Annotated in this window: 60 protein-coding genes and 1 rRNA gene (2 of these 61 running past the window's edge); 37 read left to right on the forward strand and 24 right to left on the reverse strand. The window is 37.9% G+C overall.

Annotated elements, in window-relative coordinates; genetic code table 11:
* The 4 genes from MHH64_RS08370 to kynU all read right to left on the reverse strand — a co-directional run.
* Positions 1 to 413: the beginning of a sodium-dependent transporter gene (locus MHH64_RS08370; RefSeq protein ID WP_251661434.1), read on the reverse strand. It extends 931 nt beyond the left edge of the window; the window shows 413 of its 1,344 coding nt (coding positions 1-413); the start codon lies at positions 411 to 413; the stop codon falls past the left edge of the window.
* Positions 414 to 495: 82 nt separating this feature from the next.
* Positions 496 to 1,341: a tryptophan 2,3-dioxygenase gene (kynA, locus tag MHH64_RS08375; protein WP_095313694.1), complete on the reverse strand. Its 846-nt coding sequence runs from the start codon at positions 1,339 to 1,341 to the stop codon at positions 496 to 498.
* Positions 1,338 to 1,976: an arylformamidase gene (gene kynB, locus MHH64_RS08380; protein WP_303447640.1), complete on the reverse strand. Its 639-nt coding sequence runs from the start codon at positions 1,974 to 1,976 to the stop codon at positions 1,338 to 1,340. The genes kynA and kynB overlap by 4 nt, the downstream gene beginning before the upstream one ends.
* Complete coding sequence (kynU, locus tag MHH64_RS08385) at positions 1,973 to 3,244, reverse strand: kynureninase (RefSeq protein WP_340003063.1); 1,272 nt, start codon at positions 3,242 to 3,244, stop codon at positions 1,973 to 1,975. The genes kynB and kynU overlap by 4 nt, the downstream gene beginning before the upstream one ends.
* A 202-nt stretch (positions 3,245 to 3,446) precedes the next feature.
* Between kynU and MHH64_RS08390 the strand changes: the two genes are divergently transcribed.
* The 4 genes from MHH64_RS08390 (at position 3,447) to MHH64_RS08405 (ending at position 7,170) form a co-directional block, all read left to right on the forward strand.
* Complete coding sequence (locus tag MHH64_RS08390) at positions 3,447 to 4,946, forward strand: aldehyde dehydrogenase family protein (protein WP_340003064.1); 1,500 nt, start codon at positions 3,447 to 3,449, stop codon at positions 4,944 to 4,946.
* 78 nt (positions 4,947 to 5,024) lie between these two features.
* A complete protein-coding gene (locus MHH64_RS08395; protein ID WP_340003065.1) occupies positions 5,025 to 6,209 on the forward strand; it encodes a saccharopine dehydrogenase C-terminal domain-containing protein in 1,185 nt (394 codons plus the stop codon).
* A gap of 24 nt (positions 6,210 to 6,233) precedes the next feature.
* Entirely contained in the window at positions 6,234 to 6,548 is a 315-nt protein-coding gene (locus MHH64_RS08400; RefSeq protein WP_340003066.1) for a DUF3870 domain-containing protein, read from the forward strand.
* Between the two features lie 241 nt (positions 6,549 to 6,789).
* Positions 6,790 to 7,170, forward strand: a complete 381-nt coding sequence (locus MHH64_RS08405) for a DUF4183 domain-containing protein (RefSeq protein WP_316246672.1) — start codon at positions 6,790 to 6,792, stop codon at positions 7,168 to 7,170.
* Between the two features lie 45 nt (positions 7,171 to 7,215).
* Here the strand turns inward: MHH64_RS08405 and MHH64_RS08410 are convergent, their stop codons facing one another.
* The 4 genes from MHH64_RS08410 to mreBH all read right to left on the reverse strand — a co-directional run bounded on the left by MHH64_RS08410 (position 7,216) and on the right by mreBH (position 11,498).
* The gene (locus tag MHH64_RS08410; RefSeq protein WP_095313685.1) at positions 7,216 to 7,599 is read right to left on the reverse strand and encodes a DUF4183 domain-containing protein; all 384 of its coding nucleotides are present in this window, start codon (positions 7,597 to 7,599) and stop codon (positions 7,216 to 7,218) included.
* A gap of 170 nt (positions 7,600 to 7,769) precedes the next feature.
* Positions 7,770 to 8,975, reverse strand: coding sequence for an acyl-CoA dehydrogenase family protein (locus MHH64_RS08415; protein ID WP_303447635.1), 1,206 nt, complete (start codon positions 8,973 to 8,975; stop codon positions 7,770 to 7,772).
* A 16-nt stretch (positions 8,976 to 8,991) separates the two neighbouring features.
* Positions 8,992 to 10,149, reverse strand: coding sequence for a CoA transferase (locus MHH64_RS08420; protein ID WP_339317277.1), 1,158 nt, complete (start codon positions 10,147 to 10,149; stop codon positions 8,992 to 8,994).
* Positions 10,150 to 10,490: 341 nt separating this feature from the next.
* Positions 10,491 to 11,498, reverse strand: coding sequence for a rod-share determining protein MreBH (gene mreBH, locus MHH64_RS08425; protein WP_303447633.1), 1,008 nt, complete (start codon positions 11,496 to 11,498; stop codon positions 10,491 to 10,493).
* Between the two features lie 698 nt (positions 11,499 to 12,196).
* On the opposite strand from mreBH, the gene MHH64_RS08430 reads away from it, so the two are divergent.
* Both MHH64_RS08430 and MHH64_RS08435 read left to right on the forward strand, forming a co-directional pair.
* Positions 12,197 to 13,015, forward strand: a complete 819-nt coding sequence (locus MHH64_RS08430; RefSeq protein WP_095313680.1) for a CAP domain-containing protein — start codon at positions 12,197 to 12,199, stop codon at positions 13,013 to 13,015.
* Between the two features lie 248 nt (positions 13,016 to 13,263).
* Positions 13,264 to 14,256, forward strand: coding sequence for a glutaminase (locus tag MHH64_RS08435; RefSeq protein ID WP_340003269.1), 993 nt, complete (start codon positions 13,264 to 13,266; stop codon positions 14,254 to 14,256).
* 172 nt (positions 14,257 to 14,428) lie between these two features.
* Here MHH64_RS08435 and MHH64_RS08440 read toward each other — a convergent pair whose 3' ends face one another.
* Positions 14,429 to 15,793 carry a sodium:alanine symporter family protein gene (locus tag MHH64_RS08440; RefSeq protein ID WP_095313677.1) on the reverse strand — a complete coding sequence of 455 codons (1,365 nt, stop codon included), beginning with the start codon at positions 15,791 to 15,793 and terminating at the stop codon, positions 14,429 to 14,431.
* Between the two features lie 265 nt (positions 15,794 to 16,058).
* On the opposite strand from MHH64_RS08440, the gene MHH64_RS08445 reads away from it, so the two are divergent.
* The 3 genes from MHH64_RS08445 (at position 16,059) to MHH64_RS08455 (ending at position 17,728) form a co-directional block, all read left to right on the forward strand.
* The gene (locus MHH64_RS08445) at positions 16,059 to 16,538 is read left to right on the forward strand and encodes a low molecular weight protein-tyrosine-phosphatase (RefSeq protein ID WP_095313676.1); all 480 of its coding nucleotides are present in this window, start codon (positions 16,059 to 16,061) and stop codon (positions 16,536 to 16,538) included.
* Between the two features lie 14 nt (positions 16,539 to 16,552).
* Positions 16,553 to 16,840 carry a YtxH domain-containing protein gene (locus MHH64_RS08450; protein ID WP_095313674.1) on the forward strand — a complete coding sequence of 96 codons (288 nt, stop codon included), beginning with the start codon at positions 16,553 to 16,555 and terminating at the stop codon, positions 16,838 to 16,840.
* A 66-nt stretch (positions 16,841 to 16,906) separates the two neighbouring features.
* Complete coding sequence (locus MHH64_RS08455; protein WP_095313673.1) at positions 16,907 to 17,728, forward strand: YihY/virulence factor BrkB family protein; 822 nt, start codon at positions 16,907 to 16,909, stop codon at positions 17,726 to 17,728.
* A gap of 35 nt (positions 17,729 to 17,763) precedes the next feature.
* Here MHH64_RS08455 and MHH64_RS08460 read toward each other — a convergent pair whose 3' ends face one another.
* Positions 17,764 to 19,695, reverse strand: a complete 1,932-nt coding sequence (locus MHH64_RS08460) for a heavy metal translocating P-type ATPase (RefSeq protein WP_095313672.1) — start codon at positions 19,693 to 19,695, stop codon at positions 17,764 to 17,766.
* 315 nt (positions 19,696 to 20,010) lie between these two features.
* On the opposite strand from MHH64_RS08460, the gene MHH64_RS08465 reads away from it, so the two are divergent.
* The 14 genes from MHH64_RS08465 (at position 20,011) to MHH64_RS08530 (ending at position 34,586) form a co-directional block, all read left to right on the forward strand.
* On the forward strand, positions 20,011 to 20,871 hold the full coding sequence (locus tag MHH64_RS08465) for a transporter substrate-binding domain-containing protein (RefSeq protein WP_240033869.1): 861 nt from the start codon (positions 20,011 to 20,013) through the stop codon (positions 20,869 to 20,871).
* A gap of 13 nt (positions 20,872 to 20,884) precedes the next feature.
* A complete protein-coding gene (locus tag MHH64_RS08470; protein ID WP_095313670.1) occupies positions 20,885 to 21,568 on the forward strand; it encodes an amino acid ABC transporter permease in 684 nt (227 codons plus the stop codon).
* Positions 21,569 to 21,726: 158 nt separating this feature from the next.
* Complete coding sequence (locus MHH64_RS08475) at positions 21,727 to 22,521, forward strand: YfkD famly protein (RefSeq protein WP_240033870.1); 795 nt, start codon at positions 21,727 to 21,729, stop codon at positions 22,519 to 22,521.
* A 142-nt stretch (positions 22,522 to 22,663) separates the two neighbouring features.
* The gene (locus MHH64_RS08480) at positions 22,664 to 23,974 is read left to right on the forward strand and encodes a Na+/H+ antiporter NhaC family protein (protein WP_095313669.1); all 1,311 of its coding nucleotides are present in this window, start codon (positions 22,664 to 22,666) and stop codon (positions 23,972 to 23,974) included.
* A gap of 56 nt (positions 23,975 to 24,030) precedes the next feature.
* Complete coding sequence (gene pdaA / locus MHH64_RS08485; protein ID WP_095313667.1) at positions 24,031 to 24,822, forward strand: delta-lactam-biosynthetic de-N-acetylase; 792 nt, start codon at positions 24,031 to 24,033, stop codon at positions 24,820 to 24,822.
* 544 nt (positions 24,823 to 25,366) lie between these two features.
* Positions 25,367 to 25,813, forward strand: coding sequence for a GNAT family protein (locus MHH64_RS08490; RefSeq protein ID WP_340003067.1), 447 nt, complete (start codon positions 25,367 to 25,369; stop codon positions 25,811 to 25,813).
* A 69-nt stretch (positions 25,814 to 25,882) separates the two neighbouring features.
* On the forward strand, positions 25,883 to 27,457 hold the full coding sequence (locus MHH64_RS08495; protein ID WP_095313709.1) for an acyl--CoA ligase: 1,575 nt from the start codon (positions 25,883 to 25,885) through the stop codon (positions 27,455 to 27,457).
* Positions 27,458 to 27,629: 172 nt separating this feature from the next.
* Positions 27,630 to 29,768, forward strand: a complete 2,139-nt coding sequence (locus MHH64_RS08500; protein ID WP_118890393.1) for an ATP-dependent Clp protease ATP-binding subunit — start codon at positions 27,630 to 27,632, stop codon at positions 29,766 to 29,768.
* 748 nt (positions 29,769 to 30,516) lie between these two features.
* Complete coding sequence (locus tag MHH64_RS08505; RefSeq protein WP_095313664.1) at positions 30,517 to 31,386, forward strand: ComEC/Rec2 family competence protein; 870 nt, start codon at positions 30,517 to 30,519, stop codon at positions 31,384 to 31,386.
* 89 nt (positions 31,387 to 31,475) lie between these two features.
* A complete protein-coding gene (locus MHH64_RS08510) occupies positions 31,476 to 32,321 on the forward strand; it encodes an SPFH domain-containing protein (protein WP_205126998.1) in 846 nt (281 codons plus the stop codon).
* A 14-nt stretch (positions 32,322 to 32,335) separates the two neighbouring features.
* Positions 32,336 to 32,515 (forward strand): Arc family DNA-binding protein, encoded by a 180-nt coding sequence (locus MHH64_RS08515; RefSeq protein WP_095313660.1) that lies wholly within the window; start codon positions 32,336 to 32,338, stop codon positions 32,513 to 32,515.
* Positions 32,516 to 32,661: 146 nt separating this feature from the next.
* Positions 32,662 to 33,039 (forward strand): GntR family transcriptional regulator, encoded by a 378-nt coding sequence (locus MHH64_RS08520; protein WP_095313658.1) that lies wholly within the window; start codon positions 32,662 to 32,664, stop codon positions 33,037 to 33,039.
* Positions 33,029 to 33,886, forward strand: coding sequence for an ABC transporter ATP-binding protein (locus MHH64_RS08525; RefSeq protein ID WP_340003069.1), 858 nt, complete (start codon positions 33,029 to 33,031; stop codon positions 33,884 to 33,886). Before MHH64_RS08520 ends, MHH64_RS08525 begins: the two co-directional genes overlap by 11 nt.
* Before the next feature lies 1 nt (position 33,887).
* Positions 33,888 to 34,586, forward strand: coding sequence for a hypothetical protein (locus MHH64_RS08530; RefSeq protein WP_095313654.1), 699 nt, complete (start codon positions 33,888 to 33,890; stop codon positions 34,584 to 34,586).
* A 405-nt stretch (positions 34,587 to 34,991) separates the two neighbouring features.
* Here MHH64_RS08530 and MHH64_RS08535 read toward each other — a convergent pair whose 3' ends face one another.
* From MHH64_RS08535 to MHH64_RS08560, 6 genes are all read right to left on the reverse strand, one after another.
* The gene (locus MHH64_RS08535; protein ID WP_095313652.1) at positions 34,992 to 35,768 is read right to left on the reverse strand and encodes an ABC transporter permease subunit; all 777 of its coding nucleotides are present in this window, start codon (positions 35,766 to 35,768) and stop codon (positions 34,992 to 34,994) included.
* Positions 35,768 to 36,676: an ABC transporter ATP-binding protein gene (locus tag MHH64_RS08540; RefSeq protein ID WP_251661631.1), complete on the reverse strand. Its 909-nt coding sequence runs from the start codon at positions 36,674 to 36,676 to the stop codon at positions 35,768 to 35,770. Before MHH64_RS08540 ends, MHH64_RS08535 begins: the two co-directional genes overlap by 1 nt.
* A 3-nt stretch (positions 36,677 to 36,679) precedes the next feature.
* The gene (locus MHH64_RS08545; RefSeq protein ID WP_095313649.1) at positions 36,680 to 36,880 is read right to left on the reverse strand and encodes a PLD nuclease N-terminal domain-containing protein; all 201 of its coding nucleotides are present in this window, start codon (positions 36,878 to 36,880) and stop codon (positions 36,680 to 36,682) included.
* Between the two features lie 22 nt (positions 36,881 to 36,902).
* Positions 36,903 to 38,018: a DUF5808 domain-containing protein gene (locus tag MHH64_RS08550; protein WP_340003070.1), complete on the reverse strand. Its 1,116-nt coding sequence runs from the start codon at positions 38,016 to 38,018 to the stop codon at positions 36,903 to 36,905.
* Entirely contained in the window at positions 38,015 to 38,413 is a 399-nt protein-coding gene (locus MHH64_RS08555) for a GntR family transcriptional regulator (protein ID WP_340003071.1), read from the reverse strand. The genes MHH64_RS08550 and MHH64_RS08555 overlap by 4 nt, the downstream gene beginning before the upstream one ends.
* 110 nt (positions 38,414 to 38,523) lie before the next feature.
* The gene (locus tag MHH64_RS08560) at positions 38,524 to 38,940 is read right to left on the reverse strand and encodes a helix-turn-helix transcriptional regulator (protein ID WP_158586312.1); all 417 of its coding nucleotides are present in this window, start codon (positions 38,938 to 38,940) and stop codon (positions 38,524 to 38,526) included.
* A 156-nt stretch (positions 38,941 to 39,096) separates the two neighbouring features.
* Between MHH64_RS08560 and MHH64_RS08565 the strand changes: the two genes are divergently transcribed.
* The gene (locus MHH64_RS08565) at positions 39,097 to 39,396 is read left to right on the forward strand and encodes a hypothetical protein (protein WP_118890396.1); all 300 of its coding nucleotides are present in this window, start codon (positions 39,097 to 39,099) and stop codon (positions 39,394 to 39,396) included.
* A gap of 49 nt (positions 39,397 to 39,445) precedes the next feature.
* On the opposite strand, the gene MHH64_RS08570 is transcribed toward MHH64_RS08565, so the two are convergent.
* The 3 genes from MHH64_RS08570 to MHH64_RS08580 form a co-directional block, all read right to left on the reverse strand.
* The gene (locus MHH64_RS08570; protein WP_338045041.1) at positions 39,446 to 39,580 is read right to left on the reverse strand and encodes a YfhE family protein; all 135 of its coding nucleotides are present in this window, start codon (positions 39,578 to 39,580) and stop codon (positions 39,446 to 39,448) included.
* Between the two features lie 48 nt (positions 39,581 to 39,628).
* Complete coding sequence (locus MHH64_RS08575; protein ID WP_095313640.1) at positions 39,629 to 40,186, reverse strand: GNAT family N-acetyltransferase; 558 nt, start codon at positions 40,184 to 40,186, stop codon at positions 39,629 to 39,631.
* A 359-nt stretch (positions 40,187 to 40,545) separates the two neighbouring features.
* Complete coding sequence (locus MHH64_RS08580; protein WP_340003072.1) at positions 40,546 to 41,436, reverse strand: TIGR01777 family oxidoreductase; 891 nt, start codon at positions 41,434 to 41,436, stop codon at positions 40,546 to 40,548.
* Between the two features lie 165 nt (positions 41,437 to 41,601).
* On the opposite strand from MHH64_RS08580, the gene recX reads away from it, so the two are divergent.
* Positions 41,602 to 42,420, forward strand: coding sequence for a recombination regulator RecX (gene recX / locus MHH64_RS08585; protein ID WP_118890398.1), 819 nt, complete (start codon positions 41,602 to 41,604; stop codon positions 42,418 to 42,420).
* Between the two features lie 108 nt (positions 42,421 to 42,528).
* Positions 42,529 to 42,864, forward strand: coding sequence for a YfhH family protein (locus tag MHH64_RS08590; protein ID WP_095313634.1), 336 nt, complete (start codon positions 42,529 to 42,531; stop codon positions 42,862 to 42,864).
* Between the two features lie 128 nt (positions 42,865 to 42,992).
* Here the strand turns inward: MHH64_RS08590 and MHH64_RS08595 are convergent, their stop codons facing one another.
* Positions 42,993 to 43,979 (reverse strand): metal-dependent hydrolase, encoded by a 987-nt coding sequence (locus MHH64_RS08595; RefSeq protein ID WP_095313633.1) that lies wholly within the window; start codon positions 43,977 to 43,979, stop codon positions 42,993 to 42,995.
* An 87-nt stretch (positions 43,980 to 44,066) separates the two neighbouring features.
* On the opposite strand from MHH64_RS08595, the gene mutY reads away from it, so the two are divergent.
* Positions 44,067 to 45,134, forward strand: coding sequence for an A/G-specific adenine glycosylase (gene mutY / locus MHH64_RS08600; RefSeq protein ID WP_095313631.1), 1,068 nt, complete (start codon positions 44,067 to 44,069; stop codon positions 45,132 to 45,134).
* A gap of 125 nt (positions 45,135 to 45,259) precedes the next feature.
* Here the strand turns inward: mutY and MHH64_RS08605 are convergent, their stop codons facing one another.
* A complete protein-coding gene (locus tag MHH64_RS08605; protein ID WP_168927301.1) occupies positions 45,260 to 45,433 on the reverse strand; it encodes a hypothetical protein in 174 nt (57 codons plus the stop codon).
* A 153-nt stretch (positions 45,434 to 45,586) separates the two neighbouring features.
* On the opposite strand from MHH64_RS08605, the gene MHH64_RS08610 reads away from it, so the two are divergent.
* The 3 genes from MHH64_RS08610 (at position 45,587) to MHH64_RS08620 (ending at position 48,473) form a co-directional block, all read left to right on the forward strand.
* Positions 45,587 to 45,757 (forward strand): gamma-type small acid-soluble spore protein, encoded by a 171-nt coding sequence (locus MHH64_RS08610; protein WP_095313629.1) that lies wholly within the window; start codon positions 45,587 to 45,589, stop codon positions 45,755 to 45,757.
* 198 nt (positions 45,758 to 45,955) lie between these two features.
* Complete coding sequence (locus MHH64_RS08615) at positions 45,956 to 46,483, forward strand: DUF402 domain-containing protein (RefSeq protein WP_095313627.1); 528 nt, start codon at positions 45,956 to 45,958, stop codon at positions 46,481 to 46,483.
* Positions 46,484 to 46,709: 226 nt separating this feature from the next.
* On the forward strand, positions 46,710 to 48,473 hold the full coding sequence (locus tag MHH64_RS08620; RefSeq protein WP_095313625.1) for an ABC transporter ATP-binding protein: 1,764 nt from the start codon (positions 46,710 to 46,712) through the stop codon (positions 48,471 to 48,473).
* A 76-nt stretch (positions 48,474 to 48,549) separates the two neighbouring features.
* Here the strand turns inward: MHH64_RS08620 and MHH64_RS08625 are convergent, their stop codons facing one another.
* The gene (locus MHH64_RS08625) at positions 48,550 to 49,845 is read right to left on the reverse strand and encodes a glutamate-1-semialdehyde 2,1-aminomutase (RefSeq protein WP_095313623.1); all 1,296 of its coding nucleotides are present in this window, start codon (positions 49,843 to 49,845) and stop codon (positions 48,550 to 48,552) included.
* A 178-nt stretch (positions 49,846 to 50,023) separates the two neighbouring features.
* Here MHH64_RS08625 and MHH64_RS08630 point away from each other — a divergent pair, with 178 nt between their 5' ends.
* The 5 genes from MHH64_RS08630 (at position 50,024) to perR (ending at position 53,417) form a co-directional block, all read left to right on the forward strand.
* Positions 50,024 to 50,458, forward strand: a complete 435-nt coding sequence (locus tag MHH64_RS08630) for an ion channel (RefSeq protein ID WP_095313621.1) — start codon at positions 50,024 to 50,026, stop codon at positions 50,456 to 50,458.
* A gap of 60 nt (positions 50,459 to 50,518) precedes the next feature.
* Entirely contained in the window at positions 50,519 to 50,989 is a 471-nt protein-coding gene (gene bcp, locus MHH64_RS08635; RefSeq protein WP_251661643.1) for a thioredoxin-dependent thiol peroxidase, read from the forward strand.
* 109 nt (positions 50,990 to 51,098) lie between these two features.
* A complete protein-coding gene (locus MHH64_RS08640; protein WP_303447612.1) occupies positions 51,099 to 52,046 on the forward strand; it encodes a D-2-hydroxyacid dehydrogenase in 948 nt (315 codons plus the stop codon).
* A gap of 2 nt (positions 52,047 to 52,048) precedes the next feature.
* Complete coding sequence (locus MHH64_RS08645) at positions 52,049 to 52,606, forward strand: cob(I)yrinic acid a,c-diamide adenosyltransferase (protein WP_340003073.1); 558 nt, start codon at positions 52,049 to 52,051, stop codon at positions 52,604 to 52,606.
* A 367-nt stretch (positions 52,607 to 52,973) separates the two neighbouring features.
* Entirely contained in the window at positions 52,974 to 53,417 is a 444-nt protein-coding gene (perR, locus tag MHH64_RS08650; RefSeq protein WP_095313614.1) for a peroxide-responsive transcriptional repressor PerR, read from the forward strand.
* A gap of 67 nt (positions 53,418 to 53,484) precedes the next feature.
* On the opposite strand, the gene pabB is transcribed toward perR, so the two are convergent.
* Both pabB and MHH64_RS08660 read right to left on the reverse strand, forming a co-directional pair.
* The gene (gene pabB, locus MHH64_RS08655; protein WP_340003074.1) at positions 53,485 to 55,215 is read right to left on the reverse strand and encodes an aminodeoxychorismate synthase component I; all 1,731 of its coding nucleotides are present in this window, start codon (positions 55,213 to 55,215) and stop codon (positions 53,485 to 53,487) included.
* A gap of 95 nt (positions 55,216 to 55,310) precedes the next feature.
* The gene (locus MHH64_RS08660; protein WP_303447609.1) at positions 55,311 to 55,688 is read right to left on the reverse strand and encodes a YgzB family protein; all 378 of its coding nucleotides are present in this window, start codon (positions 55,686 to 55,688) and stop codon (positions 55,311 to 55,313) included.
* Positions 55,689 to 55,815: 127 nt separating this feature from the next.
* Between MHH64_RS08660 and MHH64_RS08665 the strand changes: the two genes are divergently transcribed.
* Positions 55,816 to 56,703: a nucleotidyltransferase-like protein gene (locus MHH64_RS08665; RefSeq protein ID WP_340003075.1), complete on the forward strand. Its 888-nt coding sequence runs from the start codon at positions 55,816 to 55,818 to the stop codon at positions 56,701 to 56,703.
* A 365-nt stretch (positions 56,704 to 57,068) separates the two neighbouring features.
* Positions 57,069 to 57,671: ribosomal RNA gene (locus tag MHH64_RS08670) — 16S ribosomal RNA — on the forward strand; it runs 959 nt beyond the window's last position.

The following is a 57,671-nucleotide window of genomic DNA, read 5'->3' on the forward strand; positions in this document are numbered from 1 at the left end:
GTTATATTTGCAAATAGTTCGGGATAATTTGCGTTTTCTTTTATAATTTGTCCAGGCAGTGACATGAAACTATATAGAAGGACCCAGCCGCCTACAACACTGTAAAATGCCATCAGGATGAATGCACCAACAACGCCCCATTGTCCAATGAATGACCAAGGAGTTTTTGGTGCTAATGTTTTGTAAGCTGTGACTGCTTCCTTTTGTGAACTTCTTCCAATAATAAATTCCCCAACTAAGAGAGGAAGACCTAGAATGATGGTAAAGCCAATAAATAATAGGAAAAAGGCACCTCCACCATTCATTCCTGTCATATATGGGAATTTCCAAATTGCTCCAAGACCGACTGCCGCTCCAGCAGATGATAGGATAAAGCCGAGCTTTGTCGACCATTGTTCTTTGTTTTTGTTCATGCTGTAATTCCTTTCATGTTTGAAAAAGTTATCTTATTAGTATAGCATAATCAATTCATTTTTGAAGGAAGTTCTATCGTTGTTAAAGCTTTGTTCGAATTTCCCAAAGTTCAGGAAAAAAGTAATGCTCTAGTACTTTTTTTAGATAGCTGACACCAGATGATCCTCCAGTACCTGTCTTGTGACCAATAATGCGTTCAACTGTTTTCATATGTCTGAAACGCCATTGCTGGAACCAATCTTCAATATCGACGAGCTTTTCAGCCAATTGATAAAGGTCCCAATAGCGATCGACGTTTTGATAGACCTGTAGCCATGCCTGCTCAACACTAGCATTTTGTTGATATGTTTTCGAAATATCTCTATCTAAAACTCCTTTATCAATTGGCAGACCTGCCTTGTCTAAAGATTGAATGGCAACATCATATAGACCAGGTGCATGATACGCATCCATTAGAATTTGATGAAGTTCTTTGTCTTTTTGATATATTTTTAAAATAAATGGTGTTTTATAGCCTAGGACAAATTCGACAAGCCGATATTGATAGGATTGAAACCCGGAAGCATTTCCTAGTTTATCCCTAAATTGCATGTACTCTGCAGGTGTTAATGTTGAAAGCACATCCCATGCTTGAATGATTTGGGATTGGATTTTGCTGACACGTGCAAGCATTTTATAGGACGCTTGCAGTTCGTTTGCTTGAATCTTTTTGATTGCTGCCTGCATTTCATGAATAATTAGCTTTAGCCATAACTCGCTTACCTGGTGGATAATTATAAATAGCATTTCATCATGGTGACTGGATAATCGTTTTTGGCTTGATAATAAAGGATCGAGCTGAAGGTAATCTCCATATGTCATTTTCTCCATAAAATCCGTATGAATTCCTTTTTCCGACTGAAATGTTTTGTTGGAAGAATCCGTCATGATTCATTCTCCTCAAGTGGACGTAATACGGCGCGGACTGGACTGCCATCCGCACCATGGATAGCTAACGGCAAAGCGATTAAATCATAGGATCCTGGAATGACATGTTTTAGCATTATATTTTCCAGAATGTGAATTCCATGCCGATGGAGGGCGTGATGTGTGGTGAGTTCTTTGCTGTCCGGTGCATCGACAGAGGGGATATCAACGCCAAGTAATTGTATACCCTTTTCACTTAAAAACTGGGCAATCTCTGGATCCAGATAAGGAAATTCTCTTGGGAACCGTTTTGGATTGTTCGGTAGTGATGTTCTCAGCAGCAGTCTTGTTGCATAATCAAATTGGTAATTTTCTAGTACTGCCGCTGTAATATTATCGGTATGACTGACATCAATAACGATTGCTTTTCCAATGTAAAGATCAAGATCGAGCTGATCTACCGTTTTACCATTAGAATTAAAATGAAAGGGTGCATCAATATGTGTCCCAATGTGCAGACTTGTTGTGATTTCTCCAATATTGGCAGAGCCGGTCTGCTCCTTCGTGGCTGACAGTTTGTAGTTGAATGGTGTATCTCCTGGCCAATGTGCGATATCATTCGTTAAGGCTTGAGAAATATCAATCCATTTACTCATGCGATTACACCTCGTTTATTTTCGTAGATTTTATAGCTTTCTTTCTCCATAATGGTTTTCAGAATATGAACCATTTGCCATACCTCTTCAAATGTATTGTATAAGGCGACAGGGGCTATCCGTATTCCATTTGGGTTGCGAAAGTCAGGAATGATGCCGTTTGCTTTTAAAGCTCTGCAAATCCGTGCAGCTTCGGGATGCAACAGTAAAACGTGTCCACCTCGTTCATCATCTTGCTTCGGATTGGCAATGGTAAAGGAATATGCAGCTAATTCGCTTTCAATCAAGTCCATCAAGTACGCTGTTAATTGTAATGATTTTTTGCGGATATTTTCAATGCCGGCTTCCTCAAACATTTGCAGTGCCCCGAGTAATGGCGCCATACTTAATACATGTGGTGTTCCAATTTGGTAGGAACCTGCATGATTTGCTGGGGTCAGATTATGCTCCATATCAAATTGCTTTTCTTTGGAAGAACTAAACCATCCAGCAAGTCCAGGTGTTTTGCCGAAATGCTTTTGATTAACATACAGCCCCCCAACACTTCCAGGACCTCCATTTAAATGCTTATACGTACACCAGAAAGCAAAGTCCACATCCCACTCTGATAGACTGTGAGGGATGGCACCAATCGAATGGCATAAATCAAAGCCAATAAGGATTCCTCGCTTATGAGCTTCTTTTGTTAACCTTTGCATGTCTAGAATTTGTCCGCTGCGATATAGGACACCTGGCAGGACAATTAATGCGATTTCCTCTGTCATGTAGTCGATGATGTCTTCTGATTTCAACGTATTCTCATCAGCACTCGGTACTTGAATAAGATGTGTGTGGGCATCATATCCTTTTTGTGCTAATTGGCTTTTTAATGCATAAATATCAGAAGGGAAATTCAATACATCAGCAAGAATCTTCGTTTTTGCGCCTTTTGGGTGATAGAAACTCGCTGTCAGTTGATGGAGGTTGGTTGTTGTTGAACCAGTAATAATTACTTCCTCTGGTTTTGCACCAACAAGATTGGTGGACATTTTCCCAAGCTTTTCAGCTAAATAAAACCAAGGATGATGACCAAGTGTCCAACCATCGATTGCATGGTTTTTCCAATCATTCATAACTTCAGTTACAAATTGTTCCGCGCGTTTGGATAATAATCCGAGTGAGTTACCATCAAAATAAATCGTATTGTTAGGTGTGTAGAACTCGGTTCGAAAATGTTGTAAAGTATCCTCTTGATCCAGTTGCTGTGCATATTGACGTGTACGCATCATAAATATAGCACCTCTTTTGTATTAAATTGATATATGTTCAATCTAACATAAGGAATAAAAAAATATCCAATAAATTTAGTATATTAATAACAATTGTACAATTAACATATACTCATTTATACTAAAGATAGAAAATAAATATATATAGAAATAGGGTAAAAGCACGTCATTTACTGCACTATTTTATTCGGGAGGGATAATTTTGACAACGCTATCATTGGAAGTTGAAAAGCTTAATAATTTTATTAATGGAGAATGGGTGAATGTAAGTAAAACCCAAGCAGTAATAAATCCGGCAACTGGGGAAGAAATTGTGCAAGTGCCTTTATCTACGGAAGAAGCGGTAAACGAAGCGGTAGCTGCTGCAAAAGCCGCACAAAAGGAATGGGCGCTTGTTCCTGCACCACAACGTGCAGAAGTGCTATACCGTGTTGGTTACATTATGAAAGAACGTAAAGAAAGACTGTCTCAGCTGCTGACTATGGAAAACGGGAAAGTAATTGAAGAAGCTCGCGGTGAGGTGCAAGAGGGTATTGATATGGCGTTTTACATGGCAGGGGAAGGTCGTCGTTTATTTGGTCAGACAACACCTGCTGAGTTGAAGGATAAATTTGCAATGAGTCAACGTGCTCCCGTTGGAGTTGTAGGTATTATCACACCGTGGAATTTTCCGATTGCAATTGCAACATGGAAGTCTTTTCCTGCAATTGTCGCCGGAAATGCAGTTGTTTGGAAACCGGCTACGGAAACACCAATCATGGCATATGAGCTTGCCAAAATTTTTGAGGAAGCTGGCCTGCCTAAAGGGGTTGTCAATGTTGTATTTGGTGCAGGATCTGTCGTTGGAGATGCGATGGTCCATCATGAGGCTATTCGTGTTATTTCCTTTACGGGTTCCAATGATACAGGTCGAAATATTGCAAGTGAATGTGGAAAGCAATTAAAAAAGGTTTCCTTAGAAATGGGTGGGAAGAATGCTGTAATCGTAATGGATGATGCTGATTTAGATCTTGCAGTCGAAGGAATTCTTTGGAGTGCCTTCGGAACGAGTGGTCAGCGATGTACAGCATGCAGTCGGGTTATTGTACATGAAAAAGTAAAACGTACATTGGAAGAGAGACTGCTTGCTGCTATGGATAAGCTGACTATAGGCAATGGACTTGATGAATCAATTAAAGTAGGACCGATCATTAACCAGTCAGGCGTTGTTAAAATTAAGCAATATATTGAAATCGGCAGGGAAGAGGGGGCCAAACTGCTTGCGGGAGGCTACGAGCTGACGGAAGATGCACATGAAAATGGCTATTACTTTGCGCCGACCCTGTTCACCAATGCTACGGCAGATATGCGAATTGCTCAAGAAGAAATTTTCGGCCCGGTTGTTTCGATTATCCCCGTTTCCAGCTTTGAAGAAGCAATTGAGGTAAATAATGGTGTGACGTACGGACTGTCCAGCTCGATTTTTACAAACGATGTGAATCGGGTTTTTAAAGCGCAGCGAGATCTCGATACAGGAATTGTCTATGTGAATGCTGGAACCACAGGAGCAGAAATTCACTTGCCGTTTGGAGGAACAAAAGGAACAGGGAATGGTCACCGAGATTCAGGCATTCAAGCATTGGATGTTTTTACAGAATGGAAGGCAATTTACGTGGATTACAGTGGGAAATTACAACGCGCACAAATTGATGTAGAATCATAAGCTATTTATGATGAAGGCTTTTTGAATAGTTATATAGATAGAGGTTGCTTTTACCAGTCTAAGCAGGGAGTGAATCGAATGAAAATAGGTGTATTAGGTTCAGGCTTGATGGGAAAAGAAGCAGTACGTGATTTGGTATCGAGTCCAGGTGTAACACATGTCGGGCTTGCAGATATTGATATCGAGCGGGCGCGGCTCGTAAGTAAGCAGCTGGATACTAAGAAATTAAAAGCATATCAAGTAAATGCGGGTAATAGAGAGGAGCTTGCAGCGTTTATTCGGAAGTTTGATGTGGTTATAAACGCACTATTTTATTCGTTTAATGAAATCGTTGCTAAAACTGCAATTGAGGTAGGGGTCAGCGCAGTAGATTTAGGCGGACATATTGGGCATATGACAGATAAAGTGCTGGGGCTTTCAGATGACGCGAAAACTGCTCAAGTTACACTCATTCCAGATCTTGGTGTAGCTCCTGGGATGATCAATATTTTATCAGGCTATGGTGCAAGCAAGCTTGATCAAGTAAAGTCGATTAAATTATATGTTGGTGGAATTCCTGTAAAGCCAGATCCTCCAATTGAATATAATCATGTATTCTCAATGGAAGGGGTTTTCGATCATTATACAGATCCTTCCCTCATTATTCGTAATGGTATCAAGCAGGAAATCCCTTCATTAACAGAAGTAGAGCAAATTTATTTTGAGCGGTTTGGCCCGTTGGAAGCTTTTCATACATCTGGCGGCACATCAACACTTTCGCTATCTTTTCCGGATATTGAGACACTTGAATACAAAACAATTCGTTATCCCGGTCATGCGGAGAAATTTAAACTGCTTGTTGATTTAAATTTAACGAAGCTAGATTATGAGGTCGAAGTAAATGGTCAGATGATTCGACCGCGCGATGTTTTTCTGAAAGTACTTGATCCCATCGTTGAATTAGGTGAGAAGGAAGATGCAGTCTTATTAAGGGTAATTGTTTCTGGTGAAAAGAATGGGACGGAAGCAACCTATGCATATGAGATGACGACGTATAAGGATCGAAAAACACATGTAACAGCGATGGCTCGAGCGACTGCGAATACAATATCAGTTGTTGCACAGATGATTGGTGATGGAACTATTGCGAAAAAAGGCGTATATCCGCCAGAACAGATTGTCCCTGGCCATACCTATATCGAAGCGATGAAGAAACGCGGTGTAAATATTACAGAAACAGAGTCAATCTTAGAAGCGAATTCAGTAAAGGTAAAGTCAGTGTAATAAGATGAAGGGATTGGACCAATCGTGAATACCATCTTTGTTGCAGGTCACGCAAGGCTGCCCGCAGGAATGGCAGCTAAAAGTATTTATGACACATTAACTATTACAGCAGAAATTGATAAAAAATATGGTGTTATCGTAGCTGCAAATTGTACTTTAGCCACGGAGCATGGGAGAGAATTTGTTCAACAATTGCTAAGAGGCTACAGCTTGCAGGATGGGATGGAAAAGCCAATTGAAATGGTAAAACAGCATTACTTAGGGAAAGCAGGCAATGCCCTTTCGTCCGCCTTAAATGATTTGTATAAACAATATGTGAATTATATAGAGACAAAATAAGAAGAGGAGATGGTACTGACTGTGTACCATCTTCTTTTATTTAGAATTTATTGAAACTTGATTTTTCCGCTTCTATACAAGTTGCTTATTTATTGGACTGTAATTAGGTGGCTTTTTTTGAACGCTTCTTTTAGTTGAAACATAGGATGTAGAAATAATATTTCTGTTTCTGTTCTACTAACATTCAGTGGGCGGAAGGGAACTCTAACTGAATGAAGTTTTACTTTATAAAAAGAGGTAGGTGGCCAAAATAAAACATAATAAAAAGCATATTGTCTCTACTCGTCGTGTATATGATATGGTCAATACAACTTCCGAATTTCGTATTAAAATTCCTATAAAACCTGCTAGGAAAATCAATAAAGTTGATACTTACCAGTATAATGCATTGTCTGATGGGAAAAGTCTTCTATATACGAATAAAGATGAATTAAAACAATACGGTAATCGCGGGATATTAGATCCAATGAAGGTCTCCTATGTAAATCTCTTTATTAATGGTGTATTACAACCTCCAGTTACCTATGAGATTAAGGAAGGTATATTGCAATTAAAAACAAGTGATGTACCTCCAGAAGGAGCTCCAATTAATTTGCAATTCATTACTATTCACCAATCGTAATCGATTAATTAAGGGGTGGCATAGACCACCCTATTTCAAATGAAGTTATGTTGTAATATCTGTAGTAGAAGTCGTATCGAAGTTGGCTATTTCTAATACGATTGGTGTTTCTGCTACTATGGAGTCTGTACCAGTGGGTACCACAATACTAAGTGATCCTACACCAGTTGCACCAGGCGTATAAGTTGAAATATCCTGCATTTGTAATACACCATTTATATATAGGTTATAGTAACTGTTATTCGCTATTAACTCGGGGAGTTCAACGACTTCAGCACCTAAATCATCAAAGAAATCAGCTGCATCAATTGTTAAAGTGCCTTCTGGTGCAGTATCAGCTACCGTTACATAGAAAAACTTATCAACCGTTGGCGTAACCTCCGTTTCCGTTGTTGCAGAAACAAATAATTTCATAAGCTGTAATGCCATTAGTGTCTCTCCTTCCTATCAATAAATTGTTTCATCATAGTATATGAATAAGAAATCATTCTGCATAGATACGTTCATCATTTCTATGTTGAATGATGTATTTGTACACGTTTTAGAAATAGATAAAAACCCTAGCATTTAATATGCTAGGGGAAATAGATTATTGTTTTTTAAACGCGCTCCTTCTCTCCATCCCAGGCAGGAAGCATTTTATTCAACTGCTTATCTTCCCGATACCCTAATACATATTCTGCCTGCATAATCGTGTGAATTTCTCGAGTTCCCTCATAAATAACCGGTGCTTTCGAATTCCGTAAATAGCGTTCTACTGGATATTCATCGGAATAGCCATAAGCACCGTGGATTTGCACGGCATCATCTGCTGCTTGATTAGCGAAGTCACAGGCCTGCCATTTGGCAAGAGAAGTTTCTCTGGTATTGCGTTTTCCACGGTTTTTAAGCTCACCTGCACGATAAACAAGCAAACGGCTCATTTGATAGCCTGCTTCCATCTTCGCAATCATTTGCTGCACGAGCTGATGTTTTCCAATCTCTTTGCCGAATGTTTCTCGTTCATGGCAGTATTTAACGGAAGCTTCCAGACAAGCCATAATTTGTCCAACAGCACCTGCAGCAACTGTGAAGCGCCCATTATCTAATGCTGACATGGCAATTTTAAATCCTTCTCCTTCTTCGCCCAGCAGATTTTCTTTCGGTACTTTAATATTTTCAAAAAATATTTCACCTGTGTTACCGGATCGGATGCCGTGCTTGCCTTTGATTGCCTTCGATGAGAAACCTTCCCAAGAACGTTCAACAATGAAAGCAGAAATAGCTTTATGCTTTTCGGAACGATCTGCAGTATAAGCAAAAACAATAAAATGATCGGCAATATCACATAGTGAGATCCATGTTTTCTGACCGTTTAAAATATAGTGGTCACCATCTTGTACAGCTGTCGTTTGTAAAGCTGCAACATCCGAACCAGCGCCAGGTTCGGTGAGACCAAATGCACCAATTTTTTCACCTTTTGCCTGTGGTGTAAGGTATTTTTGCTTTTGCTCTTCTGTTCCCCATTGAAGTAATGTCATGCTATTTAACCCCGTATGCACGGAAACAGCTGTACGAAAGGCGGTATCGCCTCGCTCCAGTTCCTCACAAACAATAGCTAATGCGTTATAATCCATTCCACTGCCACCATATGCTTCAGGGATACAGACGCCCATTAGTCCAAGCTCTGCAAGTCTCGTTAGTATGCTTAAGTCAAACTTTCCTTCCCGGTCCCACCCGTCAATGTATGGCATAATTTCTTTGTCTGTAAAGCTTCTTACCGTTTCACGCAGCATCTTCTGTTCATCATTAAATTCAAAATTCATTAGCTCATCTCCTTTTTTACTTATTTTTTACTTCTTTATCGTCTATACGAAATTCCTGATTATGTTCACCAGCATCAGGAGGATGCAGATTGTAAGCGACAGGTGTTCGTGAAAGTTTTAATGGACTTCCAATCATTGTGATAGGACCTGCTGTAGGGTGTTCGTAATCAACGAACATTTCTCGCTCATGCAGTTGTGGGTCATTGCTTACATCTTGTAAATCTTGAATTGGTCCACATGGAATGTTATTTGTATGACATTGTTCTAACCAATATGCCGTCGGCTTTGTTGCAAAAATTTTTTGTAAACGTGAAACAAGCAAATCTCTATGTTTTACCCGGTCTGCATTCTTCTCAAATCTCCGATCGTTACTGAGATGAGGGACATTTAATAGGCTACAGAGCTTTTTAAATTGATTGTCGTTACCAACGGCAACTACCATTTCTCCATCCGCTGTGATGAAGGTCTGGTATGGCACGATATTGGCATGATGATTACCGAGAGCCGAGGGTATTTTCCCGGAAATCAAGTAATTACTTCCGATATTGACCAAGGCGCTGACAGCTGAATCATATAATGAAAGGTCGATTTTCTGACCTTTACCTGAATTGGTTCGCTCAAGCAATGCAGCTTGAATTCCAATACAGGCGTATAGTCCGGTTAAGATATCGGTAATAGCAACTCCCATTTTCTGTGGACCGGATGCTTCTGTGCCCGTAATGCTCATTAATCCACTCATTGCTTGGATAATGAAGTCATAACCTGGTAAATGTTTGTATGGGCCGGTCTCCCCAAAACCGGTAATAGAGCAGTAAACGATGGAAGGATTCAATTGTGCGACGGTTTCATAATCGAGTCCGAAGCGCTCCATCGTCCCGGCTTTAAAATTGTTCATGATTACATCTGATTCGGCTATTATTTTTTTTATCTGATCAATTCCTTCTTTTGTTTTCAAATCCACGGTAATGCTCTTTTTATTACGATTAGCACATAGGTAGTAAGCGCTGACGCTGTTTTGAAAAGGGGGGCCCCATCCGCGTGTTTCGTCACTTCCACCGGGTGCCTCGACTTTGATTACTTCTGCACCAAGATCGCCGAGAATCATTGAGCAATAAGGACCTGCAAGCACCCTTGATAGATCGAGAATTTTAATGTTGTTTAATGCACCAGTCATGTAGTTCCTCCTTTCTCATGTTATAAAAAAAGCCAGCCCAAACAAATGCAGGATTGCTGCAATTTTGTTCGAACTGGCTTTTGTTTGTTGGAACATACCTGATTATAGGAATGTGAACAAATTAGGCAGTTATGGAAATTCAATTTAATGTACTGTGTAGAATAACGTGGCATACGTTTTTCACAGTATTATTAATAAGTATACTTTATTCTGAAAAATATGTAAATAGATATTGGCTGTTGACTAAAAAATAGTATAAAAAGCTAACCTCAAAGATATTCTCTTTGAAGCCAGCTTTTATTCATGAAGCGCTATAAACATAGCAAGTCTGCTTTTGTTTCTTATTTCGCTGCTTTTTGTAGTTTTGTAATCATCTTTATAGCACGTCCAGTACCGATGGCTACCGATTCAAGCGGGTTTGGAGCCATATGAACTGGTACACTAATTTCATTAGCAAGCCATTCCTGCATTCCATTTAAAAGGGAGCCTCCACCTGTTAAGACAATGCCATGGTCAACAATATCTCCACTTAACTCTGGAGGGCAATCCTCTAATGTAGCGCGAATTGCTTCTAGTATTTGCTCTAGAGATTCTTTAATCGCATTATAAATTTCAGTAGACGTTATTTCAATCGTTTTAGGCAAACCAGTTACCATATCACGACCGCGAATATCCATCGTGACTTCCTTATGATTCGGGTGTGCATAACCGATTTCCATTTTAATATTTTCTGCAGTGCGTTCACCAATTAAAATATTATACGTTTTGCGGATATGCTGTACGATTTCATCATCCATTTTGTCTCCGGCAGTGCGTACTGAATTACAAGAGACAACTCCTCCGAAGGAAATAATACCTACCTCAGAAGTTCCTCCACCAATATCAACGACTACATTGGCAATTGGTTCATCAACGGGTAAATCTGCACCAATTGCAGCTGCAACAGGCTCTTCAATTAAATGCACATGCTTTGCACCATAGCTTGTTACCGCATTATGAATTGCACGTCTTTCAACTGTCGTACTACCTGAAGGAGTACAAACGACAACAGTTGGTTTGCGCATAGACATCCCAAGCGTTTTACTTACTTTTTTCAATAGTTCCCTTAGCATTTGGGCAGTAACATCATAGTCCGCAATCACACCATCCCGTAAAGGGCGGATAGGTACAATGTTTTTCGGTGTTTTACCGACCATTTCTTTTGCTTCCGCACCAACTGCTACAACTTTTTTTGTTTCAATATCGATTGCCACAACAGATGGCTCGTTTAAAACGATTCCTTTTGTTTTTGAATAGACAAGTATATTTGCTGTTCCAAGATCAATTCCGATTTCCGCGTTTGAAAACATAATAGGTTCCTCCAATGATGACAATTTATTGTATCGTAGATTAAGGGGCAGTATTCCCGTTGTTTATAAGTTCAAATTTATATGATAGGGGTTCTGCCCCTAAAAGCTGTTTCGTTCTATCAGAATCATTCTGATAGAAGTATCGCATTTGTTTTTAATTGAGAAGTTTTAATAGTTATGTACATATAACAGCATAAACTTCCGATGCTAGTGTAAAGTGCTTATTGAAGTATATATAAATAGGAAATGACTATTTCAAATTATATACCCGAATTTAGTTTAAATATTGCATCCATAATTTAATCGTAAAATGCATTTGTTAAATTAAATAGAGATAAAGTTTTCACTATCCTATCTACTATAATAAAGAACGTTACTCTTAAAATTAAAACATTTAGTGGGGGAAATGCAAGTGACAGTTTGTTTACAAATCATTGCAACCTGTAATATAAACCCTTTATTTAAAAGGTGTCAACCGTAAAATTGTACTAATTTTTTCCTGTATGTTGAACTTTTACCTGTTTAGTCGAATTTAGGGATTTAGGACTTTTCTATGGAATACAAGGTTTCGAGTTTAATAGGTAAATTTATCGATAACTATTTTTCTAGTTTGGAAAAGCTTTCCTTAAATATTACAAAAATCCCGTGCTATGATGATTTTGCAAGAAACAACAAAACCAAAGGAGAGTGTAACAAAGATGTTTAAAAAAGTAGGAATCGCTACTGCATTATCAACTGCGCTATTACTTGGCGGAGCATTTACATCTACTGCTGATGCGTCAGCAAATCAAGATCAATCAACTAACCCTTCATATAAAGTCTATTATTCAGTAAATGGACAAACGGGAAATGTATCAGAGGGAGATATCCAAGGCCTTATTAATAAGGTATTGAATGGCGAGCTTGATTGGAAAAATATAGACTGGAAATCCATTCCTGCAAAAGAACAAAATCAAAAGCAAGCTGATGCTCCTGCAAAACAAGAAGCATCAGAACAAGCTGAAACGCCAGCAAAACAAGAAGCGCCAGCAAAAGAGAAAGCTCCAGCTAAAGAACAAGAGCAGGAAGCTGCAACACCTGTACAGCAACCAGCTCAAAAAGAAGAGCAATCTAACCAAAATCAAGAAACTTCACAGCAATTAAGTCAGTTTGAACAAGAAGTAGTAGAGTTAACAAACCAAGAAAGAGCAAAACAAGGTTTAAGTCCATTGGAAGTTGACACAGAATTAAGTAAAGTAGCTCGCGAAAAATCCCGTGATATGGCAACAAGCAACTACTTTGATCACAACAGCCCGAACCATGGTTCACCGTTTGACATGATGAAGAGCTACGGTATCTCTTACCGTACAGCTGGAGAGAACATTGCTAAAGGGCAACAAACTCCAGAAGAAGTTGTGAATGCGTGGATGAATAGTGAAGGTCACCGTGCAAACATCCTAAATGGTGAGTATACTCACATTGGGGTAGGTTATGTAGAGCAAGGTAACCACTGGACACAGCAATTCATCGGAAAATAATATAGTATTAGGGACTAGCTTTTAGCTGGTCTCTTTTTTTTAGGCTTAAAAACGGATGTGCACAATTTATCACGCTTAAAACAATAGGATGGATGCTTCATATTCAATCGTGTAACTAATTCTTTCTTGCCGTATAGTAGAAACTACATGAAAAGCTGTTATTATAAAAGCTATATAGTAGCACGTTTTAGGGTATACATAGATACAAACTTGTTTGGATGCACATACTGTTAATGAGGTGGGTAATGATGGTACAAGGATCTGTTAACTTAAACACAGAATTGTCGAAGGAATGGCTTCAGGATTATGTTGACAGTTGGATTAATTTCTATAAAAAGCAAACGGTTGATGGTGAAGTTGCTACGTATATACCGATTTTGGCAGAGGCTGATCAACACGCACTAGGCATATCGATTATTGGGAAAAATGGTGTTACGATTAAATCAGGTGATACAGAAGAAAAATTTACAATCCAAAGTATTTCCAAAGTATTGACCTTTATTTCTGCCTGTATGGACAGGGGACTTTCCTATGTATTAAATAGAGTGGATGTGGAGCCTACTGGTGAAGCGTTTAATTCTATTATGCATCTCGAAATGAAGCAGCCGAAGAAGCCGTTTAATCCATTAGTTAATTCTGGAGCAATTACCGTATCTTCGCTATTAAGTGGTAAAACATCGGATCAGAAACTAGATTCACTTTTTGTTCTAATGGAAAAAATGATTGGCTATCGACCGCAAGTAAATGTAGATGCATATGAATCAGAACGTGATACATCGATGAGAAATCGATCAATCGGTTACTATTTATTAGAGGGCGGCTATTTGGAATCTGATCTTGGAATTACGTTGGAGACATATTTTAAACAATGTTCGATAGAGATAACAACAAGTGATTTAGCAAAAATCGGATTAGTCCTCTCCAATGATGGACGTGATCCAAATACAGAAGAAATTATACCACGATCAGTTGCGCGTTTAGTAAAGGCATTGATGCTTACGTGTGGAATGTATGATGCTTCAGGGAAATTCGCTGCATATGTTGGTATTCCTGCCAAAAGTGGTGTATCCGGTGGAATTGTAGCAGTCGTTCCACCACGAGTAAGGGATGAGGAACTTCCGTTTTTAGATGGTTGTGGCATCGGCGTTTTTGGACCTGCTCTTGATCTGCAGGGGAATAGTATTGGTGGTATTAAATTGTTGAGGCACATCGCTAATCAGTGGGATTTAAGTTTGTTTTAAGAACAAAGGTGCAAGTGCCGAGTCAGAGACACGGATACGAGGGAAGTCTTACTGTAATTTTAAGGCTTTGTGGACATGTGAGAACCGGGGATATTCGAATGAACGAATATCCCCGGTTCACGTCCAGATCCAGCTTCAGAGCACAGCGACTTGGCGCTTCCGCTTTTTTACTTTAAGCAGATTTTGATTTCGCAGCTCTTTCTTGCTCTTTTTCTTCTTTCGCTATTTTCAGGAATCGTTTTGTTTCATAAGCTACGACGCCAGATAGCCCGAGGAGTCCGATTAAGTTAGGTATCGCCATTAATGCATTAAAAATGTCTGAAAATAGCCACACGATATCAATAACTGTAGTTGCACCAAAGAAAACAGCAACAACCCATACAAACCGATAGATTGTAATTGCCTTTGGACTCTTGAATAAATAGTTAAGGCACTTTTCCCCGTAATAGGACCAGGCAATAACCGTAGAATAAGCAAATAGGATTGTCGTGATACTTACAATTAAGACTCCAGGCGTTCCTAAGAAAACACCAAAGGACTCACCAGTTAAGGCACCACCTGCTACACCAGTTTGGTGCAGATCTGCCATAACAATCGTAATTCCAGTGATACTGCAAACAATGATTGTATCGATAAATACCTGTGTCATTGAAACGAGGCCTTGTCTTCCTGGGTAGTCTGTTTTTGCTGCAGCAGCTGCAATGGGAGCAGAACCAAGACCTGCTTCGTTTGAGAAAATCCCACGTGCAACTCCGTATCGGATAACCGTACCTAGGATACCACCACCGACAGCACTTGCAGTAAATGCATCTGTTAGGATGAGGTTAATAGCGGCTGGAACAATATCAAAGTTAAGCGTCATGATAATTAAGCCACCGATAATATAAAATACAGCCATGATTGGTACAAAGAAAGCAGTTACACGTCCAATACTTTTAATTCCACCGAGAATAACCAATGCAGTAACAATAGCAAGAATAATTCCAGTAACCCATGTTGGAATGTTAAATGAATTTTCAGCAGCAGCGGACACGGCGTTTGTTTGTACCATGTTACCAATTCCGAATGCTGCAATTGATCCAAAAATCGCAAATGCAACAGCTAGCCATTTTAATTTTAAGCCTCTTTCAAGGTAGTACATCGGTCCCCCGGACATTTGTCCGTCCTCACCTTTGACCCTGTACTTTACAGCCAGCACGGCTTCCGCGTATTTTGTTGCCATACCAAAAATCGCCATGACCCACATCCAAAATACAGCTCCTGGCCCCCCGGCAATAACAGCTGTAGCTACCCCTACAATGTTACCAGTCCCAATTGTTGCCGCCATTTGCGTGGTTAAGGCTTGATAATGGGAAATATCTCCATCTGACAACTTATCTTGCTTTTTGCGACTGAATGCGTTTAATAACGCTGTTGGTAACGCGAGAATTTGCACAAAGCCAAGTCTGAAAGTTAAATAGATCCCTGTTCCAACAATAAGAATTAATAATGGCGGTCCCCAAACAAACGCACTTACTTGTTCTAAAAAACCTATCATTGAATCATCCCCCTTAATTACTTATACTTACTAATATTTCGAAAATTGGATGGGTTGTCAAGAGGAAATAAAAGTTATTTTAGTCTGTAAAAACTTCTGAACTACTTAAACGCTATAAAATCGATTGACAAAATCCCTAGCTAATAATGATTTATCGAAAGGGTTCGACATAATAAAACTAAAAATCATCCATTCCTATTTATAATTTTTTGCTTATGAACCACTATATTGCTTATAATAGAAAATGGAGAAGGGAGTTATCATCATGGACATTCGTGTACTATTTGTTTGTTTAGGTAATATTTGCAGGTCGCCAATGGCAGAAGCTATTTTTCGTGATTTAGTGGAAAAAGAAGGACTTTCTGATAGAATTAAGGTGGATTCAGGGGGGACTGGTGATTGGCATGTTGGAAATGTACCACATGAAGGAACAAGAAAATTATTAGACCGTGAAGCAGTTTCGTATGAGGGCATGTTCGCACGACAAGTGAAGGAACAGGATTGGGATGACTTTGATTACATTATTGCAATGGATGATCAGAACATAGCTAATCTGAACAAGATCCGAAAGGTGCTGGATGACTCGGTAACAGTCGCGAAATTAATGGATTTTGTCGAAAACCCAGAGGATGTAAACGTTCCGGATCCATATTATACGGGGAATTTTGAATACACCTATCAGTTAGTTTTAACAGGTTGTGTTCATTTACTAAAATCTATAAAGCATACATACCATATTGTTTAAAGGAGAGAATGAAAATGGGAAAACGTAGAATCATTTTAAGTATGACTATTGGGGCTGTAGTAGGTGGGGCTGTCGCTTTATTCGACAAAAATACGAGAAGCTATGCGAAAGGAAGATTTGACGCAGCGAAATCATGCTCATCTCACTTTATTAGTAACCCTTCTGAAGCAATTCATAGCTTGCGTAATACCTTTGATGAATTAAATCAAACGATTGCAAGTGGTGCAGAGAATGCAATCAATGCTTTAGAGCAAGTAGAATCAACGCTAGAAAAGGTTACGAATAAAAAAGGGTTAAACTAAATATAGTAAAGTAGAAGAACGTATTGAAAATGATTTACTATATTTAATTTATGGGAGCGAGTGAACGTGAAAAAAATACTAATTCTTGGGAAGCAGTTCTATCAGCGCGTCGAAAATGTGGATGTGTTTGGTCTTGCTGCACAGTTAGCATATTTTTTTCTGTTGTCACTGTTCCCATTTTTATTATTTCTATTAAATTTAATTGGATATTTACCGCTTGATGCTCAAGTAATTTTAGATACGATTGCAACCTATGCGCCCCCGCAAGTAATGGAATTGATCAATAATAATATTGGTCAAATGCTCAACCAGCAAAATGGTGGTCTGCTTTCTATTGGGATTATCGGTACACTTTGGGCTGCTTCGAATGGGGTTAACGCCATAACCAAAGCATTTAATCGAGCGTATGAAATCGAGAATAACCGTTCTTTCTTTTTTGGGAGACTAATCGCGATATTACTAACCATTGCCATCGTAATTGTCATTATCATCGCATTAATTTTACCGGTTTTTGGAAGAATGATTGGCTTGTATTTGTTTTCCATATTTGGTTTATCAGAAGACTTTTTGCAAACCTGGGAAACATTTCGCTGGGGCATTTCTTCTGCGATCTTCTTTATTGTGCTTCTCTTTCTCTATAAATTAGCACCTCATAAACGGATATACTTTAAAACTGTTATTATAGGTACTGCATTCGCTACGATAAGCTGGCAGTTCGTATCATGGGTATTTTCCTTCTATGTCATTACGATTGGTGATTACTCTGCTACATACGGAAGTCTAGGGGTAGTCATTATACTGATGTTCTGGTTTTATCTATTTGGCATCATTATTATTCTTGGTGGTGTATTAAACGCATTTATAGAAAAAGTATATAGACGCCCATGATCGGTGAAAGAAAATAGCTACCCCCTAAAAGGCAGCTATTTAAGTAAACGCAAACTATTTAAAATAACGAGGATAGTGCTCCCTTCATGACCAATAACACCGAGTGGTAAATCAATAATTTGAAAGTAATTTGTAAGAACAAGCAACAAAATGATGGTTAAAGAAAAGATGATATTCTGTTTAATAACACGATTCATTCGTTTGGATACTTGAATTGCGTTTGTGATTTTTGTTAGGTCATTTTTCATCAATACCATATCTGCTGTATCGAGTGCGATGTCTGTTCCTTCTCCCATTGCAATACTTACATTGGCATTCGCTAAAGCAGGAGCGTCATTAATGCCATCTCCGACCATTGCCACCGTTTTGTATTGCTTCCTAAACGATTTGACGTATTCGACTTTATCCTGTGGAAGACAATTGGCCTTGTATTGGTTTATGCCAACTTCCTCGGCAACAGCTTTAGCCGTCAATTCATTGTCACCAGTAAGCATAATCGTTTCAATGCCATTTGACTTTAAGTTATGAATCGCTTCTTTTGCTGATTCTCTTGTCGTGTCTTTTAGGATAAACATACCGATAATTCGCTCATTTATTTGAATGAAGGTAGATGTTTTTTCAGCAGTGGATTGTTTGTCTGCGTATTGTTGTTGAAAGGCCACTGTTAACTCTTTCCCTACAAAGTCTGCTTTACCAATTCTCCACTCATTATTTCCTACTGTAGCGATAATTCCTTTTCCACTAATATTTTTTAGATGCTTAATCTCAAAAGTAGGAGCTAGGACTCCAGCTTTATCCAAACAATACGCAGTTATCGATTTGGCAATAGGGTGTGTCGATTCTTTTTCAATAGCCCCGATAATAGACAAGATTTCCTTTTCATTAACAGCTTCGTCCATATATACATTTGTTACGGCTGGCTTCCCTTTGGTAAGTGTCCCTGTTTTATCCAATGCAATAGCTTGGATGTTGCTTAAATTTTCAAGGTGTACGCCACCTTTAAAAAGAATCCCTTTCCTTGCAGCATTCGATATAGCGGATAAGGTTGCAGGTGAGATGGAAGCTACGAGTGCACAAGGGGAAGCTACAACTAGTAACACCATTGCCCGGTAAATACTGTCAGAAAGTGTCCAGTTAAATAAAAGATATGGAAGAAACATCATAATAGCTACAATTGCTAGCACTCCATATACGTATGTGCTCTCGAACTTTTCAATAAACAGCTGTGAGGTTGATTTCTCCTCTTGTGCAGATTGGACAAGCTGGATAATTTTTTGGAATAAGGTTTCATTTGGTTTTGTTGTAATCTTTATTGTTAATGTACCATCTAGGGCTACAGTGCCTGCGTACACATCATGCTGATTTTGTCTGTAGATAGGCAGTGATTCACCAGTAATCGTGCTTTCATCAATCGTAGAAGCACCCTTAACGATAACTCCATCAGCTGGAATGCGTTCACCAGCCCTTACGAGAATAGTATCGCCAATTTTCAGCTGGGAAACAGGTATTGTCGTTTCTCGTTTGTCTTGCAAGAGTAAAGCCTCTTCAGGTTGTAATTCCATTAATGATGAGATTGCTCGATTGCTTTTATTCATCGAATAGGTTTCAAGAGCACCAGACAATGCAAAAATAAAAATTAAAATAGCGGCTTCTGTCCAATAACCGATTGTGATTGCTCCAATTGCGGCAAGAATCATTAAGATTTCTACATTTAATTTCTTTGTTTGAATCGTTTCTGTGATGCCTTCCTTCGCTTTCGCATATCCACCAATTGCAAATGCAAATCCATGAAGCGTAAACCAAAGAACAGAGGTTAATTGATCTTTAAAAATCCATGCTAGGAGTAGTAGGAGCCCGCTAATTAGCGCAGCAATTAATTCGTGATGCTCATAAATAGCTACTGTTTTTAACTTGGAAATTGGAGTCTTCCAAGTTGTACGTTTCATTTCTAAAGTATCAGTAGACATGACAGTTACCTCCTTTTAATAATGTTTACCTTTTTATAATAATTCTAATTAGATATTTATTATTATATCAGCAAAGAGGCAAGAGTCAATATAAATTTTGCAAATAATAAACTTTCCTTTTTTGCATGTACAACTAAGCCATTCACCAAAGTTTTAGGTGCATGTCTAGTTTTCTAAAAATAAATTTATAGAAACAGATTAATTGTTACAATTTTTTAGTAAAATCATTTAAAACAGAATTCATTACGTTGTTTTATCAACTTAGTTCTGTTACAATTGCATTTGAAAATTATATATAACAAAGGGGTGCTTTTGGTGAAAAAGCTTAAGTTATCTTTAATGCTTTTAGCTTTAGTTATGATTGCTGTGCTAAGTGCATGTGGCAATTCTGGAGATACAGCAGGGGAAGATTCATCAGATGAAAGATGGGAAGCAATTCAAGATGCAGGTGAGCTTATAGTCGGAACTTCCGGTACATTAATTGCTGCATCCTATTACGATGAGAACGATGAATTAACAGGTTATGATGTGGAAGTAATGCGTGAAATCGCAGAACGTTTAGATCTTGAAGTAAGCTTTGAGATAATGGGAATTGACAGTATGCTTCCAGCAATTCAAAGTGGAAGAATTGATGTGGCAGCGAATGATATCGAGCCTACTGATTCAAGAAAAGAAGAATTTAATTTCAGCGAACCATATAAATATTCCTATTCGACAATGGCGGTTCGTGAATCCGATAACTCTGGAATCGAGTCATTAGAAGATTTAGAAGGCAAAAAAGCAGGTGGTGGAGCAACGACAATTTACAGTCAAATTGCCGAGCATTTTGGTGCTGAGGTTGTGACATATGGAAACGCTCCAAATGAGGCTTATTTAAGCGATGTTAGCAATGCGCGTACTGATGTTGTTATTAATGACTATTATTTAACGAAATTTGGTGTCGCAGCATTTCCTGATTTCGATTTGCATTTGCATCCAACATTAAAATTCCATCCAACTGAACAGGCGGTTGTTATACCAAAAGGTGCGGATAAATTAACGGAAGAGATTAACCGTGTATTAAGTGAGATGCGTGAAGATGGAACATTATCAAAGTTAGCAATCCAATTTTATGAAGAAGATGCTTCTGAAAAACCAGAAGGCGATATTGAAGAAATAGAAGGTCTTGATCTGTAAGGGGAATTGATAAATGAACTTCAATGGATTTGATTTCGGAGGATTATTTGACATTGAATTAGCCATTAATAGTTTACCCTTTGTCCTAGAGGGATTGCCAATGACATTGATTGTATCGATAGCTGGAATGGGAATAGGTCTTGTATTAGGCCTGTTCCTAGCTTTAGCTAGAGGATCAAAGCATGTTCTATTACGCATTCCAGCACGTGTTTATATTTCTTTTATGCGTGGTACACCAATGCTCGTATTTCTTTTTATACTTTATTTTGGTCTGCCCGTAGTTGGTATTCAATTCACAGCAACAGCAGCAGCTATTATTGGTTTTGGGCTGAATAGTGCGGCATATATTGCTGAAGTGGACAGGGCTTCGCTTAATAGTATTGATACAGGACAATGGGAATCGGCAAAGGCATTGAATATGCCATACTGGACAACACTGCGAAAGATTATCTTGCCTCAAGCAACGAGGATAGCAATCCCGCCACTCACAAATGTGTTCATGGACGTTGTAAAAGCTACATCATTAGCAGCTGTTATTACCGTTCCAGAGCTATTTCAGAAGACACAGATTGTAGCAGGAAGAGAATTTGATGCGATGACAATGTATGTCCTTGTAGCACTTATTTATTGGCCAATATGTATATTAATTGGCGTTTTACAAGAACGATTAGAAAAACGATATAGTCGATTTGTTTAGGTAGGGTTGCTCAATCTTGGGCAGCCTTTTTTAGTGCAGCTGGAACATGAATAGGTTGAAAAGAAAAAAAGCAGAAAGTAATTTAGTCAATTTCATGAAGTAATGTATAAATTCCTCCTCAATCGAAAAAAATAGGGAAAAAGAAAGGAATGGGAAACATGAAATTAAATAAAATGACCAAGTTTGTCATAATTGCTTTCTTATTAAGTATGCTTTTCCCATCGGTCGGATCGGCTGCGAAAAAATCAGAGGACGCTGTTGAAATTCCAAACCATGTGTTGAATATAGCGAAAGAAAATACGTTTCCAAATTCAACAGAGGACCAGGAAGTCATTGAGCCAAGCGAACTAACCCAGGAATTGCTTGACGCATTATCCATACCTGTTGAAAACCCTGATTTGATTAAAATGCTAAATGAAACATCATTAAAGCCTTCACCGGTTGCTATCGGTTACCGGGGAATGGTCTATCTTGGACGCTGGCCGTTAAATTATCAATCAGATGAATCAAATATCAATTGGGAATACCAGCCAATCAACACAAATGAATTGAGTAATTATGGTGAGGAAGCGCCACAAAATATGAATTATATTCAACAGGAAGAAAAGGAAATTAAAGGTGCCTTAACCAATAAAATTACAAATCCGGAAGATGTTAAAAAAATGATGCTGCTTAAATCAAAGGAAAAAACAAAACTTCCACTTTCTTATCAGACGATAATCGGCAAAAATACGAAGAAAGATAATTCCTATGCAATACCAGCTAAGAAAAATGGAACTTTGCAAGCATTTGCTCCTGCAGTGAATGAAAAAGGGCAGGTTACTTTTGGAGAAGTTTATCTTCAGTTAAAAGGCTCGAAGAAATCTCTAGTAGTTAAAAATGTTACGAAGCAAGGGATTGGTGCTTGGATTCCCGTTCAGGATCATGTATCCTTTTCATTTCAATTAAAATAGTTACAAGCCCTGTGAATTTATTTACAGGGTATTTTATTTTCATAAAAGGGTTGAAAAATCCGTTTTAATGCTTTATCATATTAAAGTATTAAAGTTAAATTCAATTACACAACATAGATAAGAACATAGGGGGAAGCTTGAGATGGAATGGATTGTAATTGTTTCCGTGCTTGTAATGACAATTTTATGTTTACTGCGCGTGAACGTAATTATAGCCATTATTGCTGCGTCGATTGTAGCAGGATTAATGGCGGGATTAAGTCTGGTAGATTCAATTGAAATGATGGTAAGTGGAATGGGGGCAGCATCGAATACTGCATTGAGTTATATTCTTCTAGGTGCGTTTGCTGTTGCAATTAGTTATACCGGCATTACAACGATTTTAGTGAATTTTTTAATTCGCAAATTGACAGGTAAGAAAACAATGCTGGTACTTGCAATAGCCGGAGTTGCTTGTTTATCACAAAACGCAGTGCCAGTGCATATTGCTTTTATTCCAATTTTAATACCGCCTTTATTAAAATTGTTCGATGAAATGCGTTTAGACCGCCGTGCTGTGGCATCAGCCCTAACATTTGGTTTAAAAGCTCCATACATTATGATACCAGCAGGATTTGGGCTTCTCTTTCAAGGAATTATAGAAGAAGGCATGATACAAAATGGCACTTTTATTACTGAGAACGAAGTATCACTAGCGATGCTTATCCCAGGAAGCGGGATGATTGTTGGCTTATTTATCGCTATTTTTATTACTTATCGAAAAGATAGAGATGCAATACCAGGAGCTGGTGGAACAGAATCTACAATTACAACAGCAACGACAGAGAGCGTCCCATTTAATAAGCAGCATTTGTTTACAATAATAGCTATTTTGGGCGCATTAGCTGTACAGCTGGTTACCCAAAACCTTATCGCAGGTGCCTTAACTGGACTTGTGCTTATGTTTTTATTCTTCGTTATCCCCTTTAAAAAAGGTGACAAGGTGATGACAGAAGGAATTGGCATGATGGGAACAATCGCATTTGTTATGCTTGTCGCATCAGGATATGGAGAGGTTCTAAATGAAACAGGAGCGGTAGAAGCGCTTGTTGAATTGAGTTCTGGCTATTTAAACAACAATAAAGTACTTATTGCCTTTATTTTATTATTAGTTGGCTTATTAATCACAATGGGGATTGGTTCTTCATTTGGAACGATTCCAATTATTGCAGCTTTGTATGTACCAATTTGTATTGCTGCTGGATTTTCGCCAATGGCAACTGCGGCATTAATTGGAACAGCGGGAGCACTTGGGGACGCAGGTTCTCCTGCGTCGGACAGCACACTTGGACCTACATCTGGTCTGAATGCAGACGGAAAGCATCACCATATATGGGATACTTGTGTGCCGACCTTCCTCCATTATAATATTCCGTTATTTATATTTGGATGGATAGCAGCACTTATTTTGTAATGTGAATAATTAAATAGCATGTAGGAAAAGGTAAGAAAAAAACTAGGTGGGTTGTTATGCGGAAATTTACGTTAAAATCAATCATCGTTTTTCTTGCCTTTTTCATTTGCTTTATGGAGCCGGGCACTACCAGCGCATTTGGCTGGGGGTATAAAAAGAATTCCGATCACCAAATTCCAGAAATAGGTCATTATAAGGAATTGCTTGATCAATATGGCGCCTATTATGTAGATGATTCCGGTGCGAAAAATATATACCTTACATTTGATAATGGATATGAGCAGGGATATACAGCGGATATTTTAAAAGTGTTGAAACAGGAAAAGGTACCGGCAACATTTTTCATAACCGGGCATTATGTAGAAAGTGAACCCGATCTTGTGAAGCGGATGGTTGATGAAGGACATATTATTGGAAATCATTCTTACCATCATCCTGACTTTACGATTATGAATAAAGAATCGATTAAAAAGGAATTGGAAACCTTAGAGGAATCAGTAGCAGAATTAACGGATCAAAAGGAAATAAAATTTCTTCGACCACCCCGTGGTGTTTTTAATGAAAACACATTACGATGGTCAAATGAACTAGGGTTAATTCATGTGTTTTGGTCACTAGCCTTTGCTGATTGGAAAATTGCAGATCAAAAAGGCTGGGAGTATGCTTATGAGCAAATAATGGAGCAAATGCATCCAGGGGCAATTATATTGCTTCATGCTGTGTCATCAGACAATGCCCAAGCACTCGAGCAAGTCATCAAGGAATTAAAAAAACAAGGATATACGTTCAAAAGCCTTGATGATTTACTATTAAATGATATGCTGCCAAATGGAATGTTTGGACTTTAGGGGAAATACTCGTAGTTGGAGAGGAATGTTTATTGTGGAATGAAGGACAACTGCTTTTCCTAAAAACTTTATCACGGTTGATCTTTCTCAGTTTATGTTATTAATCGACCGTGACAGCTCATCTCTCGGTCGATACTTTTTGCTGTATCAAATCAATCAGCCGTGATAGCCTATTTCTTCGGCTGATTGAGTAATTATATAACAGCAGTTACTTGAGATTTAAAATGATATCAATTTACAGGATCAAATCGAATTATCGATTTGGTCTTTTTTAATTAGTAGGAAACCCCCACTTCAAAAACGGGCGTTTTAAGTGGAGGGAGGTTCATTCAGAGCTCTTTTCAGCACCACCAAATCAAATAAGTTGAGAGGAATTTTCCAAAGACTTTTATGTTAAAGTTAATGGAGAGAATGGATTATTAAGGGAGGTATGCTTTATGTATAAGGCAATCATTAATGAGGACACTTATATCTCCATCTTTGAACCAAGGCATGCGGAAGCATTATATCATCTTATTGATGGAAGCCGGGACAGTATAGGGGAGTGGCTCTCATTCCCCCAAAAACAAACAATATTAGAGACACAAGATTATTCATAGAAAAGTCACTGAAAAGACTATCCGAAAACAATGGGTATTGGGCAGGTATTTGGTACAATGCTATACTCGTCGGTTCGATAGGGTATTTATATATTGACTGGACTGCGAGAAAAACTGAAATCGGGTATTGGCTGGGAGATGACTATGTAGGAAAAGGACTGGTTACTTGCGCTTGTCAAAAGCTTATTAATCATGCATTTATGGATTTAGAACTAAGAAAGATTGAAATCAATGTAGCATCAAAAAACACGAAAAGCAAAGCAATACCAGAGCGCTTAGGTTTCAAAAAAGAAGGAGTTATTCGCAACTTTGAGTATTTAAACAGTGAATACCTAGACAGGACTGTTTATGGATTACTCAAAGAAGAGCGGACTATAAACAGAAACCCTTAGTTTTTATTTATATAAATATTCTTAATTATTTGTTACAATTAAAATAATTATTGTGGGAGGGGATACATGGTGAATCGGAGAGACCTAATCGCGCCAACAGATTATAATATTATAATGGAGATGGAAAAGCATGCTACAAATACAGAACGAACGGCACTAATATGGGAAAATGAACCAGGTCATACAAAAGAAGTGACCTATGAACAATTAATGAAAAACGTTAATAAAATTGGTAATGCCCTTCTTGAAAAAGGACTAAGGCAAGGAGATAAAGTACTTATAATGGTACCTCGACTAATCGAGGCTTATGAAGTATATTTGGCAGCAATCAAAGTCGGGGTTATTGTTATTCCAAGCTCTGAAATGCTAAAAACAAAAGACTTGCAATACCGTGTAAGCCATGGTGAAGTGCGTGGAATAATCAGCTATTATCCTTACGTAGAACAATATAAGGATATTGAGGAGTATGATGAGCTAATCAAATTTGTGGTTGGTGAGACTCGGGATGATTTTTATTTTTTAGATGAACTACGAGAACAACAATCTGATGTACTAGAGATTGCATCGACAACAAAGGATGATATTGCTTTTATCTCCTATACTTCTGGTACAACAGGAAGTCCAAAAGGTGTTGTTCATACACATGGTTGGGGCTATGCGCATTTAAGGACGGCTCCAGAGCACTGGCTTTCTATTAAAGAGGGAGATAGAGTATGGGCAACGGCTGGGCCTGGTTGGCAGAAATGGATATGGACTCCGTTTTTATCTGTGCTTGGTACAGGGGCAACTGGATTTATTTATCACGGAAAATTTGATGCACAAAAATATTTAAGCATTTTAGAGAAGCAAGCAATCAATGTCCTGTGCTGTACGCCAACAGAATATCGAATGATGGCAAAAGTAGATACGATTAGCAAATATAATCTTTCGGATTTAACAAGTGCTGTATCTGCTGGTGAACCATTGAATGTGGAGGTTATTGATGTATTCCGCAAGTATTTCAATATCACAGTTCGCGATGGCTATGGTCAAACTGAAAACACATTACTATTGGGAGTAATGAAAGGAATGAAAGTGAAACCTGGTTCCATGGGCAAACCAACTCCAGGTAACGATGTGGAAATTGTTGATGACAAAGGTCAACCAGTCTCAACGAATGAAGTTGGTGATATTGCTGTGAAATTAGATAGTCCAGCTCTTTTCAGAGAGTACTATAAAGATATAGAGCGGACAAAGCATTCTCGCCGTGGAGATTACTACATCACTGGAGACAGGGCACGCAAAGATGAGGATGGCTATTTTTGGTTTGAGGGAAGAAGCGATGATATTATAATTAGCTCTGGCTATACGATTGGTCCATTTGAGGTGGAAGATGCTTTGGTCAAACATCCATATGTTCAGGAATGTGCTGTTGTCGCAAGTCCGGATGAGATTCGAGGAAGTATTGTCAAAGCATTTGTCGTATTAAAAAATAATATAGATCATGACGAAACAGCATTGGTCAAAGAATTACAAGAGCATGTTAAAGCATTAACAGCACCATATAAATATCCAAGGGAAATTGAGTTTCTGGACGAGCTTCCAAAAACAACCTCCGGAAAAATCAGACGTGTTGAATTACGCCAAAGGGAAGCTGTTAAATAAAGTATACCCAACGATCTCGACTAATAACTAGTCGGGATTTTTCACTTTTTATAAAAAAATTTATCAAAACACTTGAAAGTCAAAAAAGGTCAGAGTATAATGTAGTTAAGGTCAAAGATAGTCAAAGTCAAACCTGAGAACGATATGGAATATTTCCAAGGAGGAATGGAAAATGAAATGTCAACAATGTGGAACAAATGAAGCAAATATAAATGCGCAAATGCAGATAAATAATCAGCGAGTGGAAATGCACTTATGTGCTACATGTTTCCAAGAGCTTCAAGGAAAGATGATGAATTCAAATGACTTCTTTTCAAATTCTCCGTTCGGGGATTTCAATGAAGCATTTTCAAATAACTTCTTCCAAGGTAATGGAGCAAGCAAAACGGGAACACAAACAAAACAAAAAGCAAACAAAGGGAATGGCTTGATTGACCAATTAGCAAAAAATCTAAATGATGCAGCACGTGCTGGTAGCATAGATTCTGTAATCGGCCGTGATAAAGAAATTAAACGAGTTATTGAGACTTTAAATAGAAGAACAAAAAATAATCCGGTTCTTATCGGGGAACCAGGTGTTGGTAAAACAGCAATCGCAGAGGGACTAGCAGTTAAAATTGTAGAAGGCAATGTACCTGCGAAGCTGCTCAATAAAGAAATTTACTTGCTTGACGTTGCTTCACTTGTAGCGAATACAGGAATACGCGGACAATTTGAAGAACGTATGAAAAAACTGATTGAAGAATTGCAAGCACGTGAAAATGTTATCTTGTTTGTCGATGAAATTCATCTAATCGTCGGTGCTGGGACTGCAGAAAGTTCCCAAATGGATGCAGGAAATATCCTAAAGCCGGCACTAGCTCGTGGTGAACTGCAATTAATCGGTGCTACGACATTGAAAGAGTACCGTCAAATTGAAAAGGATGCGGCACTAGAACGCCGTTTGCAGCCAATCATGGTCAATGAACCTTCGCAAGAAGATGCTATTCAAATCTTAAATGGAATCAAAGATCGTTATGAAGCATTCCATGAAGTTCGATATTCAGATGAGGTTGTTCGTGCATTTGTGACACTATCAAGTCGCTATATTCAAGATCGTTTCCTGCCAGATAAAGCAATTGACTTGATGGATGAGGTTGGATCACGTCTAAATCTTGCAAATGCTCAAAAAGATTCCGATTCCTTGCAGAAACGTTTAGATGAGGTAGTCAAAGAGAAGCAAGAAGCGGCAGAAAAAGAAGAATATGAACGTGCTGCGAATCTAAGATATCAGGAAATTCAATTACAAAAGCAAGTTGAAAAAGCCGTAGACGGTGAAAAAGTACTGGATGTCGACATCTCAGATATTCAATTAATAGTCGAAGAGAAAACAGGCATCCCAGTAACGAAAATGCAAGCAGATGAACAAGCAAAAATGAAAAATATTGCTGAAAACCTGCGTAAGAAAGTAATTGGTCAGGATGAAGCAGTTGATAAAGTTGCTAAAGCAATCCGCCGTAGTCGTGCAGGACTAAAAGCGAAAGATCGCCCGATTGGATCCTTCTTATTTGTCGGACCAACTGGTGTAGGGAAAACCGAACTGACAAAAGTATTAGCAGAAGAATTATTTGGTACGCGTGACTCGATGATTCGTCTTGATATGAGTGAGTACATGGAAAAACACGCTGTGTCTAAGATTATTGGATCACCTCCAGGCTATGTTGGTCATGAAGAGGCAGGACAACTAACTGAGCGTGTTCGCCGTAATCCATATTCTATCCTGCTTTTGGATGAGATTGAAAAAGCACATCCAGACGTACAGAATATGTTCCTGCAAATTATGGAAGATGGTCATTTGACCGATTCACATGGCAGAAAGGTCAGCTTCAAAGAAACTGTGATTATTATGACAAGTAACGCAGGAACTGGAGTGAAATCAGTCAATGTTGGCTTTAACAGTGATCGTCATGAATCTGTATCAACATTGGAAAACCTAAGTGACTACTTTAAACCAGAATTCTTGAACCGTTTCGATGCAATTGTTAACTTTAATGAGTTAGCAGAAAAAGATCTATTAAAAATTGTAGATTTAATGCTAAAAGATCTTGAAGAAACGATTGAGGAAAATAATATTCACATTACAATTTCAGATGAAGCGAAGCAAGAGCTCGTTAAACAAGGCTATGATGTACGATTCGGTGCAAGACCATTACGTCGTGTCATCCAAGATAAAATTGAAGATCAATTAACAGATTTAATTCTAGAAGAAGAAACAGTCGATAATGTGCATGTCGATGCTGTTGATCAGGAGATTGTCGTTCAGAAAAAGTAATAGCTTAAGTGAAACCCGCTGCGTGTTTGCAGCGGGTTTTTTTTGTTTATGTAAGTTAGGGAATTAAATTTAACGGCTTTATACTATTTGAAAGTGCGGACCAGTTACCCGTGGTATAAGATCTTGTGACCCCAGATGGAGAGACCTGTGACCAGGTAAAGAGAAACCGCGGCCATTCGGTAACTCATAAAGGAGATGAGTGCCCGAATAAAGAAAAATCGAGGTAATTTGGTAACACATAAAGATGATGAGTGCCCGAATAAAGGAAAATCGAGGTAATTTGGTAACTCATAAAGGAGATGAGTGCCCGAATAAAAAGAAATCGAGGCCATTCGGTAACTCATAAAGGAGATGAGTGCCCGAATAAAAAGAAATCGAGGCCATTCGGTAATTCATAAAGATGATGAGTGCCCGAAGAAAGAAAAATCGAGGTAATTTGGTAACACATAAAGATGATGAGTGCCCGATTAAAGAGAAAACGAGGCCATTCGGTAACTCAGAACCACGATTCTACATTAGGCTGTGTCTAGGAATCCATCCTTTCCTAATAATCTCTCCAGAATAAAGTTATTTTACCGTAATTCGAAAATGCTCAGACCGCGTTATTTTTGCTGTAACAAGTGATAAAAACACTGTTGTCGCAGCCTTCAATACTAATATTCAACCCAAAATATCCCTACAATAAAAAGCTAATAACATATGAACATTCGTAAAAGCTATAACAAACAGCGAAAAAAGGATGTTTTTTATGAAAAGATGGCTATCAGTAATTATCATTATTCATATTTGCCTAATTGCTTATCCTAATAATAGTTATAGTGAAGATACCCCAAATATGCAGGTGCATTTTATTGATGTTGGTCAAGGAGATAGTATTCTAATTGAAACGCCTTTAGATAAAACAATTTTAATTGATGGCGGGCCACCCGGGTCTGGGAAAAAAATCATCTCGTACTTAAAAAGCCAAGGTATTGCTGAATTAGATTTATTAGTTGCAACACATCCAGATATGGATCACATTGGCGGTCTTCCGGAAGTGATGAAAGCTGTCACTGTCAATGAAATTCTCGATACGGGAAAGCTTCATCCAACAAGAACTTTTGCCAAATATATATCGGAAATAAGAAAACAGAATATCCCAGTTCAAATCGCAGAAAAAAATGACACGATTGAAATTGATCCACTGATTAATATTGAAATCTGGAATGCCTATGAAAAATTTAAAAACAATAATAAGTCATCGATTGTATTAAAGGTTTCCTATAAGGAGATGGATTTTTTATTAATGAGTGATGTAGAGAAACAACAGGAGAAAAAAATAATGGAAGATTATGATGTTGAATCCGAAATAATAAAGGTTGGACATCATGGGTCAAAGACAAGTTCATCATTAGAATTTTTACAAGAGGTCAATCCTGAGATAGCTATTCTTACCTATAGTAAAGATAATAATTATGGACATCCAGTAGACCAGGTGATTGACAATTTATATAGTGTAAATGCTCTAATTTATTCGACTGCGGCGCTCGGCGATCTGGTCATTTATACAGACGGTGGAGGTTATTTTGTAATACCTAAAAAAGATCCGATTTCAAATATAATTAATGCTGCTAGTTAATTATTCTGACATTTTAATTTACAATTTAATACAAAAATGATATCATATTAATATAAAAATAAAATCATTTTGGAAGGTGTGTTAATATGATTCATGAGAAAAAGGCTTGGATGATAAATGGCTTCATCGGTATTCTTCTCGTTGCATTGCTTTTGGCAGGTACGGTATTCAGTTTTGTTCAAGAACAGTTTGTACTAGGTGGAATTTGCTTAATCTTAGCTGTTACCTTAGGCAGTGGAATAACGCTTGTGCAGCCTAATCAGTCGGTTGTCGTTATATTTCTCGGTAAGTACATGGGGACAATACGACGAGAAGGTATTGTAGTTACGATTCCATTTTCAGTGAGGAGAACCATTTCACTACGTGTGCGAAACTTTAATAGCAATCGTTTGAAAGTAAATGATGTGAACGGGAATCCGATTGAGATAGCTGCAGTTATTGTGTTCAAAGTAGTGGATGCAGCAAAAGCGGTTTTTGATGTTGATAAATATGAACAGTTTGTCGAAATTCAAAGTGAAACAGCTATTCGAGCGGTTGCTACAAAGTACCCGTATGATACGTTTGAAAATGTTGAGCTTACACTACGCGGGAATGCAGAAGAAGTATCGAATGAATTAACAGTAGAACTCCAGGATCGTTTGAAAGTCGCTGGCGTTGAAGTGATTGAAGCACGATTGACACATCTTGCCTACTCAACAGAAATTGCTCAGGCAATGCTGCAGCGCCAGCAAGCAAGTGCAATTATCTCTGCACGTAAGCAAATCGTTGATGGTGCGGTCGGAATGGTGCAGGATGCGATTGAGCGAATTGAAAAAGAGGGGATTGTTGACTTAGACGAGGAGCGCAGAGTTGCGATGATTAATAATTTACTCGTTGCGATTGTGTCAGATCATGGGACGCAGCCAGTGATCAATACTGGTTCATTATATCAATAAAAGAGGGGGTATTTATGGCTAAAAAAAAGAACTTTCCATTGCGGATAGACCCCAAATTATATGATATCCTCCAGTCATGGGCAAAGGATGAGTTTCGAAGCGTCAACAGTCATGTAGAATTTTTGCTTCGGGAATCCGTAAAAAAAGCAGGACGACTCCCAAAGAGTGAAGACAAGAAGATTGGTGAGGATTAAGGTCCAGTTGGATACAATATAAGACTTAAAACAGTTTAGCACTTGCTAGGCTGTTTTTTTATTTTTTCAAAAAACTATTGACAAAAATGTTCATTAGTTATAGGGTTAGTTACATAAGTAATTAACCAAATAGGAAGGAACTGAATATGAAAAATTCATTAGATGATAGTAAGCCAATATTCCTTCAAATTAAAGAACAGCTAGAGGATTCCATCATAAATGAAACGATAAAAGCAGAAGAACGTGTTCCATCTACAAATGAATTTGCAGCTTATTACAAGATTAACCCAGCTACTGCAGCAAAAGGAATCAATGAGCTTGTCGCAGAGGGCATTCTATTTAAGCGGAGGGGTGTTGGGATGTTTGTTACCGAAGATGCACAGCAAATCTTAATTGAAAAGCGAAAGAAGTCATTTTATGAAAATTACATGCTTCCCCTAAAAAGTGAGGCGGAGAAGCTACGTATTAGTGCAATGGAACTTATCGAAATGGTGGAAAGGGAGGATACTTCAAATGAAGATTGAAGTGAAAAATCTATCTAAAAAGTATAAAGAAAAAGCTGCTCTGAACAATGTTTCTTTCACATTAGATGAGCCAAAAATTTATGGATTACTCGGGAGAAATGGTGCTGGTAAAACGACATTTATGGATATTCTATCTGGACAGATATTACCAAGCGGTGGTGAGATTTTGATCGATGGAGAGAATCCGTTCGATAACCAGCGACTAACCGAATCGATTTGTTTAATTAAAGAGGGAAACAACTTTAAAAAGGATTTAAAGATTAAAAATGTCCTTAAAATATATTCGTATTTCTACCCAAATTGGGATCAAGAACTAGCAGAGGACTTGATTCAGGAATATAACTTAAGCTTAAATGCAAAAGTAAAAACGCTCTCCAAAGGAATGGAATCGGCTTTAGGTATTACAGTTGGCCTTGCAAGTAAAGCACCAATTACAATCTTTGATGAACCGTATATCGGACTTGATGCACCATCAAGAAAAAGATTTTACGAAATTATGTTAGAAGAATATCAGACAGAAAAGCGAACGATTATTTTCTCCACCCATTTAATTGATGAAGTGAGCTTGCTGTTTGAAGAAGTACTTATTTTAAGAGAAGGGTCATTGGTTTTACAAGAAGAGGCGGAGACACTTCGTGATAACGCAATTTCCGTTTCAGGAAGCATTGATAAAGTTGAAGGATTCCTAGCAGGTAAGGAAGTAATTGAGCGAAAGCAACTTGCAGGAGTAATGACTGCATACGTTTATGGAACGGCATCAGATGCAAAAGTGCATGGACTAGAAGTGGAAGGTATTCCAATCCAAGAGTTAATGATTTATTTAACAGAAAGAAAGAAGGGTGCTTAAAATGGGCAGGCAGATAAATGGATTACTTTATTTCTTCATAACGGATATACGCTACTCACTGATGATTTTCTGGACAATTTTACTCGGTATACTAGGCGTTTCATTAACGATTTCTTACTTTTTACTTGGGGTGGAAGATGGTAGTCTCTACTTCATGTTTCAATTCATCTACGTATATTGTGGTATTTTAGGGTTTATTACAGTAAGAGAAAGTATTCCTTTTGCTCTAAAGATGGGCGCAACGAGAAAGAACTTATTTATAAGTCTTGGTCTGTTTTTTGCTGCAATAGCTTTAATGAAAGCAGTAATTGCAAATACGCTACACACGATTATTTTATATTTTACTGATGTAACAAATCTCCATACATTTGGTTTTATGCACGTGGCACAGCTCATGGAAGATACATGGGTTAATAGAGTAATTATTGATATGTCCGTAATGTTTCTTTTTCTAACTGTAATGTTCTTAACTGGTCTGATATTTTATAGATATGGACTGTTAGGGGGAGGAATTGTTGTCGGGATTGAAGTGATTATCTTATTTGTTGGGATTGCACAAGGTTGGTTAATTGACTTTTTTACCGATTTATTTTCAGATTTAAAGCTAACCTTGTTCCTGCAAATTTTCGGCATAGGCATTGTAATTTATCTCATTTCATTCTTATTGATACGAAGAGTAACAACTGTAAGTACAAAATAAAAAAAATAAAGGACTGGCTCGCCAGTCCTTTCTGCCCTGAATAAATTGCTACTGTCAAACCAATAGTACCATCGTGCATATCAATCAAATAAAGCACTACTCCGCTCAATTAAAGCACCATAACGTAGAATAAAGCGCTACTCCGCTCAATTAAAGCACCATAACGTAGAATAAAGCACTACTCCGCTCAAATAAAGCACCATAACGTAGAATAAAGCACCACTCCGCTCAAATAAAGCACCATAACGTAGAATAAAGCACTACTCCGCTCAATTAAGACACCATTCCACAGAATAAACCACTATCCCGAATGAAACTAGCACCATCCTCAAAATTAAAAGCACCATCCGTTGAAAACCCACCCATCGATCAATCCAATGGCACTTCCGTACACCTCTGCAGCAATTAACCAGCCAATTCCTTCGCCTTAAACGTAAATATCGAAGCAATTAGCAAGATGAGGGAGAACGCAATCGTAATCGCCGAGGTAGCTGCAAGATCAGATGAAACTTCACCAGCGATTACCATTTCATAGATATAGCTTGATAAATTATTTGGGCTCCATTCAAGAATGTGCCCGAATATTTGTGTCACAATGCTCATTCCCATTATCGTCAAAATAGATAGAAATGCGACAAGGCCAGGAGTTTTTACTAATGTATTGTAAAAAATGACGATTGAAATAACAAAAGTAAGCCACAGTCCATAGAAAATAAAAATAAGCAAAAAACTTTTAAAAGAAAGATCACCATATAAAATATTCGTATAATACCAGCTTGCAAGTAAGCCAACGAACAGTGCAGCCCAAACAAGAGCAAGCAATGCTGCCCATTTAGCGGTAATATAGTTTCGATAGGAGACAGGCTTCACAAGTATTAATTCAGAAACACCGCTTTTTCGCTCACTCGCAATTGTTCCCATTGCCATCAGTACAATCACTAACACACCTAGGCTGCTTAACTGACTTAAACTCATCATCACAACGTCAGCTGGTGCAAATTCAGGGAGATTAATAATCGCTCCATCTGGTAAACCACCAACCACTTCAATAATTTGCGGTAAATAATAATTAGAAATCGGATCTAAAATGGCAAGTAAAATCAATACTAATGGTACCCAAATCCATTTTTTATTACGCCAGTTTTCCATCATTTCCTTGTTAAAAAGTGTCATCCATTGCATCAGCTATTCACCACTTTCATAAACATATCCTCAAGTGAAGCGCGGTTAAGTTTAAAGTTTACGAGCTCCCAGTTTTCTTTTGCAGCAGTAGCAAGAATCTCCTGTCGTGCGATCGCAATATCTGTTGCATTAACTTGGAGAACGTTTCGTTCCACGTGACTACCTGAAACACTTTCTAGAGCATTTACTTTGGCTTGATAACTAGGCAAATCACTCTCGAATTCTAACGCAATCGTTGAGGTCTGGTATTTTTGCCGTAACATTGCCATCGACCCAGATTCTACAATATTTCCCTGATGTAAAAGTAATAACGCATCACTTACTTCATCTGCATCAGTTAAAATATGGGTAGAGAAAAGAATAGACATCTCTTTCTTTAATTCTTCCATTAATGTAAGAACCTCTCGACGACCAATTGGATCAAGTGATGAAACGGGTTCATCCAGTATTAGTAGCTTTGGTTTATGAATAATTGCTTGAGCAATTCCAAGGCGCTGCTTCATTCCACCAGAATATTTCCCAATTCGCATGTTCCTTGCATCGGCAATACCTACTTTCTCAAGTAGTACCTCTGCACGACTTTTTGCCTCCTTTTTTGAAAGAAAAGCGAGTTGTCCGCTATAAACTAAAAATTCCATACCTGTCATCCATGGATGGAATACAGGATATTGGGGCAGATAGCCAATATATTTTCGAACATCATCGTTACTTGCCACATCAGAAATGCGAATGGTCCCTTCTGAAGGCTTTAGAAGCCCCGCAAGTGTGCGGAGAATTGTTGTTTTACCTGCGCCATTTGGTCCGATGAGTGCAATACACTTTTCATACTCAAATTCAAAGCTTATATTGTTAACTGCAGTCTTTCCATCGTAAGTTTTTGCTAGATTGTTAACGGTTAGCAAGGTCATCGATCACCGTCTCCTTCCGAAAATAAAGTAAATAATTGGGCCAATTGTGTTTAAAATAACGATAATAAAAAACCAAAGCCATCTCGCACCGCGAAAATCATCCGCTTTTGCCCAGTCAAGAATAGCAACAATCATTAAAATACCTTGAATGACGATAAAAGGAGCAACGATACTCCAATTAATAGATTCAATAATTGCTTGCATTAATTCACCTCCGATAGTTACATTAAGCTCCAAGCAAATAAGGGATAATAACTGCCAGCCCAATAATGCCTAAGAAAATAATCCAAGCGAGCGGCCGTGCCAAATTGATTGTCCAGCCGACACCAAATCGTTTTTCAAGAAAAAGTGAAGGGTCTTCCCGATTAAAATAAAATATCCCAAGCTTCCAATGTGCATCATCATCCCGATTCATTATTGCGCCATCGGTTGAAGCATTTGAATTATTTTTTATGCGGCTGCCACCTTGCCCAGTTGTAACCGAAAGTATGATAGCTCCTAATGTCAACGCGATACTGAAAGCAAGCGGAATAATAATTAACAACTGCTGATTTATTGGATAGATGAGAGACAATTGAATAAGCGAGAATAACAGTGTTAATGCAATCCCAGTAATAATAATGTAAGCAGACCATCTCCTCCTAAAAATAACATTCTTCCGCATTGATTCCTCAGGTGTGTCCGCATTAATTTGTTGTTTTGCTTTTGCAATCATGGTATTGATAAAGACAAAAAGCAGGGTTAAATATAATTGCATAATCGGTAAGATAAGAACAGAACTATATGATTTTTCTGCCCAGTTCGTAACCTCTCCGGCAAAATTATATTGTAGTGGGATTCTATCTGGAATTTGGTGATACGATTGTAATGTCAGGACGATCAACCCGATTATTGCTATAAAAGAAAGAAGAAACCATAAATTGGAATGATTAAGCTTTTGGGAGCGGAATTGGATGCTAACAAAAACCTGCTGTGATTTTTCTATACCCCATTGTTTCCTTTTCTTCAGCGATTTCATTTCACGATGAAAGGTTAAATAAATGATAAAAGAGCTAATAAGATATCCAAAGATTAGGACGCTGAATAATAAACTAAACATATTTTCGTCCAATTTAATGGAAGCACCTATGGATAAAAATATTGCCGTTACAATGAATCCACTTATCCCAGTAATTCGCATATATCGTTTTCGCATTTGCTTTAATTCTACGCTTTGGTAAATTTCTTCTGGAATTGTTACCCCAAAGCTTTCTGTTTTACGCGTCCAGAAAGGGATAAACATAGTAGAAATAAATACCGGAATTAGAATAAGCAGAAATATAATAATAAGAAAACCATTCAATTCTTTTCACCTTCCTCTTCATTGAATAATTGAAACAGTTCTTTACTTAAATGACTAAACTCAACCTCGCTTAACCCTCGACATATGGAATCGGCTATAAGGGGACGGAGCTTAGCTTTTAGCTCTTGTCTATATTCCTCATCTGCCTGTGGAACCCCATCCGGATGAATAACGACACCTTTTTGTCGGTGAATCAAAATAAACCCGTCTTGTTTCAATTGCTGGTAAGCCTTATTAACTGTATGCAGGTTGATGCCAATATCTGCTGCTAATGATCGAACAGAAGGTAACGCATCTCCAGGTTGAAGCTGTTTTTTAGCTATTCCTTCAATAATTTGCTGCTGTAGCTGAATGTAAATCGGTTCACTGGATTCTAAATTTAAGTTTATAAACACATTCAATTAGCACCCTTTCTCTAATAGTTATATCTGTTATATAAGTAGTATAACAGATATAACTAAAAAAGTGCAATAAAAAAGAGACTGAATTCAAATTCTAGTCTCTTTTAAAGCTTTTCATACTGATCGATTAAATTACTGAATAGCTGTTGCACAGATAGTTGCTTTTTAATTGGTAACTTCTTTAGCTTATATATTTGTTCTTTAAACATGGGGTGTATCATGATGTATTCCATTAGTTCAACAATCTCATCATCAAAGGGTTTGTCTTTTGAACTATATATTCGTTTAAAGTCTTTTAATAAGTCATTACGAAACGAATAATTCCCTGTTAAATGATCAAGTGATACATCGAATACATTACTGAGCTTTATTAATGAAGCTATATCGGGAGTAGCTGTCGAGTTTTCCCATTTTGTAACGACAGAACGAGATATCATTAATTTATCTGCTAGCTCTTGTTGTGTCCAGTTATGCTGATCACGAAAAAATTTAATATTATATGCAATTTGTTCAAGACTCATTTTTATCACACTCTGCATTATAGATTAGGATTCCGTTCTTTACTTTTAAGCTAACTTTAATCCTATCACGGTTACGTGAGATAAGAGATGGATTCCTTGTTCGGTAATGTAACATATAGTAAAATGTTCCAAAGGAGAACAAAGGGGGGGATAATCATGAATTTAGGCTGCATGATTTTGTATCATCCAATGATAACGAGTAAAACGAAAATAAAGCTAATACAAGCAATATTCCCGGTAGATACTATAGAAATACTGGAAGAAGAAAACAATACAGTCATTCTATATGCTTGGAATATAAAGCAAGAACAAATTTGGCAGGCGGTAGCTGAATTAGTTTCAACAGATATTATCTGCGGTTATGGCTTTGGCAGAAGAAAAAAGGAAGCAAAAAAAGAGGCGGTTAATAAGTTAAAAAAATGGATTGCGATGGATACAGAAGCAATAAAATATTAAATTGCACTAAGCTTCGTAACCCTTTTGAACAAAAAGGAAACCAAAGCAGTCAGCTTCGGTTTCCTCTTTGTGACAACTGTTTGTAAATACGGTCTGCATGCTTGAATTCCTTTTGGTACAGAACTTCTTGTGTTTTATTGAGAAACTTCTCACTTTGACCTGGTCTTAACCTTGGCATGGACATCCCTCACTTTACTACTAGGATGCCCAAAATGAATCAAAATATGCTTCCTTAGGAAACTTCTTCATCTGTAGATTCTGTTTCCATCGATCTGAATTGTTGATAAGACACATAATGATCTTTTGTAATGACGAATAAATCATATATGTCTTCTTCCGGATTAATTTGATTGTAAACATCAGAATAAATTTCATTAGCTAAAGCAACGTAGGGTAATTTTAAAACTGCCTTCATGGAACGTATATTTGTCTTTCTTACCTTCATAAAAATACCTTCAATATTATAGGTGAAGAATAATAAATCAAAGAATTGCTCTTTTGCTTGTTTATTATAACCTTTTCCGAAGTAGGGCTGGCCAATCCATGTTGCTAAAAACCCGTGATTATCCTGAATATCAAATAAATTGATTGTGCCGATTGGCTGTAAATATTCGTCGACAATGGTACGAGAAATGAGCTCGCCGTTTTCTTCGGCTTCGATTGTCATCTTCGTAAGGAAATAAAATTCATCGCTTGTTTCTGCTTTATGTCTAACATAGGGAAATACATCTGGATGTGACATCAGTTCAAAAAGTACTGGCACCTCATGCAAATCACGTATTTTCAACATAAAAAATACCCTCCTCATTCCAGGTGGGTATACTTGCTGACTTTCCAAAAGGAAATCCAGTAAGTAGCCCACCCTCGAATTTTTATTTTCGCGTTCAACAAAAATTCGGGGTGGGAATCGAACCCACTAGAACCAGTCAATGCTGGTGGCGCACCATTTGCCTTCCCTATTTAATTCAGTGTTGTATTACGATTTTATTCATCTCTTTCGTATTTTAATAGAGGCAGTAAGGCATTGTAGCATAACCAATCCAGGACCTTTTTGACCTCTTTTTAAACTCAATTTGATAAGGTTATTTTACAACCTTTTTCTTAAAAAGCAAATACTTTTTTTGTAAAAATTTTGTTCAGAAAAATTAACTATGATTTCTTCAGTTCTTTCAAGGCTTTTACTAACTCTGGATACTTAAACTCAAACCCATGATCCAATGCTTTTTGTGGTAACACATATTGACCCTTCGTAATTAGTTGCCCCATTTCTCCAATCGCAGCATGTATTAGTGTGGAAGGAGTTGTGGTCCAGTGTGGTCGCTTTAATACTTTTGCTAACGTACGCATGAAATCCTTGTTTCGCAATGGATGAGGCGCTGTTGTATTGACTGCCCCTTCCATTGACTTATTAAAGAGACAATAATCAATCAATCGAACAACATCTTCTATGTGAATCCATGACATCCATTGTTCACCATTTCCAATTTTCCCTCCAGCAAATAATTTTACTGGAAGACTCATTAATGGCAGCGATCCTTCTTTACCAAGAATCACGCCAAATCTCGTGTAAACTGTACGAATTCCAAGAGTTTCTGCTTGTTTGGCAATCTGCTCCCATTCTACAACCACTTCAGCTAAGAAATCTTTTCCAGATTTTGCAGTAGCTTCCGTAAAAATAAGATCTTCAGAAATGCCATAATAGCCAACTGCCGATCCACTAATGAATACATTCGGCTTTATTTTCATCTGTTTCATTAATTGTATTAATACATTTGTCGTTTCTAACCTACTGTTCTTAATTTGATCTTTCTTCTTTTGTGACCAGTAACCAAAGAGAGATTCTCCTGCTAGGTTGATAACACCTTCAATAGGCGGTAAATTATCCACCGGATAATTATAATCTATGTAAGTAGTGGCCTTCGTGTTCATATGATCGAGAGGGGACCTTGTAAGTATATACGTATGATGTCCTTTCTTTTGCAGTGCTTGGCAAAGGTGTTTTCCGACAAATCCGGTTCCACCGCTAATTAAAAAATTCATATCCATCCTCCTAATCAAATTTTGTGTTATATGTTTAGTATATACGCTTCCGATAAAAATCTAAGTGTTTTGTTAAACAAATTTTAGAGGTTGTTCAAAACGAACTCTCAAGTCTTTTCCTTCCCCCTTATTATTCTGTTATGATAAGAGGAAGAGGTGGAATACGTGCGAAAAATAACGAAGATAACAACTCAAAAGAAACATAAAAATCGGTTCAATATCTTTTTAAATACGAAGCAAGGTGAAGAATATGGGTTTAGTGTAGATGAAGCGATATTAATTGAATATCGACTTCGTAAGGGTATGGAACTTGATGGCGAAATGATAGCTACGCTTGTTGAAAACGATACAGTTCATAAGTCATATACCCAGGTTATTCACTTTTTAAGCTATCGAATGCGTACAAAAAAAGAAATTAGGGATTACTTAGTAAAAAAAGAAGTAGATCCAGAGCATATCGAACAAATTATGAAGCGATTAATAAACGAGAAGTTAATTGATGATCAGCAATTTGCTCACTTTTTTGTCCAATCACGAATCAATACGACAACAAAAGGTCCTGTTTTAATCAAAAAGGAATTGATTGATAAAGGAGTTTTGGCGCAGCAGGCCGAGCTTGCATTAGAAAATTATCCGCTGGACATCCAGCTTGAGAAAATAAAAAAGCATATCCAGAAAAAGCTAAATACTGGAAAAAAAGAAGCGTTTCGTAAAAAAATTCAGCAATTGCAAGCAAATCTCATTCAAAAAGGTTTTACACAGGATGCAATCACAAAAGCACTAGCAAGTATGGAAGAAGGGAAAGATCAGTCAGAGGAATGGGATGCACTCGTGTTTCAGGGGGAAAAGCTTTTACGTAAATATCAATCGAAGCATGAGGGATTTGCATTAAGGCAAAAAATGACAGAATCCTTGTACCGGAAAGGTTTTTCCTTCGAATTAATCAACCAATTTTTGGATGGAAAGAAGCAGGATTACCAGTAGTCATAGCTGCAATTCTGTAAATTAAATCAATCATGGGTGTTTAGCTATCTGAATGTGTTCCCATTCGTCCACACAATTGGTAAGATAGAATGGGAAGGGGAGAGAAGGATGAATTATCGATATAGCGATTATTCGATCGAACAGCTACATAGGGAAATTGGTGTTTTAAAAGAAAAAGCACAGAAAGCAGAACAATTAGGAAATATTTCAGAGGTGCAGATTAATGAGCGTAAAATGCAAGTTGCGCTTGCATATACGATGAATCCGGAAGATTTTCAGGCGAATGAAGTATATCAATTAAAAATGGAGCCTGGATTTACATTTAAAATTAGTTATATAAATGGTGTATTTGCATGGGGATACCGAATAAATTTACTTGAAGAAATGTACGAGCAGATAGAAGCATTGCCTATTTCGTTGTTAGGTAAAAAGGTAACAAAATAGAAAAAAACAGCAGGTAAGTGCCTGCTGTTTTTTCTGCGATTCTGTTCAAGGGTCCGTGGGGCCCCCTTGTGCTGTTAGTTAACATTCAGCGGGAAAAAGAAATCAACCCCAGCGAAGGAAGTTTTCCTTTACGTAGTTGGATCGCCGACATATAGTTTACTTTGCAGTTTGTGTTCTGAGAAGATCCATCCTGTATAGGAACTGATTATTTCCATATTCTCGTCAATTTTTACGACCGCTACAAAGGGGTAATACGTTTTAGAGCGGTAACGTAAATCGATGAAGCGAACTTCTGTAAAAGAATCGAAGTAATTAATTTCCCACCGGTAAACAGGAGAGAAGTTTAGAAAGGCTTCGATATTCTTATCTGTTTTCGCTACTTCGATAATTGGAGTTTCAGGTAAGGGAACCTTCCAGAATTCATCCACAATTTCAATATGCCGATTTTCAACAGTGCCTACATAAAATTTATCTTTCGTTGTAATTGCTACACGCCAATAATTTTGTTTCATCGTAGGAGATGTGGCAACTTCTACCGTATCTGGATAATATTCATGGATTTTTTTTACAATCTCTCTTTTGTCCATATACCGTTTAATGTAATATAATACAATCACAGTATAAATGGTAATCCATGTATAACCAGGATTAGCTCCTAGCGCCCAAGCACAGATACCAGCAACATTTAAGAAGAAAATATATGGATCAAAGGTATTAATAAAGCCCTTCGCAATCCATTTACTTGAAAAAGGCCTAAAAGCCTGTGTTCCATATGCATTAAATAGATCAACAAACACATGGATAATCACTGCCAAAAATGTCCATAGCCATAGATGCAAATAGCTAACCTGTGGTACGAACATATAGATAACACTGGACACCAATAGTCCCCAAAGAATGATTGCAGGTAAAGAATGTGATGCACCACGATGATGGCGTATATAGGTTGCATTATTTTTTAGTTTAAAAACTGTGTCAAAATCAGGGGCATGTGAACCAACCACTGTCCCGACTAATACTGCATGAAATAGTGTAGGATCACTTTGCACTACAGGGTCAAGTGTAGCTAAACCGCCCAGTGCAATCCCCATAACTATATGTGTGCCAGTATCCATATAATAAGGTCCTCCTTAGGATAGCCTTGAATACAAATTTGAAGATAATACTACCTAACATATTGTAACATAAAAGGAAGTGCCTTGATGACTAATAATATATTACAACATTTTAACATTGATCAATTTCAAGCAGATTTGCTGCACTGGTACAACGTAAGTAAACGGGATCTTCCATGGCGCAGAGAACGTGATCCATATAAAATTTGGGTTTCTGAAATTATGCTGCAACAAACAAAGGTCGATACCGTTATTCCATATTTTAATCGTTTTATGGAGAAATATCCAACGGTTTACGAGCTTGCGAAAGCAGACCAGCAGGAAGTATTGAAAGCATGGGAGGGCTTAGGTTACTATTCCCGTGCGCGCAACCTTCAAAACGCAGTTCGTGAAGTCGTTTCTGAGTACGGAGGAGTAGTTCCCTCGAATCGTAAGGAACTTGGAGGATTAAAAGGGGTTGGTCCATATACGACAGGAGCTATCCTTTCTATCGCGTATAATCAACCTGAACCAGCGGTTGATGGAAATGTCATGCGAGTATTTTCACGTCTATTGAAAATTGAAGCGGATATCGCGATGCCACGAACAAAGAAACTGTTTGAGGATTATGTTCGGCAAGTAATTTCAACAGAGGATCCCTCATCCTTTAATCAGGCAATTATGGATCTAGGTGCCACAATTTGTACACCGAAATCCCCAACTTGCTTATTTTGTCCGGTACAAGATCATTGTCTTGCTTTTTCAGAAGGCATTCAAGAAGAGTTACCGATAAAAACAAAAGCAAAGAAACAAAAACCGATTGCGTATGTTGCATTGTTAATAAAAAATGACAAAGACGAATACGTTATTGAAAAACGCGGAGAAAATGGATTATTAGCAAATCTCTGGCAGTTCCCAATGGTACCGATTGAAGAGATCGGAATGGAGCATCTTGAAACCTGGGTTTATAGTGAGTATGGAATACGTATTCAGCTTGGTGAACGAAAAGGAAAATTGAAGCATGTATTCTCCCATATTATCTGGCAACTCGAGATATTTGAAGCATATACACTGCAAGCAGAAACAGATGATGAGCGAGTAATATTTATTGATAAAGAAGCTATTGGGAAGTACCCATTCCCTGTTTCGCATCAAAAAATGATGAAATATTTATAAATCCTTAAGACTTCCTTATGTATATTGGAAGTCCTGTTATGCAGAGAGTGAAGGTAAAACTTTCCTCTCTGCATAAGTGCAACTAAGATATTCGTCTAAATGCGTACCAACGAATGTCAAGTTTTCTAATCTGCCCGGTTGTAAATTTCTTTATTAATTTCATGCAGGATTGTTAAGCCCTCTGCATTAATGTAAGGTAAAATTTGTGAAAGTGCATGCTGAAAAAATTGTAATTCTTCATCCTGCCACCTTGTTTTGCTTATCATAGATAGTTCAGTGAAATCTCTTGGTGTTTGCATTGCGGCTACCTCCAATAATGAAGTGAAATGCATTCATAAATTGCGCCAAATCCAGATTATTATCCGCTGGTAGTTTTTTCATGAAAAATTTACAAATTTAATGGATAACAATTTGTTATGTGGTTAAATTAATCATTGTTGGAGGTGATACTGATGGCTAAAAAACCTAACAAAACTGCTGCTGGAACAAATGTTCAGCATGTAAAACAGCAGAATCAACAGGCTGCTCAAGGTCAAGGTCAATTCGGTACTGAATTTGCTTCTGAGACAGATGCTCAGCAAGTAAAGCAACAAAATCAACAGTCACAAGCAAAAAAGAAGTAAATATTTGTGTATGACAGTGAAGAAGAGTTTCCTATTAATTAGGAAGCTCTTTTTCATTGAATTCATCTTATCCCTAACTAATAACACATAAAATTTGCCCGAGCTTTCCATTTAGGATTCATAATACTTTATATTTAATTTGGTTAGCATTATAATGAATGATAATTGATGGCGGAAGAGCGGGGAAAGGAAGATAGGATGGTTACTCCGGGAGCAGGTTCAAAAATGCAGATACAGAGCTATAAACATAATGGACAGCTTCATCGGATCTGGGAGAACAGTACGGTATTAAAAGCTACAGAAACTATTGTAATTGGGGCGAATGACCGAACACAAGTTACGGAAAGTGATGGTCGCACCTGGGTCACAAGAGAACCAGCAATATGTTATTTTCATGCGAAGCATTGGTTTAATATCATCGGTATGCTGAGAGACGATGGTATTCACTACTATTGTAATATCAGTTCTCCATTTGTATACGATGATGAGGCATTGAAATATATCGATTATGATTTGGATGTGAAAGTATATCCAGATATGACATATGATCTTTTGGATGAGGATGAATATGAAGACCATCGCCAAAAGATGAATTATCCAGTTGTTCTAGATCGAATTCTTCATAATAATATAGAATATTTATTGCGGTGGGTACGTCAACGAAAAGGTCCCTTTGCACCAGATTTTATTGATGGTTGGTATGAACGATACTTAACCTATCGGTGAGTAAGAAATATACATGAAATACAAAGGGACTTGTCCTTGTTACCTTATTTGTAACAAGGATTTTCTATTGGACTATAAGTGCAACTAAGTCATTCGCTGAAGGTTTGCACTTCAAAGTATAAGGTAAGGGATTCTAAGCAAGTAAAGAAGGCATTCTAAGAATCCCATTAACGAGTGCAAATTTTTTCTAAGCAAAAGATGAATTAAAAAGATTGGGAATGATAATATGAGCAGTGTAAAGCAATACATGAAATTTGTTGCCCCGTATAAGTGGAAAATACTTTGGACAATAGTCATCGGTATTATTAAATTTGGTATCCCATTATTAATGCCATTAATTTTAAAGTATGTAATTGATGATATCATCGTTGCAGAAAACATGAGTGATGCTGACAAAATAAGTAAATTGCTATGGGTAATGGGAATTGCCTTTGTAGTATTTTTATTATTACGGCCACCAGTTGAATACATTCGTCAATACCTTGGACAGTGGGTAGGCAATAAAGTCTTATATGATATTCGGGATAGACTTTTTGATCATATCCAGAAGCTAAGTTTGAAATTCTATTCTCAGACAAAAACTGGCGAAATTATTTCCCGGGTAATAAATGATGTCGAACAGACGAAGAATTTTGTCATTACAGGTCTAATGAACGTTTGGTTAGATTTAATAACGATACTCATTGCAATAGGTATTATGCTATCAATGGATATTGGATTAACCATTGTTTCGATTATATTGTTCCCATTCTTTGGGTTTGCGATTAAATACTTTTATGGGAGACTCAGGAAATTGACAAGGGACAGATCCCAGGCGTTAGCGGAAGTTCAAGGACATTTACATGAGCGTGTTCAAGGTGTACCTGTTACGAGAAGCTTTGCGTTAGAAGACTATGAACAAACACAATTTGTAGAGCGCAATGGGAATTTTCTTGATAAAGCGCTTGTTCATACAAACTGGAATGCCAAAACATTCGCTGTAACAAATACGATTACTGATCTTGCTCCGCTTCTAGTCATTGCTTTTGCGGGCTATCAAGTCATTATAGGTAATGTAACGATGGGAACAATGGTCGCTTTTGTTGGCTATTTGGAACGCGTATACAGTCCACTTCGGAGGTTAATTAATTCATCAACGACATTGGTTCAAGCAGTCGCTTCGATTGATCGTGTTTTTGAATTTATGAATGAGAAATATGACATTGTCGATAAGGAAAATGCGATTGATCCTGGAAGAGTTAATGGCGCTGTCGATTTTGAAAATGTTTCCTTCCAATATGACGAAGCGGAGCTAAAGGTGTTGAAAAACATCAATTTGCATGTCGAGGAAGGTGAAACGATTGCTTTTGTCGGGATGAGTGGTGGCGGGAAGTCTACCTTAATTAGTTTGATCCCAAGATTTTATGATGTTACGGATGGTTCGATTAAAGTCGATGGGATGGACATTCGTGATATGAAAGCAAGAGCACTTCGGAATAACATTGGAATGGTTTTACAAGACAATATTCTTTTTAGTGAATCCATCGCTATGAATATTCGAATGGGAAATCCGGACGCAACGGACGAAGAAGTAATTGCTGCTGCAAAGGCTGCAAATGCGCATGACTTTATTACGAACCTGCCAAATGGATATGACACGTTAGTAGGAGAACGCGGTGTAAAATTATCAGGTGGACAAAAGCAGCGGGTTGCCATTGCGCGCGTATTTCTCAAAAATCCACCGATTTTAATTTTTGATGAAGCAACCTCCGCGTTAGACTTGGAGAGCGAACATTTAATCCAGGAAACAATGGAAAAATTAGCAGCAGATCGTACAACCTTTATTGTTGCACATCGCCTTGCAACGATCACGCATGCCGATAGAATTGTTGTGATTGAAAACGGCGAAATTACAGAAGTCGGGTCTCACCAAGAATTGATGGAAAAACAAGGGGACTACCATCAGTTGTATCAAATTCAGAATTTGGATGAAGGAAGCAAGTCCAAATAAAGAAACAGATAGGAAAGCTTAACTTTCCTATCTGTTTTGTTATCTTAAAAAGAATTTGGGACAAACTACAGTGTTTTTACTTACCTGTCATGACACTAAAGGCGTGACTAACAGCGTCTATTGTTTGAGCAATATCAGATTCCTTATGCTCTGTTGTTAAGAACCATGCTTCATATTTTGATGGTGCTAGGTTAATTCCCTGGTTCAGCATTAGTTTAAAGAAGGTTGCAAACGCATCTCCATCTGTAGCTTCAGCTTGTTCATAATTCGTAATCTTTTCTTCACCAAAGTATACTGTCAGTGCTCCACGCAAACGATTGACTGTAATAGGCACACCATATTTTTCAGCTTGTTCTAAAATACCATTTTCCAGCATTTCTCCAAGCTGATCTAATTTTTCGTATACGCCATCCTGTTTCAAAACTTCTAAGCACGCAATACCAGAAGCCATTGATGCAGGATTACCAGCCATCGTTCCAGCTTGATATGCAGGTCCAAGTGGTGCAACTTGTTCCATAATATCTTTACGACCACCGTAGGCCCCAATAGGAAGTCCTCCACCAATGATTTTACCCATTGCTGTCATATCAGGTTCTACTCCATATAGCTGCTGTGCACTTCCATAGGTGAAACGAAAGGCAGTAATCACTTCATCATAAATAACAAGTGCTCCTGCTTCGTGTGTTAAATCATTAACAGCTTGTAAAAAGCCTTCATGTGGTTCGACAATTCCGAAGTTCCCTACAATTGGCTCAACTAATACAGCAGCAATTTGATCTCCCCATTTATCTAGTGCTTCCTTATAAGCATCTAAATCATTAAAGGGAACGGTAATGACGTCGGCAGCAGTTGATTTAGGAACTCCTGCTGAATCTGGAGTGCCAAGTGTAGATGGTCCTGAGCCAGCTTGTACGAGTACCGCATCAAAGTGTCCATGATAACAGCCCGCAAATTTAATAATTTTTGTTCTACCTGTATAAGCGCGAGCTACACGGATTGTAGTCATAACTGCTTCGGTTCCTGAATTGTTGAAACGAACCTTTTCCAGAGAAGGAATTGCTTCCTTTAACATTTTAGCAAATTGATTTTCTAATTTTGTCGGTGTACCATACAAGACACCAGTAGTCGCAGCGTGTGCAATAGCTTTAGCAATATGTGGGTGTGCATGACCAGTAATAATTGGGCCATAAGCTGCTAAATAATCTATGTACTTATTTCCGTCAACATCCCAAAAATAAGGACCTTGCCCACGTTCCATATATACAGGCGAGCCACCGCCTACCGCTTTAAATGCACGAGAAGGTGAATTAACTCCTCCAACAATATGTTCCAAAGCTTCTGTGTGAAGCTCTTCTGATTTTGTGAAATTCATTTCTGAAATCCTCCCTTGATTTCTCCGTACTGACATTAACTAATATAACATAAAATGGAATACAGAATGATTACGAAGTAGCGAACGTCAAATTTCACATTTTCGTTTTTTCTAAGACAAGCTTTTTCAGTATGAAGCATACATATATCATATAACAATTATAAATGAGGGGTCCTGAATGGTTATACCTTGGCTAGTTATGATTGGGATATGCCTTATCGTGATAAAAAGCTTCTTTGACTTTTTCCATGGGAAAAGCTTTGCTCAAGTTCTGGAAATGAAGGAGAGTCGGTTTTCGATAGAGATATTTATGGCATTACTCATTATTTATATCATTCTTATGTTTGGCTATGGCATGATTTATTTCATTTTATCTATTGAAGGAATTGTTCTCGTAGAAAACGGGGAGCTGCGGCAGGTAAGTATTATAGGATCTATTATCCATTCCGTTTATTTCAGTGGCGTTACATTACTTTCGGTTGGATATGGAGATATTACTCCAGTTGGAATTGGGAGATTCATTGCTTTAACACAAGCATTGATCGGATATATTTTACCGGCTGCATTTGTGGTTAGAGTGCTTCAATCTCGAGATAGAAGCAGGGATATATGAATCTATCAGCTTGATATGATATAGTTGCAATAGAATGTTTTAAGTTGGAGGGAAATTTTCATGACAATAGAGATTGGAAAAAAAGTAGAGGATTTCACGTTGCCAAGTCAATCTGGCGAGCAGGTGCATCTATCTGATTTCAAGGGTAAGCATGTGGTTTTATACTTTTATCCTAAGGATATGACACCAGGATGCACGACAGAGGCTTGTGATTTTCGCGATCAGCATGAGAGCTTTGCGGAATTAGACGCCGTAATTATTGGTATTAGTCCAGACCCGGCTGAAAGCCATCAGAAGTTCATTAATAAACATGAGCTGCCATTTTTATTGTTAGCTGATGAAGACCATAAAATTGCAGAGATGTTTGATGTGTGGAAATTGAAGAAGAACTTCGGAAAAGAATATTACGGAATCGAACGCTCTACGTTCATCATTGATAAAGAAGGAAAACTCCAAAAGGAATTTCGAAAAGTAAGAGTCAAAGGGCATGTAGAAGAAGCGTTAGAATTTATAAAAGAAAATCTATCATAAAGCGTACGAAGGAAGCAGTCCAATTTTGGGCTGTTTTGCTTTATTGTTTTCAGTTTTTGAAAAAACAATTAGTATAGAAGAAAGGGGTTTTAGGGGGAGGGCTTTCGTAATGATTTTATTTTCAGCAAAAATATCAGGCAAGCATCAAGAAAAGTTAAAACAGGACTATTCCAATCAACATTTTTTATTCTCCGAAAGTGATGAGATGACGAAGAAATATTTAGCTGAGGCTGAGGTTCTTGTCACGTATGGTAGTGATGTTAATGTGCAGGTTATTCAACGTGCAGCCAGCCTTAAATGGATTATGGTTCTATCGGCTGGAGTAGATGAATTACCTGTTGAACTCATTAAGGAAAAAGAAATTATCGTAACGAATGCAAGAGGTATTCATAAGATACAAATGGCTGAATATGCTATATCAATGTTATTACAAGTTTATCGCCAGGAAAAAATATTGATGCAAAATGAAAAGGCCCATCGATGGGACAAATCTGTAAAAGTAAAAGAAATAACTGGAAGTACAATTGTTATTGCTGGAACTGGCGCAATCGGTCAAGAGGTTGCTCGTCTTGCAAAAGCTTTTCAAATGAAAACGATTGGTGTATCCAGAAGTGGAAAAAATGTAGCGTATTTTGATGAAAATGTTACAAATGATAAGCTTAAGCATGTGTTAGCTGAAGCAGATTTCCTTGTATCAGTACTACCGAGAACAAAAGAGACAAGCGGATTTTTTACGGATAATCATTTTAATGCAATGCCAAATCATGGCGTGTTTTTAAATATGGGACGAGGTGACGCAGTTAGCAGTGAAGTGATTCTTAAAGCTGTACAAGAAAATGAAATTGCTCACGCGATTTTGGATGTAACGGAGCAAGAGCCATTACCGAAAGACCATCCATTTTGGTCAGAGGATAACATTACAATCACCCCTCATATATCAGGTCTTTCACCAGATTATGTAACACGGGCATTAGAGATTTTTACAAAAAATCTTGACCAGTATATAACTGGTGCGGGCGATTATACGAATAAAATCGATTTATCTAGGGGGTATTAGCAATGCGAATTTATACGCGTTCTGGTGATAAAGGACAAACGTCATTAGTTTATGGCGAACGTGTACCAAAAAATCATTTACGTGTAGAGGCATATGGAACATGTGATGAAGCAAATTCTATAATTGGTCTTGCGCTAAGTTTTCTCAATCAGGAAGACTGGAATGAGAAAGAGCAGTTCTTAGAGCAGATGTATCGTGTACAGACGATTCTATTTCATGTAGGGGCTGAGCTTTCTACGCCAGCTGATAAAGAGGTAAACTGGAAATTAAAGCAGGAACATATTCAAGAGATGGAGGACCAAATTGACAATTGGGATGGTCAATTAGATCCACTGAGAAACTTTATCCTTCCGTCTGGTCATAGTGCTTCAAGCGCCTTGCATACTGCGAGAACGGTTGTTAGAAGAGCAGAACGTATCGTGGTTGGTCTAGGTGATGAATTGAAAAATGATCTTGTATTATCCTATTTAAATCGATTATCCGATTTTCTATTTGTTGCAGCTAGATATGTTAATAAGAAGCTAGGTGGCGATGAATTACCGTTAAAGGTAGATATTTAATTCAATTTGTATAATATACTTATGGTATGTGTTCGAAAAGGAGGATAAGAAGGACCAAGGTCGTCTAAGATCGCAACGTCCTTTTGCGACGCCGACACTAGCACGTCCTTTGCGTCGAAGTTCGAGGCGGCGTAAGCTCCCCGTACCGGGCTTCCACAGGATGTGGTGAATTCGACGTTCGACACAGGACGTGTCGGTACTTAGTCGAAGGTCTACTGCTCTCGATGTGTCATTTTTACCGGACTTTTTTGAACAACCTCTAATATTGACAGAACACTAGGTAAGCAGTTACACTAATTATAAAGATTACAATCTAATAACGTTGTTAATTGAATATATTATTAATTTGAAAGTGAGGTGTTTGGCGGTGTCTGAAAAGCGGCTACGGAAAGCAATTGATACATTAAAAGAATCAGGCGTCCGTATCACACCACAGCGGCACGCAGTTCTAGAGTACTTGCTTAACACGATGGTTCATCCAACAGCAGATGATATATATAAAGCGTTGGAAGGGAAATTCCCTAACATGAGTGTGGCAACTGTTTATAATAACCTCCGTGTGCTTAGAGAAGTAGGGTTAGTTCGTGAATTAACCTACGGAGATTCATCAAGCAGGTTTGACTGCAATACTTCTGATCATTATCATATTATTTGCGAAGCGTGTGGAAAAATTGTTGATTTTCATTATCCATCATTAGATGAAGTAGAATCCCTAGCTGAACAGGTAACTGGATTTGAAGTAAGTCATCATCGACTTGAAGTTTACGGGAAGTGCCCTGGTTGTCAAGGAATGCTAACACAAAAACACTAATTGCTAAAAGCCAATTGTAAGATTAACTTACAATTGGCTTTTATTATGGCTCTAATATTATTTATCATTATAATAGATGAACAAGCATCCATTTTCTTACACTATTAATGAGCCACATTTTAGATATACTACTGAGTTCCCCAACTAGTAACTTTCTTTCTAAAATAATTCTCTCATTAAGTAATACTTCTCTGTACGTGCCAGCAAGTAAGCCTGAACTTAATGGTGGTGTATATAATTTGCCATCTATCTCTACTACAATATTACCTGTCGTAAATTCTGTAATTTCATCCTCCTGATTCCACATTAGAACGTCGAATACTTCAGGGTGTCGTTGTTTCACTTTTTCATAAATGTTTCTGTTCGTTGTTTTATAATGCAGAAAAGGGTTTTCCTTATCTACTGCATGATGAGCTAGCTTGACTGGAACAGAATCGGTAAGTTCAGTTATTTCCTTTCCTTCTATTGTAATTTGCCCATCACGATCGGAAAGTAGTCGGACCTTCCATTTTCCGTGTTGGTGGGCAATTGCAAAATCCTGAAGTTTCTCTTTTGCGCTTGCTATGTCTACATGATAGTTAAAATAAGAAGCACTCTTATTCAATCGGTTTAAGTGATTTTGTGAAATGAAATAGACTCCGTCTTCAAGCCCAATTGTTTCTAATAATTGAAATTGCATCGGCGAGACGGCTAATACTTTTGCTTTTGTTAGTGCTTCCTTGTATTCATCCTGATCATTTGAATCCCAAGTAATCCCGCCGCCAATTCCGTACGTTGCATCACCACTATGATTATCGATCATTACTGTTCGTATTGGTACGTTAAAAATAGCCTCCTTGTCAGGAGTTATGTAACCAATCGTTCCACAATACACTTCTCGTGGAGTAGGTTCAAGCCGATTAATTATATTCATTGTACTTATTTTAGGTGCTCCTGTAATGGAGCCACAAGGAAATAACGCGGTGAATATATCGGCAATTGTTTTTTCTTTTGAAATCTCTGCAGTTACTGTGGAAGTCATCTGATAGACTGTTGGGTATTCCTCGATGGAATATAGCTTCGGTACCTTTACACTGTTTGGCTTTGCTATCATTCCTAAATCATTTCGCAGCAGATCGACAATCATCACATTTTCAGCGCGGTTTTTCTTCGAATGATAAAGCCAATTTGCATTTGACTGGTCCTCTTCTGAAGTAGTTCCTCTCTCAATCGTTCCTTTCATCGGCTTAGTAGTAAGCTTACCTTCTTTTAAGTGAAAGAATAATTCGGGTGAAGCAGAAACGATTGTAAAATCACCAATGTTTAAATAGGCACTGTAATCTGCTGCTTGAGCATTGGCTAGTTGATTGTAGTATGCAACAGAATCGCCGGAAAACTGGGCCAGCATACGAATGGTATAGTTAACTTGATAGGTAATGCCCTTTTTAATGTAATTTTTAATTTGCCCGATACAATTGTTATAATCGAATAAAGTAGTTTGAGCTTTCCATTCGGAAGTATGAAATTCTTGAACGGATTGAAGTCGCTTCTTCTCCGGCTTCTCATAAATTCCGAACCAAAGAAGTGGCATGACTGGGTTAGAATGAACTTTTAAAGCTTTTTCAAATGCAGGAGCAGCTTCATAGGAAAGATATCCTGCTGCATAGTAGCCTTTGCTCGTTTCTGCTTCAATTTCATTTAATAAAGGAATCACTTCGTCTATTTTAGTAGTGGAAAAAATTTTGATCGGATCTTTAAAAAGAAAGGGACTATTTTTTCTCGTTTCACTTATAAAATCAAAATGCAATAGGGGTTCCATTGAAATATCTTTCCCTTCGTTAGATCGTTGATATGCAATGTTGTCTGTCGGTAAAAAAATCCGTCGATTTCGACGGATTTAGTGCGTGCAGTAATTTAACGTTTCTTTTGTGATTTTGCATAGCTACGTTTATTATATTTTTCATCGAATGCTTCACCTTCTAGGTTCTTATCCATGGTCAATGGTTGTTTGCAATGCATACAAGCATCAACACGACCTAACATCTTGGTTGGCTTGTCACAGCTTGGACATACAACAGGTACCGCCTTAAGGGATAGAGTTCCTATCCAGACATAGACAACACAACTGAAAACAACCATCAGTAATCCTAATATAAAAAATATAACCATTAACCACTCAATATTTTTAGTGAGAATACCTGCGTACATTAACAGAATACCTGCAAAAACTAGAATCAGCGCGAACGTACGAATCTTATTTATTTTACTTGAATATACCAATTGTTGTGCCATGTTTTTCCCCCTTATTTTACAACTGTAGTATAGCATAAAAACTAAAAAAATTAATTATGAAAAAGGTTTTTCAATCAAATGTAACGAATTACTCTAAATAGAAATCGAAAATGGAGGAAACCGTAGAATGGAAAATTCGCTGAGACCTATATATCAAGAACATGCAAGTAATCCCAATACATTGGGGATATTATTAATAGAGAAGATTCAACATGACAGTCCAGTTACCGACGGATTCGATGTTATTCTACTTATTATCGTGGATGAATATGAGCAAAACTGGTATGTGAAGCATTATGAAATAGAAGGAAAAACAGCGGCGCTGCATATTGTCCGTATGGATGTTTTGGTGGAATGGATTGATACAAGTGGCTATCGAAGAGCAGTTGAATGGATTATTCTGGGGAAACCCGTATTTGATAGAAATGAATACATTGCTCGGTTAAAGGAACAACTACGAGATTTCCCTAAAGAGAAACGAGATTTAAGGAAAATGATTGATTTCGGCAAATTAGTTAAAAGCTATAGTGAAGCTAAGGCTCTTTATGAAACAGGGGAATTTAATGATGCACATAGTAAAATACTTAATTCCCTTCACTATTTAGCAAGATTGGCTGTAATAGAAAAAGGCTATTATCCCGAAGTAACTGTTTGGAGCCAAGTAAAGAAAATTGATTCCGAGGTATATAAATTATATGAAGTTTTCATTGAGAGTAATGAAGCAGTATATAAACGAATTGAATTAATGATAATAGGTATGGACTTCGTGATACATAATCGTGCCATGATATCAGCTAAGCATTTGTTAGATATTATGAAAACAAAGGAGAGTGCTTGGTCATATGCTGAGATAAAAAGTCATGTTATGATCCAACCATATAGATTAGACTTAAGTGCGATCCTTTCTTACCTTGTTGAGAAAAATATAATTAACGTTGTTCTCGAGCAGACAAAAGGACATGCTGTATATCAAAGAAAATATATTTTAACCGATGAAGTAACACATAATAATTAATTTGCATATGTAATAAGAGTGGGCGGTAAATAGCGTAGAACCTAATAATCCGTCCCTTTCTTGAAACAATTGTTAAGTAACAGATATTTTTTTGTAAAATAACCGTTGACTTTAATATAGAGCCGTGATAAAGTTAAATCCGTCGCAAAAATCCACTAAAGATTAGCGACAAAAATTTAAAATTAATTGTTGACACAACGTTAATAGTTATGGTATATTAGAAAAGTCGCTGCTAAACAACGCGACAAACAAATTTGCTCTTTGAAAACTGAACAAAACAACCAGTATGTCAAGAAAAAGGAAACTCGTTTTTCTTTTTGAAACAAGTAGAAGTCAGCTTCTACAAAAGCTAAGTATTACAAACTTTTATGGAGAGTTTGATCTTGGCTCAGGACGAACGCTGGCGGCGTGCCTAATACATGCAAGTCGAGCGCAGGAAATAAACAGAACCCTCCGGGGTGATGTTTATGGAATGAGCGGCGGACGGGTGAGTAACACGTGGGCAACCTGCCTGTAAGATCGGGATAACTCGCGGAAACGTGAGCTAATACCGGATAACACTTTTCATCTCATGGTGAGAAGATAAAAGACGGTTTCGGCTGTCACTTACAGATGGGCCCGCGGCGCATTAGCTAGTTGGTGAGGTAACGGCTCACCAAGGCGACGATGCGTAGCCGACCTGAGAGGGTGATCGGCCACACTGGGACTGAGACACGGCCCAGACTCCTACGGGAGGCAGCAGTAGGGAATCTTCCGCAATGGACGAAAGTCTGACGGAGCAACGCCGCGTGAGTGATGAAGGTTTTCGGATCGTAAAACTCTGTTGTTAGGGAAGAACAAGTTGGGTAGTAACTGACCCAACCTTGACGGTACCTAACCAGAAAGCCACGGCTAACTACGTGCCAGCAGCCGCGGTAATACGTAGGTGGCAAGCGTTGTCCGGAATTATTGGGCGTAAAGCGCTCGCA

The sequence above is a fragment of the Oceanobacillus sp. FSL K6-0127 genome (assembly GCF_037983385.1).
In the GTDB taxonomy this organism is placed as follows: domain Bacteria; phylum Bacillota; class Bacilli; order Bacillales; family Amphibacillaceae; genus Oceanobacillus; species Oceanobacillus profundus.

What these genes read in the sequence shown, in the direction of transcription:
- kynU (WP_340003063.1), bottom strand. Translation starts at nt 3,244, where the DNA reads ATGATGCGTACACGTCAATATGCACAGCAACTGGATCAAGAGGATACT.
- MHH64_RS08480 (WP_095313669.1), top strand. Translation starts at nt 22,664, where the DNA reads ATGGAATGGATTGTAATTGTTTCCGTGCTTGTAATGACAATTTTATGT.
- pdaA (WP_095313667.1), top strand. Translation starts at nt 24,031, where the DNA reads ATGCGGAAATTTACGTTAAAATCAATCATCGTTTTTCTTGCCTTTTTC.
- pabB (WP_340003074.1), bottom strand. Translation starts at nt 55,215, where the DNA reads ATGGAACCCCTATTGCATTTTGATTTTATAAGTGAAACGAGAAAAAAT.
- MHH64_RS08395 (WP_340003065.1), top strand. Translation starts at nt 5,025, where the DNA reads ATGAAAATAGGTGTATTAGGTTCAGGCTTGATGGGAAAAGAAGCAGTA.
- mutY (WP_095313631.1), top strand. Translation starts at nt 44,067, where the DNA reads ATGACTAATAATATATTACAACATTTTAACATTGATCAATTTCAAGCA.
- MHH64_RS08430 (WP_095313680.1), top strand. Translation starts at nt 12,197, where the DNA reads ATGTTTAAAAAAGTAGGAATCGCTACTGCATTATCAACTGCGCTATTA.
- MHH64_RS08625 (WP_095313623.1), bottom strand. Translation starts at nt 49,845, where the DNA reads ATGAATTTCACAAAATCAGAAGAGCTTCACACAGAAGCTTTGGAACAT.
- MHH64_RS08535 (WP_095313652.1), bottom strand. Translation starts at nt 35,768, where the DNA reads ATGCAATGGATGACACTTTTTAACAAGGAAATGATGGAAAACTGGCGT.
- MHH64_RS08415 (WP_303447635.1), bottom strand. Translation starts at nt 8,975, where the DNA reads ATGAATTTTGAATTTAATGATGAACAGAAGATGCTGCGTGAAACGGTA.
- MHH64_RS08410 (WP_095313685.1), bottom strand. Translation starts at nt 7,599, where the DNA reads ATGGCATTACAGCTTATGAAATTATTTGTTTCTGCAACAACGGAAACG.
- MHH64_RS08570 (WP_338045041.1), bottom strand. Translation starts at nt 39,580, where the DNA reads ATGTCCATGCCAAGGTTAAGACCAGGTCAAAGTGAGAAGTTTCTCAAT.
- MHH64_RS08435 (WP_340003269.1), top strand. Translation starts at nt 13,264, where the DNA reads ATGGTACAAGGATCTGTTAACTTAAACACAGAATTGTCGAAGGAATGG.
- mreBH (WP_303447633.1), bottom strand. Translation starts at nt 11,498, where the DNA reads ATGTTTTCAAACGCGGAAATCGGAATTGATCTTGGAACAGCAAATATA.
- kynB (WP_303447640.1), bottom strand. Translation starts at nt 1,976, where the DNA reads ATGAGTAAATGGATTGATATTTCTCAAGCCTTAACGAATGATATCGCA.
- MHH64_RS08610 (WP_095313629.1), top strand. Translation starts at nt 45,587, where the DNA reads ATGGCTAAAAAACCTAACAAAACTGCTGCTGGAACAAATGTTCAGCAT.
- MHH64_RS08460 (WP_095313672.1), bottom strand. Translation starts at nt 19,695, where the DNA reads ATGTCTACTGATACTTTAGAAATGAAACGTACAACTTGGAAGACTCCA.
- MHH64_RS08605 (WP_168927301.1), bottom strand. Translation starts at nt 45,433, where the DNA reads ATGCAAACACCAAGAGATTTCACTGAACTATCTATGATAAGCAAAACA.
- MHH64_RS08620 (WP_095313625.1), top strand. Translation starts at nt 46,710, where the DNA reads ATGAGCAGTGTAAAGCAATACATGAAATTTGTTGCCCCGTATAAGTGG.
- MHH64_RS08525 (WP_340003069.1), top strand. Translation starts at nt 33,029, where the DNA reads ATGAAGATTGAAGTGAAAAATCTATCTAAAAAGTATAAAGAAAAAGCT.
- MHH64_RS08560 (WP_158586312.1), bottom strand. Translation starts at nt 38,940, where the DNA reads ATGAGTCTTGAACAAATTGCATATAATATTAAATTTTTTCGTGATCAG.
- MHH64_RS08450 (WP_095313674.1), top strand. Translation starts at nt 16,553, where the DNA reads ATGGGAAAACGTAGAATCATTTTAAGTATGACTATTGGGGCTGTAGTA.
- MHH64_RS08580 (WP_340003072.1), bottom strand. Translation starts at nt 41,436, where the DNA reads ATGAATTTTTTAATTAGCGGTGGAACCGGATTTGTCGGAAAACACCTT.
- MHH64_RS08530 (WP_095313654.1), top strand. Translation starts at nt 33,888, where the DNA reads ATGGGCAGGCAGATAAATGGATTACTTTATTTCTTCATAACGGATATA.
- MHH64_RS08470 (WP_095313670.1), top strand. Translation starts at nt 20,885, where the DNA reads ATGAACTTCAATGGATTTGATTTCGGAGGATTATTTGACATTGAATTA.
- MHH64_RS08520 (WP_095313658.1), top strand. Translation starts at nt 32,662, where the DNA reads ATGAAAAATTCATTAGATGATAGTAAGCCAATATTCCTTCAAATTAAA.
- bcp (WP_251661643.1), top strand. Translation starts at nt 50,519, where the DNA reads ATGACAATAGAGATTGGAAAAAAAGTAGAGGATTTCACGTTGCCAAGT.
- MHH64_RS08630 (WP_095313621.1), top strand. Translation starts at nt 50,024, where the DNA reads ATGGTTATACCTTGGCTAGTTATGATTGGGATATGCCTTATCGTGATA.
- MHH64_RS08665 (WP_340003075.1), top strand. Translation starts at nt 55,816, where the DNA reads ATGGAAAATTCGCTGAGACCTATATATCAAGAACATGCAAGTAATCCC.
- MHH64_RS08595 (WP_095313633.1), bottom strand. Translation starts at nt 43,979, where the DNA reads ATGGATACTGGCACACATATAGTTATGGGGATTGCACTGGGCGGTTTA.
- MHH64_RS08590 (WP_095313634.1), top strand. Translation starts at nt 42,529, where the DNA reads ATGAATTATCGATATAGCGATTATTCGATCGAACAGCTACATAGGGAA.
- MHH64_RS08645 (WP_340003073.1), top strand. Translation starts at nt 52,049, where the DNA reads ATGCGAATTTATACGCGTTCTGGTGATAAAGGACAAACGTCATTAGTT.
- MHH64_RS08515 (WP_095313660.1), top strand. Translation starts at nt 32,336, where the DNA reads ATGGCTAAAAAAAAGAACTTTCCATTGCGGATAGACCCCAAATTATAT.
- MHH64_RS08540 (WP_251661631.1), bottom strand. Translation starts at nt 36,676, where the DNA reads ATGACCTTGCTAACCGTTAACAATCTAGCAAAAACTTACGATGGAAAG.
- MHH64_RS08500 (WP_118890393.1), top strand. Translation starts at nt 27,630, where the DNA reads ATGAAATGTCAACAATGTGGAACAAATGAAGCAAATATAAATGCGCAA.
- MHH64_RS08640 (WP_303447612.1), top strand. Translation starts at nt 51,099, where the DNA reads ATGATTTTATTTTCAGCAAAAATATCAGGCAAGCATCAAGAAAAGTTA.
- MHH64_RS08505 (WP_095313664.1), top strand. Translation starts at nt 30,517, where the DNA reads ATGAAAAGATGGCTATCAGTAATTATCATTATTCATATTTGCCTAATT.
- MHH64_RS08420 (WP_339317277.1), bottom strand. Translation starts at nt 10,149, where the DNA reads ATGACTGGTGCATTAAACAACATTAAAATTCTCGATCTATCAAGGGTG.
- MHH64_RS08565 (WP_118890396.1), top strand. Translation starts at nt 39,097, where the DNA reads ATGAATTTAGGCTGCATGATTTTGTATCATCCAATGATAACGAGTAAA.
- MHH64_RS08440 (WP_095313677.1), bottom strand. Translation starts at nt 15,793, where the DNA reads ATGATAGGTTTTTTAGAACAAGTAAGTGCGTTTGTTTGGGGACCGCCA.
- MHH64_RS08575 (WP_095313640.1), bottom strand. Translation starts at nt 40,186, where the DNA reads ATGTTGAAAATACGTGATTTGCATGAGGTGCCAGTACTTTTTGAACTG.
- kynA (WP_095313694.1), bottom strand. Translation starts at nt 1,341, where the DNA reads ATGACGGATTCTTCCAACAAAACATTTCAGTCGGAAAAAGGAATTCAT.
- MHH64_RS08545 (WP_095313649.1), bottom strand. Translation starts at nt 36,880, where the DNA reads ATGCAAGCAATTATTGAATCTATTAATTGGAGTATCGTTGCTCCTTTT.
- MHH64_RS08660 (WP_303447609.1), bottom strand. Translation starts at nt 55,688, where the DNA reads ATGGCACAACAATTGGTATATTCAAGTAAAATAAATAAGATTCGTACG.
- MHH64_RS08445 (WP_095313676.1), top strand. Translation starts at nt 16,059, where the DNA reads ATGGACATTCGTGTACTATTTGTTTGTTTAGGTAATATTTGCAGGTCG.
- MHH64_RS08615 (WP_095313627.1), top strand. Translation starts at nt 45,956, where the DNA reads ATGGTTACTCCGGGAGCAGGTTCAAAAATGCAGATACAGAGCTATAAA.
- MHH64_RS08475 (WP_240033870.1), top strand. Translation starts at nt 21,727, where the DNA reads ATGAAATTAAATAAAATGACCAAGTTTGTCATAATTGCTTTCTTATTA.